Raw genomic sequence first — 55,396 nt, 5'->3', positions numbered from 1 at the left:
GATGAGCCTGGGCTCGATCAGCACGGAGGCGCACACCACGCTGGCCGTCGCCATGAACCGCATCGGCGGCAAGAGCAACACCGGCGAGGGCGGGGAAGACCCGGCCCGCTACGAGCGCGAGATGCGCGGCGAGAAGATCGGCGCGGGCGAGAGCCTGGGCAGCGTCCTGGGCGTGGGGGCCACCGGCGAGAGGCGCGTCGAGGTGGACTACCCGCTGGAACCCGGCGACAGCCTGCGCAGCAAGATCAAGCAGGTCGCGTCGGGCCGCTTCGGCGTGACGACCGGGTACCTGACGAGCGCCGACCAGATCCAGATCAAGATGGCGCAGGGCGCGAAGCCCGGCGAGGGCGGGCAGCTCCCAGGTGGCAAGGTCAGCGAGTACATCGGCTTCCTGCGCCACAGCGTGCCCGGCGTGGGCCTGATCAGCCCGCCGCCGCACCACGACATCTACTCCATCGAGGACCTCAAGCAGCTCATCCACGACCTGAAGAACGTCAACCCCCGCGCGGACGTCTCGGTCAAGCTCGTCTCGGAGGTCGGCGTGGGCACCATCGCGGCGGGCGTGGCGAAGTGCAAGGCCGACCACATCGTGATCGCCGGGCATGACGGCGGCACCGGCGCGAGCCCGTGGAGCTCCATCAAGCACGCGGGCACGCCGTGGGAACTGGGCCTCGCCGAGACGCAGCAGACACTGGTCTTGAACCGCCTGCGCGACCGCGTGCGCGTGCAGACCGACGGGCAGCTCAAGACCGGCCGTGACGTCGTGATCGCCGCGCTGCTGGGGGCCGATGAGTTCGGCTTCGCCACCGCGCCCCTGGTCGCCGAGGGCTGCATCATGATGCGCAAGTGCCACCTGAACACCTGCCCGGTGGGCGTGGCCACACAGGATCCGGTGCTGCGCGCCCGCTTCCAGGGCAAGCCCGAGCACGTCATCAACTTCTTCTTCTTCGTGGCCGAGGAAGCCCGCAAGATCATGGCCTCGCTGGGCATCCGCAGCTTCGACGACCTGATCGGCCGCAGCGACCTGCTGGACACGAAAAAGGGCATCGAGCACTGGAAGGCGCAGGGCCTGGACTTCAGCCGCGTGTTCTACCGCCCGGAACTGCCCCAGGACGTCGGCACCCGCCACCTCCAGACCCAGGATCATGGGCTCGACCGGGCGCTCGACCTGAAACTCATCGAGCGCTGCCGCCCCGCCATCGACAAGGGCGAGAAGGTGCACTTCCTGCAGGACGTCCGCAACGTGAACCGCTCGGTCGGCGCGATGCTGTCCGGCGAACTGATCCGTGCGCGGCCTGGCGGCCTGCCGGACAACACCGTGCACATCCAGATGGAGGGCACCGGCGGCCAATCGTTTGGCGCGTTCCTCGCTCCGGGCCTGACCCTGTACCTGATCGGCGACGCGAACGACTACACCGGCAAGGGCCTGAGCGGCGGGCGGATCGTCGTGCGGCCCACCATCGAGTTCCGCGGCAAGGCCGAGGAGAACATCATCGTCGGGAACACCGTGCTGTACGGCGCGACGGCCGGCGAGGCCTTCTTCCGCGGCGTGGCCGGTGAGCGCTTCGGCGTGCGCCTGAGCGGCGCGCAGACGGTCGTGGAGGGCACCGGCGACCACGGCTGCGAGTACATGACCGGCGGCACGGTGGTCGTGCTCGGCAAGACCGGCCGCAACTTCGCGGCAGGCATGAGCGGCGGCGTCGCCTACGTGTACGACGTGGACGGCCAGTTCGAGAAGCGCTGCAACCTCAGCATGGTCAGCCTGCACCGCGTCCAGCCCGAGGACGAGCAGCTCCAGAGTGCCGATCCTCGCTCCCTGCACGGTGGCCGGAGCGACGAATCGCAGCTGCGCGCCCTGATCGAGGAGCACCACCGCTACACCGGCTCCCAGCGCGCCGGCGAGATCCTCGACGACTGGAACGCCTCGCTGAAGAAGTTCGTCAAGGTCTTCCCGCTGGAATACCAGCGCGCCCTCAAGGAACGCGCCGCCGCGCCGGCCCAGCCGGAGCCCGGCACCGTGCAGGCCGCCGACACCACCTCCATGAAGGTCAAGACCGGCAAGAAGGGCGGCCAGGGCACCCTGACGAAATAAGACGCACCGGGCCGGGGGCAGCGGGCCGAGCGCTCCTGCCCACGCACCTCACGAACAGGTTTCTCCTTCCCTCCCCGGAGTCCCCATGAGCAAGATCACCGGTTTCCTCGAACAGCCCCGCATCAAGGAGCAGTACGCCGAGCCCGCCGCGCGCCTCAAGCACTACCGCGAGTTCGTGGAGCCGCTGGCCGGCGAGCGCGCACAGAAGCAGGCGGTGCGCTGCATGGACTGCGGCATCCCGTTCTGCAACAACGGCTGCCCCGTCAACAACATCATCCCGGACTTCAACAACCTCGTGTACCAGGACGACTGGCGCTCCGCGCTGGAGACGCTGCACTCCACGAACAACTTCCCGGAGTTCACGGGCCGCATCTGCCCTGCGCCGTGCGAGGCCGCGTGCACGCTGAACATCAACGACGACCCCGTGGGCATCAAGAGCATCGAGCTCGCCATCATCGAGCGCGGGTGGCAGGAGGGCTGGGTCGCGCCGCAGCCGCCCGAGGTGAAGACCGGCAAGAAGGTCGCCGTGGTCGGCTCCGGCCCCGCCGGGCTCGCTGCCGCGCAGCAGCTCGCGCGCGCCGGGCACGACGTGACCGTGTTCGAGAAGAACGACCGCGTGGGCGGCCTGCTGCGCTACGGCATTCCCGACTTCAAGATGGAGAAGCACCACATCGACCGCCGCGTGGCCCAGATGGAGGCCGAGGGCGTCACCTTCCGCACCGGCGTCGTCGTGGGCGAGTGGCCGAAGGACACCCGCGTCACGAACCTCAGCAAGCAGGCCGTGAAACCCGCGGAGCTGCGCGCCGAGTTCGACGCCGTGCTGCTGGCCGGCGGGGCCGAGCAGCCCCGCGACCTGCCCGCCCCCGGGCGTGACCTGGACGGCATCCACTTCGCCATGGAGTTCCTGCCCAACCAGAACCGCGTGAACGCCGGCGACAAGCTCCGCAAGCAGATCCGCGCCGACGGCAAGAAGGTCGTCGTGATCGGCGGCGGCGACACCGGCAGCGACTGCGTGGGCACCAGCAACCGCCACGGGGCGACCGGCGTGACCCAGTTCGAGGTCATGCCGCAGCCGCCCGAGCAGGAGAACAAGCCGCTGGTGTGGCCGTACTGGCCCCTGAAACTCCGCACCAGCACCAGCCACGAGGAGGGCGCGGTGCGCGAGTTCGCCATCGCCACCAAGGAATTCCTCGGCAAGAACGGCAAGGTCACGGGCGTCAAGACTGTCCGCATCGAACTCTTGGACGGCAAGCTCACCGAGGTGCCCGGCAGCGAGGAAGTCCACGACGCCGACCTCGTGCTGCTCGCCATGGGCTTCACCAACCCCATGCAGAGTGTGCTGGACTCCTTCGGCGTGGCCAAGGACGCCCGCGGCAACGTGCTGGCCGGCACCGACGAGGGCAGCGGCTACGTGACCAGCGAGCCCGGCGTGTTCACCGCCGGCGACATGCGCCGCGGCCAGAGCCTCGTCGTGTGGGCCATCCGCGAGGGCCGTCAGGCCGCCCGCGCCATCGACCAGCACCTGATGGGGACATCGGTGCTGCCCCGATAAGCGCAGACGGCACAGCACGGAGGGCAGAGGGCCGGTGGCGCTCTGCCCTCCGTATCTGGATGTCCCGGAGTGGACGTCGACCGGTGTCACCTCCGGGGACGTCTGCACCGAGATCTACTCCATTTCCCGATAAGAGAAGACACGGTAGCCCTGGCGCAGTTCGACACCCGCCGGTTCCCAGTCCCTGGACAGGATGCGGTCGGTGATGATCGCCATGGTGACGCCTGCAGGGTCAAGCAGGGTGTCATCTATAGACAGTTTGAAGTCCTCTGGAGTGCCCTGGAACGCGTCGATAGTGGACAGTGCTCCTTCAAGCGATTTGATCGGCATGGGCGCAGTGTAGGTTCCCGGCTCACCCCAGGCGGTTCAGGTTGACCTTGCCGCTCTCGAAGGCGGCGGGGGCGCTGCTGTGTTCGTGGAGGATCAGCCAGCCGTTCCCGCCGGGCACCAGGGTGAGGGTCACGCGGTTGTTCATGGCGCGCAGGCGTTCGCCGCCGGCACTCAGGCCGGCGTACGTGACGATGGCGTGCACCGTGGCCATGTCGGGCGTGACGGTGCTGCGGACGTCGTCGAAGGTGACCTGCACCCGCTCGTCGCCCAGGCTGCCGAACCAGCCCTCGACCATGCCGCGCCACGCGGGCTGTCCGTCGTACAGCCACTGTTCCCACATGTCGTACACGGTGACGTCCTGGTGGTAAAGGGCGAGCAGGGCGTCGACGTCGCGGGCGTACACGGCGGTGGCGTAGGAGGCGAGGACGTCGATGGGCGCGGAGCGTGCCATGCGTCACTGTACACCGATGTTACGTTCACAGCCAAATCTACCCGGTCGGTTTCGGGAATGGGGTGTCGTCAGTGTCGCGGTGCCCTGGCGTCCAGCTCGTCCAGCAGCGCGTCCACGACCTGCGGGTCGAAGTGGGTGCCCCGCCCGGCCCGGATCTCGGCCACGGTGTCGTCCAGCGACCACGCGGCCTTGTAGGGCCGGGCATGCGTCAGCGCGTCGAACACGTCACACACCGCGAAGATCCGCGCCGGCAGGGGAATGTCGTTTCCGGCGCGGCCCTCGGGGTACCCGGTGCCGTCCCAGCGTTCGTGGTGGCACGCGATCACGTCCAGCGTCGTGGCGGGCAGGAACGGCAGCTGCCGGGCCAGACTCAGGCCGTCCGGCACGTGGGCCTTCATGCGCGTCCACATCTGCGCGTCGAGTGCGCCGGGATGCCGCAGGATGTCGTCGGGGATGCCGATCTTGCCGATGTCGTGCAGGTATGCGCCCCAGCGCAGCGCGCGCCGCTCGTCGTCCGGCAGGTTCAGCCGCGCCGCGAGTGTGAGGGCCAGCGCCGTGACCCGGTCCGTGTGGCCCTGCGTCTCGGCGTCCCGCGCCTCCAGGCACAGGCCCAGGGCCCGCAGCGCGCCCTCCTGCGCTGCCAGCTCCCGCTCCTCGGCATCCAGGCGCGCCGCGAGCAGCGACAGCAGGCTGGTCACGTGGCTGACCAGCACCCGCTCGTCCGCCGTCCACAGGTGCGGTGTGAACACGTGTGCCAGCAGCGCGCCGACCAGCTCCCCACTGCGGGCCCGAACCGGCGCGGCGAGCAGGGCCAGCACGCCCAGCTCCGGAAAGCCGGCCGTGGCCGCGTCGTCGCGGGTATCCGGGAAGAACAGCACCCCGGACGCCGCGCGCAGCTCATCCATGAGCGGCAGGTCGCCCGGCAGGCCGTGCGCGAGCAGCGCCGCCATGATGGGCCCGTCCGGCATGTGACCGCTGCCGGCCCGCGCCGCGAACGTCAGCGTCTGGTCGCGCCACTGGAAATACCCGGAGCCGACGGCGGCCGTCCGGGTGACCAGCGTGTCCAGCACCGGCTGCATGGCGCTTCCCAGATCCTGGGCGCTCAGGCCCAGCCGGGCGAGTTCCAGAGTCAGTTCCGGTACCACGTCACCGTGCAGGGTCGCCATCGTCCGCTCAGGGTACTGCCTTCACCCCGGGCGCGTGCCCGGAATGCGCGGTTCACTCACGGAAGTGGGAAGCCGCCTGCGAAGGCGTGTACCTCGGCCTTCACGTCCTGTTCCTTCAGTGCGCGGTCGATCAGGTCGGCAATCCTGGGCATGTCGGATTCCTTCATGCCACGGGTGGTGACGGCGGGGGTGCCGATCCGGATGCCGCCGCCGTGCAGGATCTTCTCGGTGTCGTACGGCAGCGTGCTCTTGCTGATGGTGATGTGGCTGGCGTCCAGGCGGCGGGTGGCCTTCGTCCCGTTCAGACCCTGCGGGCGCAGGTCGAGCACGAACAGATGGTTGTCCGTGCCGCCGGACACGACGCGGTACCCAAGGTTCTGGAAGGCGTTCGCCAGGGCCTGCGCGTTCGCGATGATCTGCGCGGCGTAGGTGCGGAACTCGGGGCGCAGCGCCTCACCGAACGCGACGGCCTTCGCGGCGATCACGTGCTCCAGCGGGCCGCCCTGGTAGCCGGGGAACACCGCCCGGTCGAGTTTCGCGCCGATCTCGGGGTCGTTCGAGAGAATGATCCCGCCGCGCGGCCCGCGCAGGGTCTTGTGCGTGGTGCTGGCGACCACGTGCGCGTGCGGCAGCGCGTTCGGGTGCACGCCCCCCGCGATCAGGCCCGCGATGTGCGCCACGTCCGCGAACAGGATCGCGCCCACCTCGTCCGCGATGGCGCGGAACGCCGCGAAGTCGATGGTGCGCGAGTACGCGCTCGCCCCGGCGATGATCATCTTCGGGCGGTGCTCGTGCGCGAGCCGGCGCACCTCGTCCATGTCGATCAGCTCGGTCTCCGGGTTCACCTTGTACCCGACGATGTGGTACCGCAGGCCCGAGAAGTTCACGGGGTTCCCGTGCGTCAGGTGCCCGCCGTGCGACAGGTCCATGCCCAGCACCGTGTCTCCGGGCTCGATCAGCGCGTTGTACACCGCGAGGTTCGCGCTGCTGCCCGAGTGCGGCTGCACGTTCGCCCACGCCGCGCCGAACAGTTCCTTCACGCGGTCGATGGCGAGCTGCTCGACCTGATCCACGACCTCGCAGCCGCCGTACCAGCGCTTGCCGGGGTAGCCCTCCGCGTACTTGTTGGTCAGCACGCTGCCCTGCGCCTCGCGCACCGCGGCCGACGTGAAGTTCTCCGAGGCGATCAGTTCCAGGCCGTGCAGCTGCCGGTCACGCTCGCGGTCGATCAGGTCGAAGATGGCCGTATCGCGCACGGCGGCGGGCTTCTCGGCAGTCGTCATGGCTCCACGGTAACACCCGTACCTGAGGGCCAGAGCGGGCGTGTCTTTGCAGGGCAGACGACCTGGCACCGGCACCGGGCCTCACGCCGGGCCGCTCCAGCCCAGTCCAGACGACTCCGGCATGGTGAAGAACGGCGCACCCTCGGGGGGCGAGGCCCGGCCGATCCAGTACCCCTGGAGGGCGTCCACCCCCAGCCCCTGAAGCAGCTGCGCCTGGGTGGGCGTCTCCACCCCCTCGGCCACCACCCGCAGGGCCAGCGCCTGCCCCAGCGCCACGATGGCCTGCACCACCGTGTACGCGGCCTGTGCCTGGGCACTGCCCACTGCGCCGGTCTCCAGTTCATGCGTGAAGGCCCGGTCGATCTTCAGGGTCGTGATCGGCAGGCGCAGCAGGGCGGCCAGCGACGACTGCCCCACCCCGAAATCGTCGATGGCGACATGCACGCCCAGATCGAGCAGCGCCCGCAGCGTGTCACGGGCCTGGGCCTCGTTCTCGATCAGCAGCCGCTCGGTGACCTCCAGTTCCAGGGCGTGCGGCGGGATGCCGTGCCGCTGGAGGGTGCGCTGGAGGCCCGGCAGGAAGTCCGATCGCACCAGATGTGGCGGGCTGATGTTCACCGCCACCTGCCGGTCCGGGTTCACAGGCAGCCACAGCGCCAGCTGGCGGCACGCCTCGTCGATCACCCAGTTGTCCAGGGCGACCATCAGACCGGCCATCTCCGCAATGGGCACGAACTCGCCGGGCGAGACCGGCCCCAGCTGCGGATCGGTCCAGCGCAGCAGCGCCTCGAAGCGCCGCAGCCGGCCGTCCTGGTCGCGCTGGGGCTGGTAGTGCAGGCTCAGCTCGCCGCGCTCCAGCACGCCGCGCAGGCGGGTCTCGATCAGCACCCGGCGGGCGGCCAGCTGGTCGTGCACCCCCGGCGTGTAGATACTCAGGGCGTTCTTGCCGGTGCGCTTGACCTCGTACATCGCCTGATCGGCCCAGCGCAGCAGCGCCGCCGGGTCGCGCTGCTGCCGTGTGGACAGCGCCGCGCCCACCGAGGCCGTGATCTGGAGCCGCTGTCCCGAGAGCGTCACGGACTCGCGCAGGGCCAGCACGACGCGCTCGCTCAGCGCCTCCAGGGTGTCGCGCGTGGCCGGCGTCAGCACCACCACGAACTCGTCGCCGCCCAGACGCACGCACGTGGTGCCCGGGCCGGCCGCCCCACACAGCCGCCGCGCGACCTCCTGCAGGAACAGGTCACCCGCGCGGTGGCCCAGCGCGTCGTTCACGAACTTGAAATCGTCGAGATCCACGAACAGCAGGCCGACCGTGTCGTCGCCGGCCAGAGCGCCCCCCAGCACGGCATCCAGCTGTGCCCGGTTGCCCAGGCCAGTCAGGGGATCGTGGTGCGCCTGGTGATGCAGCAGGGTGCGGTGATCCTGCAGTTCCCGCAGGGCCAGGGTCTGACGCGCCGCGACCAGCAGCGACACCACGAAGGTCGTCAGCGCCACGCCGGCACCGGCGGGCGAGCGCAGCTCCGGCACATTCAGGAGCAGCGCGAAGCTGCTCAGCAGCGCGGCGTACGGGGCCAGCCGGGTGTGGGCACCGGTCAGGGGGATCCACGTGGGCAGGAATCGCCGTGGCCGCACCGTCGCTCGCCACGTGGCCCCCGCGAAGGCCAGGGCGGCGAGCGGCCACAGCGCGTCCGGCCACTCGTTGCCGGTGTACGTCCCACGCAACGTGAGCGACGTGAACCCGAGATCCGCCACGATGAAGCCCAGCACGCCCAGCGCCAGCAGCCACGTGCCGCACGGAGCTCCCTCCCGCGTGCGCCAGCCGTGGGCGAGCAGCAGGGCCAGCAGCAGCAGATCCGCCAGCGGATACGCGGCAGAGGTCAGGTCTGCGGCCACGTCCCCCGTGGGGGCTGCCAGCTGCGGGGCCAGCTGGTAGAACCACAGGTAGCCCCCGGCACTGACCACCAGCGCCGCCACGTCCAGTTTTGCGGCTGTTCCCGGCAGCGACGGCCAGCGCCGCTCGAAGCGCAGCAGCGCCAGCAGAAAGCACGCGGGCAGCGACAGGAAGAACACGTCGTTCAGGCCCGGCATGGGTACCGGCTGGGGTGAGCTGGCGTAGATCAGCTGTCCCACGCCCCACAGGGCGGTGCCGACGCCGACCAGCTGCCACGCCCGAACCTCGGCCGTCCGGGTGGCCAGCCGCAGGATCAGGGCGCCGCAGCCCACGAACACCAGGACGTAGGGCCAGCCCTGCAGGGCGTGGCCTGGCCCCCACCACCCGCCCAGCTGCGTGAGGTGCACTCCATACACAACCGCCAGGCCCAGCATCGCCAGCAGCGGCTCGGACAGCACAGGAGAACGGGCGGGCGCCTTCATTCTCCAGAGCCTAGGCAGCCCTCCATGCCCGCAGTCTTACGTTTTGGCCACTTCAGATGCCCCCGGCAGCACCGCCCGGCGGGGGGGCGCCGTCATGTGGGTGTGCCCAGCCGCTCGCGCACCACCTCCAGCGCCTCGCCGTCAGCCAGCACCAGGACGCTGTCGCCGGGAATGAGCTGGGTGGCTCCCTTGGGAATCAGGAATTCGCCGGCCCGGTGCACCAGGATCAGCAGCGCCTCCGGGGGCAGCCGCAGATCCACGATGCGCTGCCCGGCCGCCGCGCTCCCTGCCCGCACGTCGACCTCGACCATGTCGCTCTTTCCGTGGGCGGTCGGCGTGTATGTGATCGGATAGGCCGGGGTCACCGGCACCTGCTCGCGCACGTGCAGCCAGCGGGCCACCAGTGTCAGGGTCGTGCCCTGGAGCAGCACGCTGGTCAGCACGATGAAGAACACGATGTTGAACAGGGTCGTGGCCTGGGGCACGCCCGCCAGCAGCGGGAAGGTCGCCAGCACGATCGGTACCGCGCCGCGCAGCCCCACCCACGCGACCATGCTCTTCTCGTTCAGCGGCATCTTCGCGTTCGCCAGACTCAGGTACACGCTCAGGGGCCGGGCCAGGAACACCAGCACCAGCGCGCACGCGATCGCCAGGCCCGCCGTGGGCAGCAGGTCGCGTGGGTTCACCAGCAGCCCCAGCGTCAGGAACATCGCCACCTGCATCAGCCACGACAGGCCGTCGTGGAAGTTGATCAGGCTGCGCTTGTGGATGAACTCGGCGTTGCCGAGGATCACGCCCGCGATGTAGATCGCCAGGAAACCGCTGCCGCCCGCCACGGCCGCGCCGCCGAACACCACCAGCGCCAGGGCGATGCTCAGGACCGAATACAGCCCCTCGAACTGGAGCTGCACGCGGTTGATGATCCACAGGGCCGCCCGGCCCAGCACCACCCCCGCCAGCGCCCCGATCACCATCTCCTGGAGGAACAGGGGCACGATGCTCAGCACGCCGCGTTCCGGATGCGCGATCAGCTCCAGCAGTCCCACCGTCAGGAACACCGCCATGGGGTCGTTGCCGCCGGACTCGAATTCCAGCAGCGGCGTGACGTCGCCCTTGAGGCCCAGCTGGCGTTCTTTCAGGACACTGAACACCGCGCTGGCGTCGGTGCTGCTGACCACCGCCCCCAGCAGCCACGCCACCAGCCACGGCAGGCCGAACGCGAAGTGCGTGAACGCCGCCATGATGCCCGCCGTACCCAGCACCCCGATGGTTGCGAGGCTCAGGCCCCGGCGCACGACTGGCCGCGTCTGTGTCCAGTTCGTGTCCAGCCCGCCCTGGAACAGGATGAAACACAGCGCCAGCGTGCCCAGGGCCTGCGCGAACCGGTAGTCGTGGAACTGGATGCCCAGGCCATCGGAGCCGAACAGCATTCCCACACCCAGGAACAGCAGCAGCCCCGGAATGCCCAGCCGCCCACCCAGCCGGCTGACGACCAGACTCACCAGCAGCAGTACCCCCGCCGCCAGCAGCACCAGTTCCACATGCACCTCACCCATGGCTTCATGCTGGCATGCGCCCAGACGTGTAAAACAGGGCCAGTCGCCCGTGGGGACAGACCGGGATGGAACATGAAGGGAACTTAAGGACGGTGGCCAGCCCCCGGCCCATGTCTGCTACCCTGAACCCATGACGCCCCGGCCCGGTACACCTTCGCCGTTTTCCCCGCCCGGGGTTCCGCTGACCTGAACGCAGGTCAAGCGCGTCACCCCGCCCACCCCCGGGCGGGGCTTTTTCATGTCAGCACCGTTTCATGTCAGCAGCGTCATGCCACAGGAGAACCCATGCACGAAGCCATCCCCGAAATCCACGCCGCCCAGACCCTCGACGACCTCCAGGCCGTCAAGACGAAGTACGTCGGCAAGAGCGGCTCCGTCACCCGCGAACTCGGCACCCTCGGCACCCTCCCGCCCGAGGAACGCAAGGCCCGCGGCGCGGAGATCAACGCCGTCCGCCAGGAGATCCAGGCCGCCCTCGACGAGCGCGAGGCGACCCTGAAGCGCGCGGCCCTCGACGCGAAACTCGCCGGCGAGGCCATCGACGTCACCCTGCCGGGCCTGCCGCTGCCCGCCGGCGGTCTGCACCCCATCAACCGTGTGTACGACGACCTCACGGCAATCTATGAACGAATGGGCTACACCGTCGTGGAAGGCCCCGAGGTCGAGGACGAGCACCACAACTTCGAGGCGCTGAACGTCCCGTGGTACCACCCCGCCCGCGACCTCCAGGACACCTTCTGGCTCGAGGACGGCCGCCTGCTGCGCACCCACACCAGCCCCATGCAGGTGCGCTACATGGTCGCCCACGAACCCCCCCTGAAGATCGTCGCGCGCGGCAAGGTCTACCGCTACGAGGCCACCGACGCCACCCACGAGGCCATGTTCCACCAGCTCGAGGGCCTCGTCGTCGGCGACGGCATCAGCATGGCCGACCTCAAGGGCACCATCGCCGAGATGGCCCGCGGCCTGTACGGCCCCAGCGCGAAAGTCCGCTTCCAGCCCAGCTACTACCCCTTCACGGAACCCGGCGCGGACTTCGCCGTGTACTGGGACAACCCCCGCGGCGAGAGCAAATGGCTGGAGCTGGGCGGCTGCGGCATGGTGCACCCCAACGTCTTCCGGGCGGTCGACGACCTCCGCGAGGCCCAGGGCAAGGCGCGCGTGTACGAGGGCAAGACCGGTTTCGCCTTCGGCCTGGGGCCAGAGCGCATCGCCATGCTCAAGTACAAGATCCCCGACATCCGCTACTTCTACGCCAACGACCCGAGGGTGATCGGGCAGTTCAGAGGGGAGTTGGGGTGAACATAGATGCTGCTGTAGAGCAGCTCCGTGATTTTCTGGCCGGTACACCCAACGCAGGTCAGGACGCACAGGTGCAGTTTCTCGCGGATCGAGGGTACTCAAAAATCGAGTGTATCGGTGCCCTCAATCGCGTCAACGGTCTGACTCCGACTGCAGCAAAGGCAATCGTCCATCTCAGTCCGGCATTCGAGTACCGCCGTGAATCCGATGACGCGTTCCTCGACACACTGATCGCAACGCTCGAACAGGATGACCACATGACCCGCCGCCCCCGATCAGTCGCCATCCTCCTCAACGACCACTCCGAAGTCCTGCTCATGCTCCGGCGCAAGGCGGGCCGCGAGTACGCCACCCTGCCCGGCGGCGGCATCGACCCCGGCGAGACGCCCGCTGAAGCCTGCGCCCGTGAAGTGCTGGAGGAAGTGAACCTCGTCGTGACCGTCGGCCCGCTCGTGTACCGCCACCAGGGCATGGGCAACGACGAACACTACTTCCACGTCACGTATGTCTCCGGCGAGATGCGCCTCGGCGACGGCCCGGAGGCGATCCGCAGCAGCGAGGAGAACTGGTATTCGCCCCAGTGGATCAGCGTGGATCGGCTGGAAGAGGTCAACTTCGTGCCGCCCGAACTGCGGGACGTGGTGCGGGGGCTGGCGAGGTAGAGACCCCTCACCCCAACCCCTCTCCCCAGGGGAGAGGGGCTAACAGAAGGCGAAAGCCACAGCGTATTGCTCCCTCTTCCCCGGGGAGAGGGCCGGGGTGAGGGGTCTCCCGACCGCCGCCCACAACCTAGAGGTCACCGATGAACATCCCGTATTCCTGGCTCAAAGAACTCGTCCCGAACCTGCCGCCGCTGGCCGATCTGGAGCCGACCTTCGCGCACCTGGGCCTCCCGCTGGAGGGCGTGGAGGACGTGCCCGCGCCGCCCCCCGGTGTGCTGCTGGTCACCGTCACCCACGCCGAGCCCATCGAGGGCACGCAGCTCACGAAACTGACGCTCGACACGGGCGCGAACGGCGAGAAGGTCATCGCCAGCGGGGCCCCGAACGCGGTGGGCCTGCCCGCGGGGACGATGGTCGCGCTGGTGTCGCCGGGCACGGAGCTGGGCGGCATGACCTACGGCGTGCGGGCCTTGCAGGGCGTGGAGTCGTGGGGCATGGCGGCCAGCGCGAAGGAACTGGGCCTGGGCGAGAGCGCGGCGGGCCTGATGCTGTTCCCGGCAGGGACGGCTGCGCCGGGCACGCCGATGCGCGAACTGTGGCCGGACGATCACGTGCTGGACGTGGAGGTCACGCCGAACCGCGCGGACGTGTTGAGCGCGCTGGGACTGGCGCGGGATCTGGCAGCGTTCCTGAAGCTGGAACTCGTGGAGCCCCCGGCCGGGCCGGCCCCGCGCGGGGCGGGGGAGATCACGGTCACGCTGCCGCCCAAGGGCCTGACGCTCGACCGCGACCCCTCAAAGAAACTGCGCTTCGGCTGCGATCACTTCGCGGCGCGCACGGTGGGCGGCCTGACGAACGGCCCCGCGCCCCTGTGGATGCAGCGTCGCGTGTCGCTGGCGGGCATGCGGCCCATCGACCTGATCGTGGACACCAGCAACTACGTGATGCTGGAACTCGGGCAGCCGACGGCGCTGTACGACCGGCGGGACGTGGCGGGCGACCAGATCCACGTGGCGTTCGGACTGCGGCAGGGCGAGGTCGTGAAGGATCTGATGGGCGGCACGCACACCGTTGGGCCAGAAGACCTGCTGATCCTCGACGGCAATCAGCCGGAGATCTCCAGCGTCGCGGACGCCTTCGCCACGGCCGGGCAGCCCAAGCTGGGCGACACCGTGCTGGGCATCGCGGGCATCATGGGCGGCGACCACGGGCACGTGCGGGCGGACACGACGGACGTGGTGATTGAGTCCGCGCACTTCGACCCGGTGCTGCTGCGCCGCACGAGCACCCGCCTGGGCCTCAAGACGGACGCCGTGTACCGCTACGAGCGCGGCGTCGATCCCCTGCTGGCCCCGAAGGCCGCGAACCGCGTGGCGGCCCTGCTGGCCGACGCCGGGCGCGGAGAGATCCACCCCGGCGCGACCGTGGTGGGCGAGCCGGAGGTGCCGGGCAACATCGACACGACCGGCGACCAGATCCGCGCGCTGCTCGGCATGCACGTGGACACCGCCGAGATGAGCGGCATCCTCACGCGCCTGGGCTGCACGGTCGCGGGCAACGGGGACGCGCTGCACGTCACGCCGCCGTCGTGGCGGGTGGACATGGTGATCTGGCAGGATCTCGCCGAGGAGGTCGCGCGCCTGCACGGGTACGCGGAACTTCCCGAGACGCTGCCCACCCTGCGCGTGCACCCCAGCAACATCGGCGCGGAGCGGGAGGGCGTGGAGCGCAGCACCCTGCGCCGCACGCTGGCCGGTATCGGAGCGCAGGAGGTCGTGACCTACACCTTCACCAGCGACGACGAGGCCGCAAAGGCCCGCACCGAGACGCCCACTGCCCGCCTGCGCAACCCCATGACCGCCGACCGCACCGGCCTGCGCACGGCGCTGTACCCGTCGCTGCTGAAGGCCGCGCAGGCGCACGCGAAGGGCGACCGCGTGCTGATCTTCGAGATGGGCCGCATCTTCCCGCAGAGCGGCGAGGCCGAACGCCTGGGCCTGCTGATGCGCGGCCCGCTGGCCGGGGCCACCCACCAGCCGGGCGTGGCGGGCAGCTTCGCAGCGTTCAAGGGCCTCGTCGAATCCCTCGCCGCGACTCTCGGCGCGGCCTTCGAGGTGCGGCAGCTGCGCGGCGACGCCGTCCCCGCCGCCCTGCACCCCGGCATCGCCGGCGAGGTCGTGTGGAATGCAGAGCCCATCGGCTGGCTCGGCGCGGTGCACCCCGAGGTCGCGCAGGACTTCGGCCTCAAGGGCGACACGTACGTGCTGGACGTCGCCCTGCCGCTGCCGGGCCGCGCGTGGGCGTTCCGCGACCCCAGCCGCGCCCCCGCCGCGTGGCGCGACCTCGCCGTCGTTACCCCCCAGGGCGTCAGCTACGGCGAGGTGGCCGCCCTGCTGCGCCGGGGGGGCGGCGACCTGCTGGAGAGCGTGGAGCCCTTCGACGTGTACACCGGCGAGCAGCTCGGCGAGGGCCAGCGCTCCGTCGCCGTGCGCCTGACCTTCCGCGCCGCGAAGACCCTCACGGACGAGGAGGTCGATCCCATCATGGACAAGCTCATGGCCGCCGTGCGGGCGCAGGGATGGAGCATCCGGGAGAAGTGAACACTGAAGTGAGTAGGGAAGCCATTCTGTCGGAAGCGTTGGAACTCATCGAGCGTGAGGCACTCTACGCGCACCGGGTCAACTGGCCGGAAGTCACATCGGCCTGCTGGAGGTTGTTGGTGGAGCACGGAGACGTTTCCGGGCTGCACTCGGCTCTCCGGCATGCCCTGCAGGCGTTGGGTGACGCGCACAGCTTCCTGCGCCTGCCCGACGCAGATTCCGTCCACCGGGGCCTGCTCGGTCTGTATTACGTTGCTGGTACGGTGGCTGTCGTCTTTCCTGAAAGTCCTGCCGAACTGGCAGGGCTGCGCCCCGGAGACCGGATTCTGAAAGTGCAGGGCCAGCCCGTCGGAGACGGAGTGAATGCCGGATTGAGTCCAGAGCCGTACGTCCACCTGGAGATCAGTCAGGCTGGAGTGGTCAGGGAGGTCAATCTGGTTCGGGCCGACGTTCCCGTTCATCATGCAACGCCAGTTGGGTGGAGACTTCGGGACGATATCGGCTTGGTTTGCCTTCCAGAATGTCACCTCTCTGGCGTCTTCGAGGACGGTGAAACCTATCAGCAGAAGGTTCGTGACGTGCTGCACGCCCTGTCCCGTGCCGGAGTCCGGCGGTGGGTGGTGGATCTGCGCCTGAACCTGGGAGGAAATATGTGGCCCATGCTCAGCGGCATCGGGCCCCTGGCTGGAGAAGGCGACCTGGGTGCCTTCGTCCGCGAGCAGGAGCGCTGGCCGTGGCGGTACGAACGTGGTCAGGCAAGTATTGGGGGTGATGTCCTTGCCCAGACGGCAGGAGACGTGCTGCCTTCCCTGTCAGAAACGGTTCCCGTGGCCGTTCTCACGTCGGCCCTCACTGCCAGCAGCGGCGAGATCATAGCGCTGTCGTTCCTCGGACGGCCAGGCACCCGTGTCTTCGGCGAGGCGACGCGTGGCCTGACGACCTCCAACAGCCGGTACGAGTTGGCGGATGGATCGGCATTACTGCTGACGACGGCAATGGATGCAGATCGCACCGGGAAAATCTATGATCACGGCGTTCAACCCGACGTTGTGGTCGTGAATGACTGGCACGACTTCCGGACGGATCGCGATCCAGTTGTCCGGGCAGCCATTGACTGGCTGGAGCTACGTTCATCCTCACGTTGACTCCAGAGACTTCAGGGCCGCGTGCTCTGGCCTTCTTTCCAGTGCTGGATGCTCGCCCGCATGACCGGGCTGCTCAGTTCCTCGGCGGCTGGGAGTTCGTCCACATCGAACCACCGGGCCTCATCCACCTCGCCGTCCTGCGGGGTGAGGGTGCCGGTGACGCCATGCGCGCGGTACAGCACCGAGACGGAATCGAACACGTCGCCGTTTGGGTAGGTCAGACGGTACTCCGGCCCGGCGTACATCTCCAGCGCTTCCAGCCGCACGGCCGCGAGCCCGGTCTCCTCGAACAGCTCACGGGCGGCGGTCTGGGCGAAACTCTCGCCGGGTTCCAGGCTGCCGCCGGGCAGCGTCCACTTCCGCGTGTGCCCGTGCCGGAGGAGCAGCAGGCGGCCCCGGTCGTCGTTCACGAGGACGTTCGCGCCGGGAGCGAACCACGGGCGGTGCCCGATCACGCGGCGCAGGTCGCGCAGGAAGTTGCCCACGGGCGGCGCGGGGGGCGTGGGGGCCAGCGGCAGGGGCGGCAGGCCCGCGCGGGCGCGCAGGACGTTCATGCTCTGGCGGTTGGCGTTGTTGCTCAGGTCGGGCAGGGCATCCAGCGGGAACCACCGCAGCTCCAGCGTCTCGCCGCTGTCGTCCGGCGCGGCCCCGTCCAGCGCGGCGGCGGGCAGCGTGCCGTGCGCCCGCCTCCCGACGATGTAGATCTCGTGCCCGTTCGGGTAGCGGTGGTACAGCTCCGGGCCGTCCTGCAGGCCCTCCGGCACGGGCAGCAGGGTCAGCCCCTGGCACGTCAGGCCGGTCTCCTCCCGCAGTTCGCGGCGCGCGCCGGTCAGGAAGTCCTCGCCGGCGTCGAGGGCTCCGCCGGGCTCGCCCCACAGGCCGTCGTCGCCGCGGCGTTGCAGCAGCACGCGCCCGTGCTCGTCCTGGATCAGCACGCCCACGGCGGCGGCGATCAGGGGGCGGGGGCCCCACACTCTGCGCAGATCCATCAGGGTCATCGGGAGTCACGGTAGCCGATTACGCTGTGGAGCGTGTCCTTCGACCAGTCGGCGTTCCGCGTGCGCTGCGAGTGGGGCGGCGCGGCCGTGCGTCACCTGGGCCCGCACGTGGACGCCGTGGTGGTCGTGGACGTGCTGTCGTTCACGACGTGCGTGGACGTGGCCGTGTCGCGCGGCGCGGCCGTGCTGCCGTACCGCTGGCGGGACGACTCGGCCGCGGCCTTCGCGCGGGAGCAGGGCGCGGTGCTCGCCAGTCACGAGCGGCGCTTCACGGACGGCTTCTCGCTGTCGCCGTCGTCGCTGCTGACCCTGCCGGTGGGGGAGAGGCTGGTGCTGCCCTCGCCGAATGGCGGGGCGCTCTGTGCGGACGCTGCGGAACTGGGGGTGCCCGTCTACGCGGCGTGCCTGCGCAACGCCCGCGCGGTGGGTGAACACCTGCATGGCGTGGGCCGCGTCCTCGTCGTGCCCGCCGGGGAACGCTGGCCGGATGGCACGCTGCGGCCCGCCCTGGAGGACTGGCTGGGAGCAGGAGCCGTGATCGACGCCCTGCGTGGCGACCGTTCCCCGGAAGCGGAGGCCGCCGCGCAGGCGTTCCGCTCGGCCGAGCCCGACCTGGCGCGGAGCGTGCGGGCGTGCAGTTCCGGCGTGGAGCTGATTGAGCGGGGCTTCGGAGTGGATGTGGAACTGGCCGCGCAGCTGAACGTCAGCAGGGCCGTGCCGGTGCTGCGGGACGGGGAGTTCGTGGCGGCCTGAACCGGCCAGGCCCCACGATTGCCCGCTGGCCCCCTGATCTGCTACACTCCGTTCTTGCCGCACTTGTGCGGTGATCGTGCTGTGCCCCCTGGATACGAACTGCCCAGCTTTGGGTGGTGATCGTCCAGTGGCGGATTCCCGACCCAAGAGAAGAATCGGCGGAGTTTGTCCGCCAGGCATTCCACAGGGGAGACCCGTGACCGGCCCCAGATCGGAACCGGCCACACCTGCCGGGGCAGTGACTCGCAAGACCGCGCCCCTGGAGGAGACACATGCTGAGTGATCCAATCGCCGACATGCTCACGCGCATCCGCAACGCGACGCGCACCCACAAGGAGACCGTGGACATCCCGGCCTCCCGCTTCAAGGAAGAGCTGGCCAAACTGCTGGTGCGCGAGGGCTATGTGACCAGTGTCGAGCGCCTCGTTCCCGAGGGCCAGAAGTTCGACGTGCTGCGCGTCACGCTGAAGTACGGCGAGAAGCGCGAGCAGGTCATCAAGCACATCGAGCGCATCAGCCGTCCTGGCCGCCGCTCCTACGTGAGCGCCGACAACCTGCCCCGCATCCAGCGTGGCCTGGGCCTGGCCGTGGTCTCCACGAGCAAGGGCCTGCTGCCGGATCGCGAGGCCCGCAAGCAGGGCGTGGGCGGCGAAGTCGTCTGCGTGCTCTGGTAACGGACGCACCCAGCGAGCAGTACGGCACGGGTTCGTCCCCGCGCCAGGACACTAGACCTGACCGCGACACCTTCCCGGTGTCGACTTAAGGACTCAAGGAGGACACACGATGTCCCGAATTGGTAGACAGCCCATCGCGGTGCCGGGCGGCGTGACCACGACCACCGAGAATGGCGTGTTCACGGTCAAGGGGCCCAAAGGCGAACTGACCGTTCCCTACAACCCCGAACTGACCATCAAGAAAGACGGCGACAACCTCGTCGTCGAGCGGCCCAGCGACCAGCAGCGCCACCGCGCGCTGCACGGCCTGACCCGCACGCTGGTCGCCAACGCCGTCAAGGGCGTCAGCGACGGCTACACGATCAACCTGGAGCTCAAGGGCGTGGGCTTCCGCGCCAAGCTGAGTGGCAAGAACCTCGAGATGACCATCGGCTACAGCCACCCGGTCATCATCGAGCCGCCCGCCGGCGTGACCTTCGCCGTGCCGGAGCCCACCAAGATCGACGTGTCCGGGATCGACAAGCAGCTCGTCGGCCAGGTGGCCGCGAACGTCCGCAAGGTGCGCAAGCCCGACGCCTACCACGGCAAGGGTGTGCGCTTCCTCGGCGAGAAGATCGCCCTCAAGGCTGGTAAAGCCGGTGCCACCGGCGGGAAAGGGAAGAAATAATGGCGACCCAGACCATGATCCGCCGCAAGCTGCGCGCCCGCCGCAAGGTTCGCACCGCCGCCGGCGAGCGGCTGCGCCTGAGCGTGTACCGCTCCAGCAAGCACATCTACGCCCAGATCATCGACGACAGCAAGGGTGTCACCGTTGCTGCGGCCAACAGCGCCGCCGTCAAGACGGGCACCAAGACCGACACTGCCGCCGCCGTGGGCAAGGCCCTCGCCGAGGTGGCGCTCTCCAGGGGCGTCAAGAAGGTGGTTTTCGACCGTGGCTCGTACCGCTACCACGGACGCGTGAAGGCGCTCGCAGACGCGGCGCGGGAGGGTGGCCTTGACTTTTAACCGACGCAACGACCGCAATGCGGAGCGCGAGACCAGCGAATTCGAAGAGAAGATGCTGTTCGTGAACCGTACGTCCAAGACCTACCAGGGCGGCCGCCGCTTCCGTTTCGCGGCCCTCGTGATCCTCGGCGACCGCAACGGCCGCGTGGGCATGGGCATTGGTAAGGCCAAGGAAGTGCCGGTGGCCATCGAGAAGGCCAAGAGCATTGCCCGCAAGAACATGATCATGGTGCCCGTGGAAAACGGCACGATCCCCCACGACATCGTGGGTGAGAACAGCACCAGCCGCGTGCTCCTGAAGCCCGCCGGCCCCGGTACGGGCGTGATCGCGGGCACCGTGCCCCGCTCGATCGCGGAACTGGCGGGTATCACGAACATGCTGTCCAAGGAACTCGGCAGCCGCAACAAGGTGAACGTGGCCTACGCCGTGTTCGACGGCCTGAAGAACCTCCGTACCGCGAAGCAGGTTCGCGCGCTGCGGGGCGAGACCGGAGGCGTGTAATGGCGACCCTGAAAATTACCCTCAAGCGCAGCGTCATCGGCCGCCCGGGCAACCAGGTGCAGACCGTCAAGTCGCTGGGCCTGCACAAGATCGGTGACACCAAAGAAGTCGCCGACACCCCCGCCCTGCGCGGGATGGTGAACACCGTCAAGCACCTGCTGGAGGTGCACGAATGAAACTGCACGAACTGCAGCCCTCACCGGGCAGCCGCAAGAACCGCAAGCGCGTGGGCCGTGGCCCCGGCGGCACCGACAAGACCGCCGGCCGTGGTCACAAGGGTCAGAAGTCGCGCAGCGGCGCGGGCAAGGGACAGTTCTTCGAGGGTGGCCGCAGCCGCCTGATCGCGAGGCTCCCCAAGCGCGGCTTCAACAACGTCGGCACCACCTACGAGATCATCAAGCTGTCGCAGCTCGACGGCATCGAGGTCGAGGGCAACGTCTTCGACCGCAATGTGCTGGAGATCGCCGGCCTGGTGCGCCGCAAGAACTGGCCCGTGAAGCTGCTCGCCAGCGGTGAGATCAAGCGTGCCGTGACCGTGCACGTGGACGCCGCGAGCGCGTCCGCCATCAAGGCCATCGAGGCCGCCGGGGGCAGCGTCATCCTGCCCGCGGGCAACACCGAAAGCGCCGAGAAGGCGGAGTAATGCTCCGCGCCTTCCGCGACGCCTTCCGGATTCCGGATCTTCAGCGGAAGATTCTCTTCACCCTGCTGCTTCTCGCCATCTACCGCCTGGGGAGTGCCATCCCCACCCCAGGCGTCAACAGTGCCGCTCTGAGTCAGGCCGACTCGAGCGGCCTGTTTGGCCTGATCAGCATGATCTCGGGCGGGAATCTTTCGCAGTTCTCGATCTTCGCGCTGGGCGTGCTGCCGTACATCACGGCCAGCATCGTGATCCAGCTGCTGACCACGACCATCCCGGCGCTGGAGAAACTGTCCAAGGAAGGCGAGGAAGGCCGCAAGAAGATCAACCAGTACACCCGCTACGCGGCCGTCGCCCTGGGCGCGGTGCAGGCGGTCTTCTTCGCGTCCTTTATCAACTCGAATGCCGCGTACATCGCGGTCGGGTGGACGCCGGGGCTGTTCACGGTGCTGGTCATGGTGCTCACGCAGGTGGCCGGGATCGCGTTCACGATGTGGATCGGTGAGCGCATCACGGAAGTCGGGGTGGGCAACGGGATCTCGCTGATCATCACGGCCGGGATCATCGCCAACTACCCGACCGAGTTCTCGAACACGGCGGCGCTGGTGCGCTCCGACCCGGAGGCCAACTGGGTGATCCGGCTGGTCGCCTTCGCGGCCGTCGTCCTCGTGACCATCGCCGGGATCGTATACGTGTACCAGGCCGAGCGCCGGGTGCCGGTCACGTATGCCCGGGCGCGCGGCGGTGTGGCTGGACAGGCGCGCGGCGCCACCCAAGCTACGTGGCTGCCGATCAAGGTGAACCAGGCGGGCGTGATTCCCGTGATCTTCGCGTCGGCCATGCTGATCATCCCGAACCTGATCTCCAGCGCCACGACGACCCGTGCGCCGGCGGTCAGCGCGTGGATCCAGACCAATCTGGTCTTCGGGCAGCCGCTGTACATCGCGCTGGAAGCCGCGCTGATCTTCGGCTTCACGTACCTGTACAACAGCGTGCAGTTCGATCCCAAGCGCATCGCGGAGCAGCTGCGCGAGGCCGGTGGATTCGTGCCCGGCGTGCGTCCCGGCACGCCCACGGCCGAGTTCCTGGGCAGCATCAGCGGCCGCCTGAGCCTGTGGGGAGCAATCTTCCTCGTGGTGCTGACCATCGTGCCGCAGATCGTGCAGCGCCTGACCGGCATCACGACCTTCCAGTTCTCGGGCACGGGCCTGCTGATCATCGTGGGTGTGGCGCTCGAGACCCTCAAGCAGCTTGAAGCCCAGCTGACGGTGCGCCGCTACGACGGCTTCATCAGCAAGGGCCGCATCCGTGGCCGTCTGAACAACTGAAGGCTGCTGCTGTTCGCCACCGCTCCCATGCCTGGGGGCGGTTTTTGCTCCACCCCGACGTCACCCCAGCGGGAACAGGACTGGGCAGGGGGCGGGAATCCAACCACGGGCACACTATGCTGAACACCGAACGGAGGGAACAGTGACTCAGAAGGAGAACAAGGTCGTGGTGTTTCTCGGGCCGCCCGGCGCCGGCAAGGGCACGCAGGCCGAGCGGCTGGCCGCCGAGCAGGGCCTGACCAAGATCAGCACCGGCGACATCCTGCGCGACCACGTGAAACGGGACACCGAGCTGGGCCAGCAGGTGCGCCCCATTCTGGATGCCGGCAAGCTGGTGCCGGACGACATCCTGCTCGCTCTGATCGGTGACACGCTGGCCGGGATGGACACGGTCCGCGTCATCTTCGACGGGTTCCCGCGCACACTGCCGCAGGCCGAGGGCCTGGACACGCTGCTGGAGGAACTCGGCGCGCCTGTGAACGCCGTGCCGCTGCTGGAGGTGCCCGACGAGGTGCTGATCTCGCGGATCGTGGAGCGTGGGCGACAGGCGCAGGCAGCCGGTCACGCGGTTCGCAGCGACGACACCGAGGAGGTCGCCCGGCACCGTCAGGACATCTACCGCGAGCAGACCCAGCCCCTGATCGACTACTACGCGGCGCGCGGGCACCTGTACCGGGTGGACGGTGTGGGCGGCATGGACGAGGTGTACGGCCGGATCGTGGGGGGCATGAAGTAGGCAGACGGCAGAGAGTAGACAGCAGAGAGCAGAGAGCAGAGAGCGAGAGATGTTCAGCCCTCTGCTCTCTGCTGTGTGCCCTCTGCGCCGTTCCGGGTAACCTGGGCTTGCGCGGCGAGTGTGAATCCGTTACATTACGCCAATAGCGTAATTTGATCGAAGGATTTAACGATGACCGTGACCCCCGCCCCCCTGACCCCAGATGCCATCCTCGCCCTCGCCCCGGACAGCGGGAGCGCCGCCAATGCCCGCAAGCTCGCCACGCCGGGCAAATGGCGGAACCTCAACGCTCCTGCAGGCAGCGTGTGGGGCGAGTGCCAGGGTAGTGGCAAGGATCCCTACCTGACCGGCGTGGATCTGAGTGGCCCGGTCGGGAAGTGTTCCTGCCCCAGCCGCAAGTTCCCGTGCAAGCATGCGCTGGCGCTGCTGCTGCTGCGCGCCACGCACCCCGACGACTTCGGTGCGGCCCCGCCGCCCGAGAGCCTCCAGACGTGGCTGGACGGCCGGGCGGCGCGGGCTGAAGGTGAACGGCAGAAGGCGGAAGGCGAGAAGACGCCGGCCGGGGGGAAGGCCGGCCCCGACCCCGCCGCCCAGGCGAAGCGGCGCGCGGCGCGCGAGAAGAAGGTCACTGGGGGGCTGGACTCCCTTCAGACCTTCCTGCACGACCTCGTGCGCGACGGCCTCGCCCAGGCCCCGGCACGGCCGTACACGGACTGGGACACGCAGGCGGCCCGGCTGGTCGACGCCCAGGCTCCCGGCGCGGCGCGGCTCGTGCGGCAGATTCCAGAGCACCTGGGCGACCCCGCCGCCCTGCTCGCGCACCTCGCGCGGCTGCACCTGCTCACCGAGGCGTGGCCGCGTCGGGACAGCCTGAGCGAACCCGAGCACGCCGACCTGCGCGCCGCGGTGGGCTTCCCGCTCGACAGCGCCGGCGTGCTGGAGGGCGGCGGGGTGATCGCCGCGTGGAACGTCATGGGCCAGGGCCTGACCGTCGAGGACACCATCAGCACCCGGCGCACGTGGCTCGTCAGCGGCGACGACACCGCCCTGCTCCTCGACTTCTCCGCGGGCGGCCGCCCCTTCCCGCCCGCCCTGCCCCCCGGCCACACAGTGCGGGCCGAGGTGTGCTTCGCGCCGGGCGCTGTGCCCCAGCGCGCCCTGCTGCGCGGCGAGGCGCTGGCGACCCCGCCCGCCCCGCGCCCACCGAGCGTCACCCTCGACGCCCTGCTCGACCGGCACGGTGCAGCCCTCGCCGCGAACCCGTGGCTGGAACGCACCGCGCACCTGACCGGCCCCCTGCACGTCATTCCCGGCGACCCCTGGCACGCGCAGGACAGCACCGGCCGCCTTCCCATCACGGGCAGTGACCGCAGCCTGTACACCCTGCTCGCCCTGGGCGGCGGACAGCCCCTGCCGGTGTACGCCGAGTGGGACGGCGCGGCCCTCACGCCCCTGAGCGTCCTGCACGGTGGGGCGCTCCTCCCCCTGCGTCAGGAGGGCTCCGAATGAGCGACCACGACCAGCTCCTCGCCCTGGCCCTGGTCGGCACGGCGCGCGGCCAGCTGCCCGCCCCCGGCCCCGGCGCGCTCGGTGAGGCCGCCGCCCGCATCACCCGCCCCGACGCCGAGGGCACCCTGCTCGCCCGCGCGGCCCTGTACGCCATAGCGCACGCCGCCGGCCGCACGCCCGATCCCGCCGACGTCGCGCCCCCCGCGCCCGCACCCCCCGAGACCCTCCCGGAAGCGCCGGAGCGCGCCGCGCGGCACCTGCCGCTCGTATTGGGCACGCCGCTGCTGCCCGAGTGGCTGGCGCTGTGCGCGCAGGCCGGGTGGCGCGCGCCCCCCGCCCGCCTGCCGGAACTCCTCGACGCGGCCCGCCACGACGGCTCCCTGCGTTCCCTCCTGATCCCCGTGCTGGGCGAACGCGGCGCGTGGCTCGCGGGGTTCAACCCCGAGTGGCGCTTCACGCCGGGTGGCGGCGAGGATGCCTGGGACGACGCCACCGAGGCCGGCCGCGAGGCCCTGTGGCGCGGGGTGCGCGCCCGCGACCCGCAGGCCGCCCGTGAGCTGCTGGCGGCGCACCTGCCCACCGAACGCGCCGGCAGCCGCAAGCGCCTCCTGGGGGCCCTGCTGGACACCCTCACACCGGACGACCACGCGCTCGAACCGCTGCTGGACACCCTCACCACCGACCGCAGCGAGGACGTCCGCACCCTGGCCCGCGCCGCCCTGCACCGTCTGGAACGCAGCGCGCAGAACGCCCGGAACGCCGCCCGCTTCGCCGCCCTCGTGCAGCTCGGCAAGCCGGGACTGCTGGGGCGGCTCAAGGGGGAGACCCCCACGACCCTGACCCGGCCCACCGGCCCCGACGAGCACGCCGTCCGCGACGGGCTGCCCGACCCCACCGGCAAGGACGCCATGAGCGCCATAGCGCTCCTCGGTCACCTTCTGGTGCATACATACCCGGACGCCCTGCTCCGCGCTCTGGACATCCCGCCCGCCGCGCTGGCGACTATTGCCCGGGAGCACGATTACCTGCAAGCGCTGGCCGCGAACGCCGCTGCCACCCGGCACGCCGCGCTGGCCACCGCCCTCCTCCCGCACCAGCCCGACGACCCCACCCTGCTGCACCTCGGCCCGCCCGAGACCCTGGCCGCCGCCCAGCGGCACGCCCTGCGCCCCGGCGACCCAGAGCGCCTGCTCGCCCTGCTGGGCCCGCAGCCCGGCCCATGGCCCCCGGAACTGGGGGAAGCCCTGCTGGACGCACTGCAAGGCAGCGTCCAGAGCGCGCACTACGACTACGGCTGGGGCTATCGCTGGGTGCGGCTCCGCGACCTCGCCGCCACGCGCCTGCACCCCCACACGCCGCCCCCCGCACCCCTGCCGCCCGACGCCACCGACTACGCGCACCGCACTCTGACCGAATTGCTGGGCACCCTGGAACTGAGAAAGCAGATGTGGACGGACTTCGGGAAGGAGAGAGGATGACGCTGGACTTGAAGGCGCTGAAACGGGAGGTCAGAAGATCCGGGGTGAAGCCCACACGTCTACTGGAGATCGCTGCGCTTGATCCGCAACTGTCACGCTTCGTCGGCTCAGTACCCAGTGCCCCAGCAGCGGTTCTGGCGACATTATCTCAGAGTGCCGACATTCCGACGAGAAGGGCAGTCGCGAGCAACCCCGTTGCCTCTGCCTCCATCCTCGACGACCTCGCCCGAGATCACTCGCTTCAAGTGCTCAAGGCCGTCGCCATGAATCCAAACACCTCGTCAGACACCATTGATGCACTTGTGAATCATAGTCAGCCTACCGTCCGTGCGGCCACGTTGCGGTACAGCCCGAGACCACCCGGTCTGCTTGAGCGTCTTACGAATGATCCACATCCGGGTGTTCGGATGGAAGTCGCTGGCGATGCGTACCTGACTCCGGCGCAACTCCTGGTCTTCCTCTCCGACTCCAATCCGAAGGTTAGAGAGCGAGCGCTGATAAATGGGAAATGCGACGATGCCCATCGTGTCAACGCACTTCGGGACAATGACACACAGGTGCGATTCTCGGCGTTAAATTTCCTCAGCTTGGGCAGAAAGACTTCTCTCGGACTGATGGAAAGAGCAGGGCGATCAAGGGCTAGCTTGACACTTCAAGTCATCGAAGCTCTTTCAAGAGATGAAAGCCCGCACATGCGCGCCAGATTCGCTTTTTACCTCAGAACCGGCGAATACGATAATGATATTGAGCCCAGCGAAAAGATAGAAATAGCCCGTCGATTACGCAGTGACACCTCGGCAGACGCTCGTACGCAAGCACAGGCCATTCTGGAAGGAGCCCACCCATGACCACCCCCGCCCCTGAGGTCCTCCGCCAGCACGCCGAGCAGGCCTACGCGCACGAGCTGTCGGCCCTGGCCGCGCACGACGACCGGCCCCGGCCGCCCCGCTGGAACCTGTCGCCGCACGCGGTGCTGACCTATCTGATGGGCGGGAAACTGAAGGATGGAACCGAGATCACGCCCAAGTACGTGGGCGAGCGCCGCCTGATGGAAATCGCCGTGGCGACCCTGGCGACCGACCGCGCCCTGCTGCTGATCGGCGTGCCGGGCACCGCGAAGAGCTGGGTCAGCGAGCACCTGTCGGCCGCGATCAGCGGCACCAGCACCCTGCTCGTGCAGGGCACCGCCGGCACCAGCGAGGAGAGCGTCCGCTACGGCTGGAACTATGCCCGGCTGCTGGCCGAAGGCCCCAGCGAGGCCGCCCTGGTCGAGAGTCCCATCGTGCGCGCCATGCGCACCGGCAAGATCGCCCGGCTGGAGGAACTGACGCGCGTGCAGAGCGACGTGCAGGACACCCTCATCACCATCCTGTCCGAGAAGACGCTGCCCATCCCGGAACTGAACGCCGAGGTGCAGGCCGTGCAGGGCTTCAACCTGATCGCCACGGCGAACAACCGCGACAAGGGCGTGAACGACCTGTCGAGTGCCCTCAAGCGCCGCTTCAACACCGTCGTCCTGCCCGTGCCCGACAGCCTGGACGACGAGGTCAGGATCGTCACCAGCCGGGTCGCGCAGCTTGCCACGAACCTGCACATCCCCGCCCCGCCCCCCGCGCTGGAGGAAGTCCGGCGGATCGTCACCGTGTTCCGCGAACTCCGCGCCGGAGCCACCGAGGACGGCAAGACGAAACTCAAGAGCCCCAGCGGCAGCCTCAGCACCGCCGAGGCGATCAGCGTCGTCAACCACGGCCTCAGCCTCGCCGCGCACTTCGGCAACGGGCACCTGACCGCCCACGACGTCGCCGCCAGCCTCGTCGGAGCCGTCGTGAAAGACCCCGTGCAGGACGCCGTCATCTGGCGCGAATACCTCGAAACCGTTGCCAAGAAACGCGACGACTGGAAGGATTTCTATAAAGCCTGCCGGGCGGTGAGTTGAGTCATGGACGCTGTTTTCCCCGTTGATCAATTACGACCGCTGTACGCCGAGCTCTTCCAGGGCCCTCAACTGGAAGGCCGCCACACTGCGAACTGCGAGGTGCACTTCGCGCCGTTCGAACTGCCCAACCCCAATAACGACGAGGCGTCAGAAGACTATGAACCGCTGACCTTCGAATCCCCCCTGCGACTGGACTTCATCGATCTGCCCAGTCTGAACCTGGATGTGCTGGCGGGACAGACCTTCACCTTCCCTGTCAACCCGGAACCCGGCTACATTGACGGTTCGGTCTACTTCGTTGGCGCGCATAACCCGGTGGACATCACCCGCATCACTTTCGGGACGTTGACCGAGCACGGCTTGCCGGTGATATTCGAGGGAACGTGGCTGATGGAATTCGAGGCGTCCGGCTTTCAGGACTTCGCTGTGACGATCCGCACGACGCTCAGATTACGAGAAGTGCAGAACCATACTGATTCCCACGATGGCTGACCTCTCCATTTTCCCTATCCGTCATCATGGCCCTGGCAGTGCGCGGTCGCTGGAGCATGCGCTGTCGCAGCTCAATCCAGACGTGGTGCTGGTCGAGGGGCCGTCCGATGCGGATGCCGTGCTGCCGTTCCTGGCGCAGGCGGAGATGACACCGCCTGTGGCGTTGCTGGGCTACGTGAACGACGATCCTGCTAAAGCGTCGTTCTGGCCGTTTGCGGCTTTCAGTCCGGAGTTCGTGGCGTTCCGCTGGGCGGCGCGGGCGGGCGTGTCGGCGCGGTTCATGGATCTTCCGGCGTCGGCCACATTGGCAGGCGAGCGGGAGGAGGACGAGTCGGACGACCTGCACAGCGACCCCCTGCGGGTGCTGGCCGAGGCAGCGGGGTACGCCGATTTCGAGCGCTGGTGGGAAACGCTGGTCGAGGCGCGGGGCGACGACTTCGATGTCTTCGAGGCTGTGCTGGAGGCCATGCGGGCTGTGCGGGCGGACGCCCCGCCCGCGTCGGGCCGGGAGGCGCAGCGCGAGGCGTGCATGCGGCAGGCGATCCGCGCGGCGCTGAAGGATGGAGCGCAGCGCGTGGCGGTGGTCTGCGGGGCGTGGCACGCGCCCGTGCTGGACGTACACGCCTTCAAGGCGAAGGATGACGCGGCGCTGCTGAAGGGCCTGCCGAAGGCGAAGGTCACGCTGACCTGGGTGCCGTGGACGCACGGTCGCCTCAGCACGGGCAGTGGCTACGGGGCGGGCGTGCGGTCGCCGGGGTACTACCATCACCTGTTCACGACGCGGCGGGACGTGACGGAACGCTGGTTCGCGCGGGTGGCGCGGCTGCTGCGCGAGCAGCGGCTGGAGGCGAGCAGCGCGTCCGTGATCGAGTCGACGCGGCTGGCGAACACCCTGGCGGCCCTGCGCGGGCGGGCGCTGCCGGGCCTGGACGAGCTGAACGAGGCGGCCCTGAGCGTGTTCGGGTGGGACAGTGACCTGCCCCTGCGGCTGATCGAGCGGCAGCTGATCGTGGGCGAGGCGCTGGGCGAGGTGCCGGAGGGCGTGCCGACGGTGCCGCTGGCGCAGGATCTGGCGAAACTCCAGAAGAGCCTGCGGCTGAAGGTGCAGCCCGAGCAGACGGAGCTGACCCTCGACCTGCGCGCCGACAACGATCTGGCGCGCAGCGCGCTGTTCCACCGCCTGAACATGCTGGGCGTACCGTGGGCGCAGGAGCGGTACGCGGGCGGGCGCGGCACCTTCAAGGAGGCGTGGGCGCTGGCGTGGAAGCCGGAGTTCAGCGTGCGGCTGGTCGAGGCGAGCCGCAGCGGGCAGACGGTGATGGACGCGGCGACGGCGGTGGCGGTGGAGTCGGCGCGGGGGGCGGGCACGCTGGCGGAACTCACGACGCTGCTGGAGGCCGTGCGCTATGCCGACCTGACCGGCGCGCTGCCGGTGGCGCTGGCGGCGCTGGACGCGCGGGCGGCGGGCAACGCGGATGTGAGCGACCTGCTGGAGGCCCTGCCGCCGCTGGCGCGGCTGGCCCGCTACGGCGACGTGCGCGGCCGGGACGGCGGGTCGAACGCGCTGGCCGGGGCGACGTTCCGGACGCTGCTCACGCGGGCGGGCGTGGGCCTGCCGCTGGCGGCGGTGGGTCTCGCGGACGACGCGGCGGCCACCCTGCGCGGGCTCGTGAACGCGGCGGACAGCGCGGTGCGTTTGCTGGACGACGGAGCGGTGACGGCCGAGTGGCACGTGGCCCTGGCGCGCGTGGCCGACCGGGACGACACGCACCCGTTGCTGAACGGCGACGCGGTGCGCCGGTTGAGGGACGCGGCCGTGCTGGACGGCACGGAGATCGAGCGCCGCCTGGGCCTCGCGCTGGGTGCGGGCGTGCCGCTGGAGGTCACGGCGTGGCTGGACGGCTTCCTGGGCGACAGCGGCGCGCTGCTCGTCCACGACCCGGCGCTGCTGGGCCTGCTCGACGGCTGGCTGACCACGCTCGACGCGGACGTGTTCCAGGAGACGCTGCCGCTGCTGCGGCGGGTGTTTTCCCGCTTCGAGAAGCCGGAGCGGCGGCAGATCGGGGAGGCGCTGCGGGAGGGCGGTGCCCCTGGCCGGCGCGTGCAGCACGTCCTGGACGGGGAACGGGCGCGGCGGGCTGTGCCGGTGGTGCTGCGGCTGCTGGGTGTGTCGACCGCATGAATCCGGGGCGAGATCTGCATGGACTGGCGTGGAGCCCCCGCAGAACCATGGACGCCGCTGAATTGTGATGAAAACCACCGTGCTGAAAATGTAAGAGGAGCGTTGAGGCGCCGGCGTACTCTGAGACTGGTTCTGACCACCTCTGCACCTATGACCGACCTTCCCGAGCCGACGTCCATGCCTGCACCGACGGTCCCGACAGCGTTGCCCTCAATGCGGGACGATGCGGGTCGTGGCCGGGTCGCGGTCTGGGTGATCCTCGTGGCGGGCACGCTGGGCCACGTGATCTCGCTGGCCCAGGGGCTGCAGATGCCCGGGTATTTCCAGCCCGTCGACTGGGTGCTGGGCACCGCGATCCTGGCCACCATGCTGGCGCTGGGGATCGCCACCGGGCTGGGGGTGGGCCGCCGGCCGGTGATCTCGCTCATGCTCGTGGCGAACATCGCGTTCCTGCTGGCCCGGCTGGGCGTGGCGCTGTTCGTGGTGGGTACCACCGAGCGCATCCTGATCGACCTCGCGACCCTGATGGGCTGGGTGCTGACCATGCCGATGATCGAGGCGAGCATGCGGACCTCGGCGCTGGCCCACCGCATGAGTACAGCCCTGCCGTTCGCCCTGCTGGCCCTGACCGGCGCATACGCGCTGACGCCAGCCAGTGCCCTGGTGCGGCCAGAGGTGTGGTTCGGACTGGGCCAGCTGGCCCTGAGCAGCCTGGGCGTGGTGCTCGGCGCCCGGATGGTGAACACGCTGCGCGCCACGCTGCACCGCACCCGGGAAGACAACGCGGCCCTGACGCGCCGGGCGTTCGTCGATCCCCTGACCGGCCTGCACAACCGCGCGTTTCTGGACGAGGATCTGCTGGAGCGCGTGGCCGGTGGGGAGCCCTTCGCCGTGCTCTTCCTGGATCTGGACGGCTTCAAGGCGATCAACGACACGCTGGGGCACGCGACCGGGGACGAGACGCTGCGGCTGGTGGCGCAGCGGTTGTGGGCGCTGTCGCCTCCACGCGGCGGTGTGGCACGCGTCAGTGGCGATGAATTCGTGATGGTCGTGCCGGGCGACGACCTGCGGGAGGTCGCAGGGGTTGCCCAGCGGGTCGTGGAGGCCATGGTGGCGACCTTCAGTGTGGCCGGACAGGACCTGCGCCTGAGTGTCAGCGTGGGGGTCGCCCGATGTCCGCAGGACGCCACGGATGCCCGCGACCTGCTGCTGAGGGCCGACCGCGCCATGTATGCCGTCAAGCGCAGTGGGAAGAACGGCGTCCGGCTCTACAGCGGCCACCTGATGGATCAGGACGAGCGCCGGCAACTGCTGGAACGCGAACTCCGGCACGCCCAGGAACGCGGGCAGCTGTACGTGGAGTTCCAGCCGATCTGCACGGTATCCACCGGCCGTCCGGTGTGTCTGGAGGCGCTGGTGCGCTGGCGGCACCCCGACTTCGGGGTGGTCGGGCCGGACGTGTTCATTTCGATTGCGGAGGACGCCGGTCTGATCACGTCGCTGGGCGAGTGGGTGCTCTGCGAGGCGCTGGCAGCGGCGGCCCGCTGGCAGTCGGCGGGATTCGCGGCCGTGCGGGTGGCGGTGAACGTCTCGCCGCTCCAGCTCATGCAGCCCCAGTTCGCGCAGATGGTGGAGCGGGAACTGGCCCGCGCCGGCCTGCCGGCTTCGGCGCTGGAACTGGAGGTCACCGAGGGCATCGACCTGCGGGGCCGCCTGCATGTCGAACGCAGCGTGGAGACCGTCCGGGCGCTGGGCGTGCGGCTGTCACTGGACGACTTCGGGACGGGATTCGCGTCCCTGTCACGGCTCAACGAGCTGCCGGTCGGTGTCGTCAAGATCGACCGGGTGTTCGTCGCCGATCTCACGGGCGTCGTGGATCGGCCGCGGCGGCGCTATGTGCGCACCCTGATCTCGGCCATGGTGACCGTCACTGCGACCCTGGGCCTGGAACTCGTGGCCGAGGGTGTGGAGACCGCCGAGCAATATGATGAGCTGGTGGCGCTCGGCTGCACCCATGTCCAGGGCTACCTGTTCTCGCGCCCGGTGCCCGAGGCCGAGGTGATTCCGCTGCTCGGCCGCAATGTTCAGAATGGAGTGTTATGATTCTGTGTATGACAGAATGGACGATCTGGTCTCCGCGTGCTGTGGGTCGACCTCTGTGACGCTGGCCGATGTCGAACGGCGGCGGCGCTGGCGCCTCGTGCTGGGCGGCGGCGACGCTGACGGTCTGGCGGCGGCGGGCGACACGACGGCTGAACTGGGAGTGCTCGACCGTCGCCTGGACGAGGCCCTGGGCGGCCTGTACGATGCCGACCCCGGTGCCCGGCGGGGCGGGCTGGGCGCGAGTGCCCCGAAGGTCGCCCGCTGGCTCGCGGATCTGCGCGAGTTCTTCCCGTCAGATGTGGTGCGCGTCATGCAGGGCGACGCCATCGAGAGATTGAACCTCCAGCAGCTCCTGTTCGAACCGGAGATGCTGGAGGGTGTGGAGCCGGACGTGAACCTCGTGGGCACGCTGCTGACCCTGAAGGGCGTGATGCCCGAGAAGGCGAAGGACGCCGCCCGCGCCGTGGTGAGAAGGGTCGTGGACGACCTGACGCGCCGCCTGGAGGAACCCACCCGCGCCGCCGTGAGTGGCAGCCTGAACCGCGCCCAGCGCAACTTCCGCCCCCGCCCCGCCGAGATCGACTGGGATCGCACCATCCGCGCCAACCTGAAGACGTATCAGCCCGACCGGAACACCGTGATTCCCGAGCGCCTGATCGGCATGGGCCGCAAACGCCGCTCGCTGCGTGACATCGTCCTGTGTCTTGACCAGTCGGGCAGCATGGCGTCCAGCGTCGTGTACGCCGGTGTGTTCGGCGCGGTGCTGGCGTCCCTCCCCGCTGTCAGCACCCGCGTGGTCGTGTTCGACACCGGGGTCGTGGATCTCAGCGAACATCTGGACGACCCGGTGGACGTCCTGTACGGCATCCAGCTGGGCGGCGGCACCGACATCAACCGGGCGCTGGCCTACTGCCAGGGCGTGATCCAGCGACCCGAGCAGACCGTCATGGTCCTGATCTCCGACCTGTACGAGGGCGGGAACGAGCGCGAGATGCTGGCCCGTGCCCGCACGCTGAAGGACAGTGGCGTGCAGGTCGTCGCCCTGCTGGCCCTGTCGGACGAGGGCGCGCCGAGCTACGACCACGGCGTGGCCCGCGCCTTCGCCGGTATGGGCATTCCCGCCTTTGCGTGCACCCCGGATCACTTCCCCGGTCTGATGGCCGCCGCCATCCGCGGCGACGACGTGAGCACGTGGGCGGGCGAGCAGGGCCTGGTCGTGCGCGGTGGGGCGGCGGGATGAGGGGGCCAGTGCTGGGCCTCCTGCTGTCGCTCTCCGGTGCCGCTGCGGCCCAGGGCATGACCCCCACCGGGTTCCAGCTGCCCTCCGGGCGGCTGCACTGCCAGGCGCAGGCCGCCGACCCGGCCAGCGGGCAGGCGGCCACGGTCCGCTGCGACGTCATGGGGGCCAGCTTCCGCGCTCCACCCAGGGAAGACTGCCCGCTGGACTTCGGGGACGCCCTGTCCCTGTCGGCCACCGGGCGGGCCACCTGGGTCTGCCACGGGGACACCGTCGCTGATCCCCGGTTGCCCGTGCTGGCCTACGGTCAGGTCTGGAATTGGCACGGGCTGCGCTGCTCCTCGGCGGTGACGGGTGTCCGGTGCGTGAACCGGGACGGGCACGGGTTTGAACTCGCCCGCCGCCAGGCCCGCGTGTTCTGAGCGGCGGCGATCGGATCCCCGGCCGGGAGTGGACGATGCCGGCGGTGCAGAGGGCGCTCCGTCCGGGGGGCACAGCAGGTTGCAGGGGGAGTGAGGGGTTCCCTCACTCCCCCTGAACCGAGCGGAGCGAGTGACGGACACGGCAGCGGTTGGACGTGGAAGTGAGGGGCATCCGTTCAGCCCCGGGGTGGAACTGAACACCGCTGTCAGTCGGCCGCCTGCCCCATTCGCCCCCTGGCGCTCTCGCGCCGGCCGGTCGCTGGCACCAGCGTGCCCACCCGCCCGAGGCCGAAGGGTGGCATGGCGTAGTACACGGTCTCGTAGGCGCCGGCCTCGACGTGGTAGGTCTCGTGCCAGATCCCCACGGCGCTGGGGGAGCGGCGGGCCGCGCGGTAGAACGCCCGCCACGCAGGCAGGTGCTCGCGGTCACGGGCCTGGGCGTACGCCTGCAGGTGCTCGGCGCTGCGCCAGTACTGGATCAGCGTGGTGCCGTGCCCCTGGCCCCCCAGCAACCCCAGTTCCGGGTGCCGCTGCAGTTCGCTGAGCATGCGCGGCATGGCGCGGACGACCGGCAGCCATGCCGGCACGTTCCACGGCTGGTTGATCCGGGCGCCGATCATGAAGACGACGAAGGATCCCTCGATCTCGGCAGTCAGGCGGGTGGGGCTGGGCATCGGCAACCTCCTGTCCGTCCACTCTGAATGGTCTACTCTGGACGGTCTGGTGTGACTGTACACTGGAACGGTGAGTGATGCAACGCTCGGCCCGTCCGCATACATCGTCCTGGGGTTGCTGGGCGGCTGCGGCGGTGGCACGTCGTACGACCTCAAGCGCTGGGCAGACACGTCGGTGGGGTACTTCTGGACGTTTCCCCGGTCACAGCTGTATGCCGAACCACAGCGACTGGCCGACCTGGGCCTGCTGGAGGCCCAGCAGGAGGACAGCGGTCGGCGGCGGCGCGTATACACCGTCACCCCGGCGGGCCGCGCCGTCCTGCGCGCGTGGCTGGACACCCCTGCCGGTCAGCCCGAACTGCGTGACGAGGGCCTGCTGAAACTCTTCTTCAGTGCACAGGCCACGCCGGGGACGGTGGGCCGGCTGGCGGCCGGACAGCTGGAACTGCACCAGCAGCGCCTGGCCATCTACGAGACCATTGCGGCGTCCGGTGGGGGTTCACACATGACTGGGCAGGATCCGCTGGACATGGGGCTGCTCTACGAACGTGCATCGGTGGCGTTCTGGCGCACCGTGCTGGATGGCCAGCCCTCCGGCAGGTCGAGCTGAACGGGTCGCGCGGCACGGCGGTCTGACAACTGTGAGCCGCATTTGACCACCCGGACAGGGGCGTGATACCTTTACGTTTGGCTTGTATCAAGCCTGGAGGTTGCGTGGCGAGACGAAAAATGCCGGAACAGCGGGAAAAACGCGTCAAGAAGGAAGATGACACCGTACGTGCCGAGGGCGTCGTGGAAGAAGCGCTGCCCAACACGACCTTCCGGGTAAAGCTGGATACGGGGCACGACATCCTGGCGTACATCAGCGGGAAGATGCGTATCCACTACATCCGCATCCTGCCCGGCGACCGTGTGGTTCTGGAAATCAGCCCCTACGACACCACGCGTGGGCGCATCGTCTACCGCAAGTAACCGACGGGCGGAAGTACCCAACAGATTCCCCACCCGACCGAGGTGGGTGGGGGGTCGAGCGCTGCCAGTCAGCACCACGATTGGTGTGGCGGCGCGAGGAGGACACATGAAAGTTCGGAGCAGTGTCAAGAAGATGTGCGACAACTGCAAGGTGATCCGCCGCCATGGGCGCGTGCTGGTCATCTGCACCAACGTCAAGCACAAGCAGAGGCAGGGCTGATATGGCGCGCGTAGCTGGCGTTGACCTGCCCCGCGAGAAGCGCATCGAGATCGCGCTGACCTACATCTACGGCATCGGCCTGACCCGCAGCAAGGAAGTCCTGGCGCGCACGGGGATCAACCCCGACACCCGCACCAAGAACCTGACCGAAGCGGAACAGAGCACCCTGCGTGAGGCCATCGAGAAGACCTACAAGGTCGAGGGTGACCTGCGCAGCGAGGTCGGTCAGAACATCAAGCGTCTGATGGACATCGGCGCGTACCGTGGCCTGCGTCACCGCCGCGGCCTGCCCGTGCGCGGCCAGCGCACCAAGACGAACGCCCGCACCCGCAAGGGACCGCGCAAGACCGTCGCCGGCAAGAAAAAGGCCACGAGGAAGTAAGCCATGGCGAAATCCACCAAGGGCAAGACTCCGCGCCGCGCCCGGCGCAACATCAGCGCTGGCCGTGCCTACGTGCACGCCAGCTACAACAACACCATCGTCACCATCACCGACCTCGACGGCAACAGCGTTGCCTGGAGCAGCGGCGGGACGATCGGTTACAAGGGCAGCAAGAAGGGCACGCCCTACGCGGCCCAGCTCGCCGCCGCCGACGCGGTGAAGAAGGCCCAGCAGACCTTCGGTATGGCGGCTGTGGACGTCGTGGTGCGGGGCAGCGGCTCCGGCCGCGAGCAGGCCATCCGCGCCATCCAGGCGTCGGGCATTGAAGTGAAGTCCATCATGGACGACACCCCCGTGCCGCACAACGGCTGCCGCCCGAAGAAGAAGTTCCGCGCCTAAGCGCATTGCCGCTGCCCACCTGCCCCGCCTCCACTGTCCGTGCGGACATGAGCCCCACCACAGGCGAACGGAGGCGGGCACCAGAGGGCGGCAGACCCGGTGCCGGGCCGCACGCGGCCTGCGCCGCACAGAGGAGAATTTGAATGGGTCGTTTCCGTGGTTCCATCACCAAACAGAGTCGCCGCGAGGGGATCAACCTCGCCGAAACCGAGAAAGTCCAGAAGTACCTGGACAAGCGCCCCTATGCGCCCGGCCAGCACGGCCAGCGCCGCGGTCGCGGTCGTCCGAGCGACTACAGCGTCCGTCTGCGCGAGAAGCAGAAGCTCGCCCGCCTGTACGGCATGGGTGAGAAGCAGTTCCGCAACCTCTTCGAGGAAGCGGCCAACGTCCCCGGCGTGACCGGCACGGTGTTCCTGCAGCTGCTCGAACGCCGCCTGGACAACGTCGTGTTCCGCATGGGCTTCGCCAGCACCCGCCGTCAGGCCCGTCAGTTCGTCGGTCACGGCCACATCCTCGTGAACGGCAAGAAGGTCGACGTGCCCAGCTACCGCGTCAAGATCGGCGACGAGCTGACCGTGGCCGAGGGCAGCCGCAGCATGGGCTTCATCCAGGAGAACATGGAAGCGCAGAAGCGCCGCCGCGTCGCGCCCTGGGTGGAACTGAACCCCGACAACTTCACCGGCACCTTCTCCCGCCTGCCCGCACGCGAGGATCTGGCGCTGCCGATCAACGAGAACTTCATCATCGAGTACTACTCGCGCTAATTCAGGAGGCCCCAGTGGATCAAAAGCGCCCTCAACTCAAAGCCCGCGTGGACGGCGATTACGGCGAGTTCGTCCTGGAACCGCTCACGCGCGGTTACGGCGTCACCATCGGGAACCCCATCCGGCGCATCCTGATGTCCTCGATCCCCGGCACGGCCGTCACGTCCGTGTACATCGAGGACGTGCTGCACGAGTTCTCCACCATCCCTGGCGTCAAGGAAGATGTCATCCAGCTCATCCTGAACCTCAAGGAACTCGTCGTGAAGTTTCATGCCACCGGCCCCAAGACCCTGACGCTGCGCGCGCAGGGTGAGGGAGTCGTGCGGGCGAGCGCCTTCGAGGTGCCGTCCGACGCCGAGATCGTCAACCCGGATCTGGTCATCGCGACCCTGGCCGAGGACGGCAAGCTGGTCATGGAAGTGCGCGTGGAAGAAGGCGAGGGCTACGTGCCCGCCGACAAGCACGCGACCAAAGACCGCATCAACAGCATTCCGGTCGATGCCGTGTTCTCGCCGGTGCGCCGCGTGGCCTACCACGTGGAGAACACCCGCGTGGGCCAGCAGACCGACCTGGATCGCCTGATCCTGCGCGTCTGGACCGACGGCAGCGCCAGCCCCCAGGACGCCCTGGACAAGGCCGTGGAGATCCTGCGTGACGAACTGACCGTGTTCGGCAACGTGGAGACCCTCCCGGCCCTGGCGCCCGAGTACCAGCCGCCGGTCTACACGCCCGCGCCCGTGCCCCAGGCGAACGTGTACGACCTGCCCCCCACGCCCGCGTCGCTGAACCTCAACCCCGGGGACTACCCGGCCGAGATGGACAGCCCCCGCGTGACGCTGGAAGGCCTGGGTCTCACCACCCGCGTGCTGCACTCGCTGAAGGAAGAAGGCATCGACTCGGTGGACGCCCTGTGTGCCCTGAGCGACCGCGACCTGAAGAAGGTGCCGGGCATCGGCGAGCGCAGCCTCGACGAGATCAAACAGCAACTCGCCCAGTTCGGTCTCGCCCTGCGCGACTGACAGACGGTGGCGTCTGCCACCCGAGAGCGGGCCACCGAACCCCACCCCCAGCAGACGGACACCGTCTGACCCCCAAGGAGACCCACCATGCGCCACGGTAAAGCCGGACGCAAGCTCAACCGCAACAGCAGTGCCCGCGTCGCCCTGGCCCGTGCCCAGGCGACCGCCCTGCTGCGCGAGGGCCGTATCCAGACGACCCTCACGAAGGCCAAGGAGCTGCGCCCCTACGTCGAGAAACTGATCACCACCGCCAAGGGTGGCGACCTGCACGCCCGTCGCCTCGTCGCCCGCGATATCCAAGACAACGCCGTCGTGCGCAAGGTCATGGACGAGGTGGCCCCCCGCTATGCCGAGCGCCAGGGTGGGTACACCCGCATCCTGCGCATCGGCACCCGCCGGGGAGACGGGGTCACCATGGCCCTGATCGAACTCGTCTGAACGCACGTCGCTGACCCAGCTGAGACAGCCCCCGCCTCTGTGGCGGGGGCTGTCGTGCTGTGGTCGGCCTGCCGCTGACCTTGCCGGTGCCGACGGCCCCGAGCGGTGGTGGGGGGCGCCGACGGCAGACGCGGTGCCCGTTTCCTGCGGCGTCAGCTGGTTCTGGGTGCCGGCGCGCCGCCGGAGCTCGCCCTGTGGCCCCCGGATCCGGCGAATGTCCGGTCTTCACCTCCGGTGACCGGCGGTGCTGTGAGAGTGCGGTCAGAGCGGCCATGGTCTGCTGTGGGCAGGATGCCCGGCCGGTCTATCTTCCTGGGGGACGGCCTGTTCCGCCCGGACGGTGGATCGGGGCGGCTCTCCACGTACCGCGTGGCCCTGCCCCTGGGCCTGAGTGCGCTGCTCGTGTCGATGGTGCTCATGGGCCCAGCGGTCACCACCTCCTTTGACCGGGTCGTGCAGCCGGGGCTGGCCGTGGTGCTGGCGGCGCTGTCCGCAGCGGCGTGGGTGCGCGGTTCTGTCGGGCGCATCGATCAGTTGCTGCTGATCAGCGGCAACGTCTTCCTCGTGTCGCGCCTGGCGTTCACGCTCGCGGCACCTGACCTGCCGGCGCGCGCCGCGATCCTCGCGACCGGGTTGCCGTGGATCGTGGTGCTGCTGCTCATGAACGGCTGGCTCCTGAACCGGCATGCCGCCACGCTGGTCAACGCAGCGGTGGTGTTCAGCGTGGCGCTGTGCGCCCTGGCGTGGTGGCCCGGCACGGCGGGCGGCCCGGACTCTGCCGCTCTGTCCGCAGCCCTGATCCAGCTGCTGTTCGCGTGCACCACCCTGTTGGTCGTGCAGGCCCTCATGGCCCGACACACCGCCGCGCTGCGGCGTCATGTCCAGCAGGCGACGTGGGATGCGAACCAGGACGTCCTGACGGGCCTGCCGAACCGCCGGTCGCTGATGCGGCGACTGGACGCCTGTGCCGCGCGCGAGGACGGTGCGCTGGCTGTCGCCCTGATCGATGTGGATCATTTCAAGGCAGTCAACGACGAGCATGGACACGCGCGGGGAGACGACGTCCTGCGCACCGTGGCGCACGTGTTGCGTGGCTATCTGGGCGGGCGCGGCACGGTGGGCCGGTACGGCGGCGAGGAATTCCTGTGCCTGCTCCCAGACATGGACGCCGCTGCCGCCCGACAGCTCTGCGAGACCCTGCGGGCCCGCGTGGCCGACCTGCCCATGGGCGGGGTGCCGATCACCATCAGTGTGGGGCTGGCGGTGGGAACGGTGCCGGTGCCGCCGCAGACCCTGCTGGAATCGGCCGACGCCGCGCTGTACCGGGCCAAGGCGCGGGGCCGCGACTGCGTGCAGGTCACGGTGCGGCTGCAGCAGGACGGCGCGGCGGTCGGGGCCGCCGCGTCGCCTGGCCGCGTGGAACCCGTCCAGGGCAGCAGCTACGCATGATGTGACGACGATCCGTCCGCGCGGCCACGGCGGGATACGCTGGGGTATGACCGCGACCTCGGTGAACCTCGTGATCGTTCCTGGCCTGGGCGACAGTGGCCCGGAACACTGGCAGAGTCTGTGGACCCAGAAGTTCGGGGCCGCCCGCGTGCGGCAGGATGATCCAGATCACCCCACGCCGGAGGCGTGGTCGGCCCGGCTCCAGGACGTCATCGACGCCACGCCGGGCGAACTGGTGCTGGTGGGGCACTCGTGCGGCGTGCTGACGATCGTGCACTGGGCCCGTCTCTACGGCGGGCACGAGCGCGTGCGCGGAGCCGTGCTGGTCGGCCCGACCGACGCCGATCAGACCTCCACGTACGCGACCCATCCCGGCGTGGCTGGAATGGCCCCCACGCCGATGCAGCCCCTGCCGTTTCCGGCGCTGGTGATCGCCAGTGAGAGCGATCCCTACGTCAGCATGGAGCGGGCCCAGGCCTTCGCCGCGGCCTGGGACGCCGAATTCGTCTCGGCCGGGGACGTGGGCCACATCAACGTGGCGAGTGGTCACGGCGAGTGGCCCGACGGCGAGATCCTGCTGGGCGAGGCCATGCATGCGTGGACACCGCCAGACATCGTCCGGTTCTGAGGGAGGCCATCACGAAGGACGCCCCCGGCGTCCACGTCAGCGGCGCACCAGGTAGAGGCCGGGGCCGATGGCGTGGGTGTCGGCCCCTGAACCATGCACTGCTGCCCTCCCGTTCATCCTGAAGGGAACGGGAGGGCAGCGGTGTCCCCGGTGGATCGTGTGTGTCCGGTCAGCGGGTGGCGCGCACCCACAGGGAAGCGACTGCCTTGCGGCTCAGTTGACGCTAACGCTTTCCGTGCCGGCCGTCACCGGCGCAGGGGCGGCGTACTTGTCGAGCAGGGCCTCGAAGGCCCGTTTGGGCTGGGCCCCCACGACCCCCTCGACCGGCTGGCCGTCCTTGAACAGGATCAGGGTCGGAATGCTCATGACGCGGAACTGGCCCTGGGTGACAGGATTGTCGTCGACGTTCAGCTTCGCGACCTTCACGCGGCCCTCGTACTGGCCGGCAATCTCCTCGATGACGGGCGCGATGATCCGGCAGGGGCCGCACCACGGGGCCCAGAAATCCACCAGGGTCAGGCCCTCGCTGATCTCGCTGGTAAACGTGCTGTCTGAGAGTTCCACAGGCTTCATGTCCAGCACTATACGCCCGGATTACCCCCCCCGGCTATATGACGCATGGGAGAAGCCTAACGCACCGTTCATGGGACGGTGGGCCACCCCCGGGCCCCGGCGTACCCTGGAGTGTGCCCACTGACCTCGCCACCGATCCCCACTGGCTGGACGGCGTCCGGCACTTCAACGCTGGACGGTGGTGGGAGGCCCACGAGGCGTGGGAGCACCCCTGGGCCCAGGCACGCGGCACGTCCCGTGACTTCCTGCAGGCCCTGATCCTGCTGGCGGCGGCCCTGCACAAGCGCTGGGCGCACGGCAGTACGGCCCACCGCAACCTGTACAAGGCCGACGCGTATCTGGCCCGCCTGCCGGGGGTATACGCCGGGGTGGATCTCACGGCCCTGCGGGCCGAGGTCTGGGCAGCCCTGCACGATCCGGTCCGGCGACCCCAGGTGGTGGCCGCGCCGGAGGAGCCCGCCGATTGAGCGTTCGCACTGCCCTCCGCTATCCTGTGGCCGGCTCATACGGCCCATTCACACGACATCGGTTCCGTTCGGCCCCCGGCCGAACGCATTTCTGGAGGATCAGATGGAACGCATGGCACTCTTTATCGACGGCGCGAACGTCTACGCCGCCGCCCGTCGCCTGGGCTGGAATTTCGACCACCGCAAGATCCTGGAGTACTTCTCGGCCGGCGGCAGCGTGTACAACGCCTTCTACTACACGGCGGTACCGGTGCCGATGGACGACAAGCAGAAGCGCTTCACAGACGCCCTGACCTACATGGGCTACACCGTCCGCACCCGGCCCCTGCGCGAGACGACCGACGAGTCCGGCGAGACCTCCAGACGCGCGAACCTGGACATCGAGATCGTCACGGATCTGCTCACCACCGCTGACCGGTACGACACGGCGGTGCTGCTGACCGGCGACGGGGATTTCGAGCGGCCCGTCGAGGTGCTGCGGGCCCGTGGCAAGCGGGTGGTGGTGGCCAGCATCGCCGAGATGACCAGCTACGAGCTGCGCAACGCTGCCGACGCCTACGTGGATTTCAAGGACATCCGCGAGCACGTCGAGCGCCCCGGCTACCGCCTGCCCAGTGACCAGCGGGGCAGTGACCAGCGGGGTGAGGGCTCACGCGGTGCGGAGCACCGGCCGTTCTACGTCTCCGCCACCCTGACCGACAGCGATGAGCGTTGACCCCGACCTGACCGGAGCGGCCGGCACCGCCCTGCCGGTGGCGCTGGACGCGGCAGGGGGCGATCATGGCGCCCCCCCGAATGTCGAGGGCGCGGTGCAGGCGGCGCGGGCCGGAGTGAGCGTGCTGCTGGTCGGGGATCAGGTGCGGCTGCACGCCGAACTCGGGCGGCACGAGGGCAGCGCCAGCCTGCCGCTGGAGGTCGTGCACGCCGACGACGTGATCGGAATGGACGAACACGCCACCGACGTGCGCAGCCGGGCTCAGGCGAGCATCAATGTCTGTACCCGTCTGGTGCGGGAGGGCCGGGCCAGCGCCGCCGTTTCGATGGGCCACTCGGGCGCGACCATGGCGTCGGCGCTGCTGACCCTGGGCCGCCTGAAGGGCGTCGACCGGCCCGCCATCCTGACGCACCTGCCTGCGCGTGGGGGCTTCACGACCATGCTGGACGTCGGCGCGAACGCGGACGTCCGGGCCGTGTACCTCGCGCAGTGGGCGCAGCTGGCCACCGTCTACCTGCGGGTGCTGGAGGGCCGCGAGCAGCCAACGGTCGGCCTGCTGAGCATCGGCGAGGAGGATCACAAGGGCAGCGCCCTGGTGCTGGAGACCCACGCCCTGCTTCGAGCACTCCACGGGCGGGGCATCAACTTCCATGGCAACATCGAGGGCCGCGACATCTTCCTGGGCACCACCGACATCGTGGTCACCGACGGCTTCACCGGGAACGTCTGCCTCAAACTCGCCGAGGGCGAGGCGAAGGTCATGTTCGGCTGGGTGCGCGACGCGATCCAGAGCAGCGTGCGCGGCAAGCTGGGCGGCCTGCTGGTGCGGCCTGCGCTGCGCGGCCTGGCCGACCGCATGGATCCCAGCACCTACGGCGCGAGCATCCTGATCGGCGTGCGCGGTCTGGCCTTCATCGGCCACGGCAGCGCCGACGCCCGCGCCGTGAAGAATGCCCTGCTCCGCGCCGCCCGGGCCCACGAGGCCGGGCTGATTCCCCGCCTTCAGGCGGCGCTGGACGCCGGGCCGGTGGCCCAGCCCGGTGCGTGAGCGGCCGCTGACCTCTTGGCCCCACCCGGGCAATGTGGAATCCTCGGCCGATGTGGCCTGAACTCCTGATCCAACTCCAGAAACCCCAGGTGTGGCTGGGCCTGGCCCTGACCCTGCTGATCGCGTACGCCATGTACCGCTTCGGGCGGGCCCTGCTGCGGGTGCTGGATCCGCATGTCGGCCCCCACCTGCGCCGGGGCCTGAACGTCCTGTGGGTGCTGGTGGTGGTGGTCAGCTGGCTGGCCGTCGCCACGCACATCGCGTACCTGCCGGGCGTCCCGGTGCTGTTCGACCTGGGCCAGGACATCGTCCGCGGCTTCCGCAACTCGGCCGGCCAGTTCCTCGTGATCGTGGCCCTGAGTCTGATCGCCTGGAACCTGATCGGTACCCTCAGCCGCCGGATCGTGGCGGGCGAGGAGTTCAACCGCCGCAGCGTGCGCCTGCAGACCCTCAAGGGCGTCGTCGAGAGCACCCTGAAGGTCATCATCGTCGTGATCGGCCTGATCTCGGGCCTCCAGGCGCTGGGTGTGAACCCGGCAGGTCTGCTGGCCGGCGTGTCGGTCTTCGGTCTGGCCGTGGGCTTCGGGGCCCAGAGCCTGATCAAGGACGTCTTCACGGGCTTTTTTATCCTGCTCGAAGATCAGTACGGGGTCGGCGACGTGATCACCGTGAACAGTGGCCAGCTGTCGGGCGGCGTGGAGAGCGTGAACCTGCGCGTCACGGCCCTGCGCGCCCTGGACGGCACCGTCCATATCATCCCCAACGGGCAGATCAACACGGTCAGCGTGAGCAGCAAGGACTGGTCGCGCGTGGTCGCCGAGGTGGACGTGACCTACGCGGCGAACATCAACGACGCGCTGCGCGTACTGGAGAAGGTCAGCACCGAGATCTACGAGGACGCCGAGTGGAAGCACTTCTTTCTCGAGAAACCCGAGATGCAGGGTGTCACGCAGCTCGCCCCGGACGGCGTGACCCTGCGGGCGCTGTTCAAGGTGCAGCCCAAGAGCCAGTTTGCGATCGGACGCGAATTCAACCGGCGGATCAAGATCGCCATGGATCAGAGCCGCATCGAGATTCCCTTCCCCCAGCGCAGCCTGAATTTCGGCACCACGCCCATCGAGGTGCGCCTGACCCGCGCGCCGGCGACCGGCGGCGATCCCCGTGACGCCCAGGATCGCCGGAACGCTCCCGTGCAGCCTGCCCTGACGCGTGAGCCGGAGGAGGGCGAGCTGACGTGAGCAGGGCTATGGCGGGGGGCGGCACTGGATCGATGCCAGTGCCGCCCCCCGCCTGCTGACTGTCGGCTCAGAGTTTGACGGTGTCGTTCTGACCCATGTGGGCCTGCTGTCCGGTCAGGGCGCCCTTGGCGAGCTGATACAGGGTGCGGATCTTGCCGTCGCTCTCCCAGAACTCTGCGCCGTTCGCGTGAATCTTGATCAGCTGGATGTTCGGGTCGTCCTTGCCGCCCTCGAAGTAGGCCTTGTAGGTATCGCTCCACAGCTCGTCGAGCTTGGCGCGGTCCTCCACCAGCTCTGCCGTGCCGTTGAGACTCACGTACTCGCCGTCGCCGGGCTTGGCATAGGCGAGGTTCACCTGGGGGCGGGTACGCATGTCCGCCACACTCTCGGTGTCCTTGCCGCCGATGAACCACACGTCGCCGTCAAATTCGGTCTGCTGGGTCGTCATGGGCCGCGAGTGCAGGTGCCCCTCGGCGGTGGTGGTGGTCAGCATCGCGAACTTCACGTCCTTGATGATCGAGGCGATCTTCTTCACGGCGTCCTGCTGGCTCAGTTCACTCATGAACCGACCTTGACAGGGACGCCCGCCGCACTCTGAGAGGAGCCGCACCGTCTGAACTTCCGGTCAAGGTTGAGTGAGCCTTCCAGCGGGTGCCTACGCCGGCTGCGCCGTGCGCCCGGTCACGCGCTCGGGCACGTTGCGCACCAGGATCACGCCCAGCGCGAAGAACACGGCCGCGATCCCGAACACCAGGGTGTAACCCAGGTTGGGGCTCTGCGCGTTGCCCCAGTCGAGCAGTGCCCCCTGCGGCCCTCCGATGAACTGCGGCGCGACGAAGGCCACGTGCCAGATCCCCATGTCCCGGGCGTAGCTGGCACTGCTGGGCATGGCGTCGCTGCCCAGCGCCCAGTCCACGGACGTGAAGGCCCCGTAGCCCAGGCCGAACACCACCGCCAGCCCCAGCGCCACCCCGAAGCCCGGCGCGGCGAGAAACAGCAGCGCGGTGACGGCCATGGTGGTGCCGGCCACGTAGATCACCGGCTTGCGGCCGACCCGGTCGCTGATCCGCCCGCCGACCAGCGCCGAGGCGATACTCGCCACGATGATCGCCGCAAGCATGTACAGGTTCGACGTGACCGGATCGTTCTGCTTCAGGACATCGCGGTTGTAGAACTGCAAGAAGGGCTGCACCGAGTACTGGCCCAGCGCAAACAGAGCCCGTGTGACGAACACCCACAGGAAGGGCCGGTACGCGAACAGCGCCTGCCACGACTGGGCCGGGGTAGAGGTGGCCGTGCTGGCCGGGGCCGGGTCGGCGCGGTCGGCCGCTCCCACCCCGCGCATGGTCACCACGGCCGGAATGACGAGCATCACGCCGACCAGCGCGAACAGCGCCGCGTCCGGGAGCTTCAGCAGGCTCACGACGAGTGCTCCGACCGCGCCCAGCAGCTGCCCGGCCGCCTGGAGCATGCCCATCGCGCCGGAATAGCGCCCGCGCTGCGCCGCCGGGACGAGCTGCGGGATCAGCGCGGAGTACGGCGCGGTCGCGTAGTTGTTCCCGAACTGCACCAGCAGGAAGCCCAGCACGTACACCCAGAACCCGCTCATGCCCGACAGGGTCGCCACCGCCACCGCCATGACCGCCAGCCCCACGAGGTTCACGCCCAGGCCCAGGCGCAGGTACGGCAGCCGCCGGCCCGTGCGGTCGCTGTGTGCCCCCACGATCGGCGGGATGATCAGCGCCATGGCCGCGCCGATCAGGGTGAGCAGGCCCACGTAGGTGCCCTTCCGCTCCTCGCCCACGAAGAGCAGGACGTTGGCCGGCACCAGCGACAGCAGGATCACCAGCCAGTGGAAGGCCGTGCCGAACCAGAACGCCGAGAGCGCCCAGGGGCTCACGGGAGCCCGCTCCAGTGCAGGTGAGGACGTCATGTGCGACGAGTATACGGGGCAGAGGTCATGGAGCCGTCCGCGGGGGTGGTGGCCTCCGGTGCCGTGACGCCGACCGGATCAAGCCGCTCCAGTCCGTCCCAGTAGGCCCGCAGATCCGCGCTCAGGGGCACTTCGGCCACGACCTGGGCACCGTCCCATGGAAACGCCAGACGGGCGGCGTGCAGGGCCTGCCGCGCCAGCCCCAGCCGCGCGGTCAGGTCAGGCGTCTGGCCGGTCACCATGAACTCCAGAAAGACGTCCGGGTCGCGGCCGTACAGCTTGTCCCCGACCATGGGCAGGCCGAGGTGGAACAGGTGGGCGCGGATCTGGTGCAGCCGCCCGGTGCGTGGGTAGGCCTCGACCAGGGCGTGCCCGGCGCGGCGTTCCAGCACGCGGAAGTCGGTGACCGCGGGCCGACCGTCAGGCACCACCGCCTGCCGGATCAGAACACGGTTCGCGCCGCCCAGCCCAAGGTCGCCCAGTGGGGCATCGACCGTGCGGCGCTCCCACTCCGGCGTGCCGTGGACGATCGCCACGTAGGTCTTGCCCACCAGATGCTGTTTGAACAGCGTGTAGAACCTGCGGGCGGCGTCCGTGTCGCGGCTCAGCACCTGGGCACCGCTGGTCTCGCGGTCGAGGCGGTGCGGCGGCGACAGCGCGTCCTCGCCGGTCTCGCGCTGCATGTACGTGATCACGTCCGGCACCTCGACCCGCGCGTGGACGGGGTGCGTGAGCCACAGAGCGGGTTTGTGCACCACGTAGAAGTCCGGGTGTTCCACGACCACACGGGGGAATTCGGTGGGCGGTGGGGGAGGGGTGACGGTCATACCGACCCTGATGGACTCGGTGCCGTGAACTCCGTGCGCCCGACCGGCGAGAGCGGGGCCACGATCAGATCTCCCATACGCTCCGGTAATCGCGGCCCTTCAGGCGGGCCGAGAGGTCGGTGGCGCGGTTCACGGTGCGTTCCAGTCGCCCGGCCAGCCACTCGCCCGGCACCTCCGGCGCGTCCCAGTGCGCCGAGGTCGCGTACACGAAATGCGGGTTCACCACGCAGCGGAAATCTACCATCAGCCCGAAGGCGAAGGCCCCGTGGCTGAGGTAGCCGTGATCCAGGCCGCCGGACACCAGAAAGGTCACGGGCTGGTCGAACCACGCCCCGTGCAGGCCGCGCAACTCGTCGCTGCTGCCGGTCAGTTCGACCAGTGCCCGTGCCCCCGAGCCCAGGCCCCAGTTGTACACGGGCACGCCCAGCAGCACGCCGTCGGCCTCCTGAACCGCTCGGTGGTACAGCCCCGCGTTCGGGTGCTCGTAACAGCCGCCCGGCCCCTGCACGTTGTCGAAGGGCGGCAGCGGGTCGCGGCGCAGATCGAGGAATGTGACCTCGTGCCCCTGCGCCGTGAGCTGCCGGGCGGCCAGGGCGCACATCCACGCGCTGCGGCTCTCGGGATCGAGGCTGGTGGCGATCACGGTGAACTTCATTCACGCCTCCGCTGAGCCTTGGACGAAGCCGACTGGTACAGCTGCACCGCAGAGCGGAGCGGGTCAGAGACAACACCGGATCGCGGCGATGGAAGGCCAGATCGGTGGGGTGTCCGATCTGGACTGGAATCAGAGCGGTTCGGTGTCACGTCACGCAGGGTAGCGCCGCTGTTACGGCTGCGCGTCCCGTTCGATGGCTTTCAGGTGCTCGATCCGCTGCGCGGTGCCCGGATGCGACCGCAGCAGGTCGAACACGCTGGGCTCGCCGTCTCCGTCCTCGCCGCCGCCGACCTCGCGCTCCAGCCGCGCCAGGATGTCCTGGAGGGGGCGGGTGGTGCGGTAGCGCTCCATCATGAAGCGGCCCGAGTCCTCGTCGGCCTGGGTCTCGGCGGCGCGGGAGTAGCCGCCGCGCAGCAGGGCGGCGGGCACGGCGGCGGCAAAGGTGCTGGCCGACACCAGATCTCCCGTGACGACCGTGGTGAGCGCGGCCAGCCCCAGCGCCTGGTAGACCCCGGCCAGCCCGTGCCGGTTCGTGACGTGCCCGGTCTCGTGTGCCAGGACGCCGATCAGTTCGCGGTCGCTTCTTGCCAGCGCGACCAGCTGATCGGTCATGACGACCGTGCCGCCCGGCAGCGCGAAGGCGTTCGGCCCCAGGCCACTGCCCGCGCCGTCCGGTTCGCCGTCGCGCAGGAGCAGCGTGTAGGCGTAGCCGCCGCCGGCCCACGCGGCCACGTCCCGGAAGGCCCGCTGGAGCTGCGCCTGCCGCGCCGCGCCGAGTCTGGAGGGGCCGACATAGTCACCCGAACTGAGCACCTTCAGGGTCTCGCGGTCGAAGGTGGTCAGGACGCTGCGCGGGGTGACGGCCGCCGCCTGCCGGCTCAGGGCCGGGATGCCGAAGGCCACGAAGGCCGCCACCGCCGCCACGGCGACGACCAGCGAGGCCAGCGCCGCGCCCCAGCGCCCTTCCAGCCAGCGCACACCCCCCAGCGCACGGTTGCGGCCCACCTGACGCTCCCACGCGCTGATCGCAGCGTCGTCCGGCGTCTCGTAGCGCCCACCGCCGGGAACGATCAGGGCACGCCGCACCCCGGGAATCGCCGGATCGACGCTGACCTCGGCCGCCCCCCACACCTGCGTGATGCCCAGCTCTGGCACGCTGAGGGTCACGCTGTCAGCGTCCAGCATCAGCGTGGCCGGGTGGTCGCGGCTGCTGCGGCCGTCGAAGTACACGCCGGAGGTGCTCCGTTCGGCCATCAGAAGCCCACCTGGATGTCCAGCAGTTCGGTGGCCGCCTCGCCCAGCGCGGACTGCGGCCCTGAGACCCCGGCCGCGAAGTCGTCCAGCGGCGCGATGGCCCGCACGTGGATGCCCTCCAGGATGTACCGCGTGCGGCGGATGGCGGCCCAGGGCGTGGCCAGTCCCAGCGTGAAGGCGACCGCCAGGGCGTTCGTCACGCCGATCCACACCAGCCGCCACGGCCGGAAGGTGGCGCGGGTGCGCACCACGCCGCCCAGCTCGGCGTGGTTGAGGACATACCCCATGATCGCTGCCCGCACGTACTGCCACAGCACCGTGTACAGCAGGATGAACGCCACATAGGCCACGATCACCCCGGTGATGACGGCCGCGCTGCCCAGGTCGTCTATGGAACCGGCATCCAGCGCAGACCGGCCCACCACGACAGCCATGACGGGAAGGGCCACCACGATGCCCAGCCCGATCCCCACGCCCACGGCGGTCACGGCGATGATGTAGAAGGGCGCCACGTCCCCCCGGAAGTGCCCACGGGCCGTGCCGTACTCCAGGTGGTCGAGCTGGTAGCGGCGCTGCATGAACCACGCCCACGGCAGCGCGAAGATCCCGCCGATGGCCCCCAGGATGTTCGCCGCGCCGTAGGCCACATAGGCGTCCCGGGTCGTGCCCTGGAAGCCGAAGCGCAGGCCCCGGTGCAGCGTGTTGGCCGCCCGGAAGCGCAGCGACTGGCGCACCATCCATGGGTACAGCACCACGTACAGCAGCAGCAGCGGAACGGCGATCCAGTAGTACTCGAACTGGGATGCCAGCGTATAGCCCAGGAACAGCACACCGACCAGCACATAGCCGCGCAGCAGCGCCAGGGGGTTGGCCCGGTACTCGAAGTTCTGCCGATCCACCCACGTGTGGCCATAGAAGTACTGCTGGGTCCGCACCCGTGCCCACGGCAGATAGATGCCCAGCGTCACGACGGTCAGGGCGAGATTCACGATCCAGATCCGGAAGTACTCGCCAGGCTGTCCCGTGAACGACACCGGATATTCCGTCACCGTGGCCGGAGCGGGCGCACTGGTCGGCTCCGGCACGGGCAGCAGGGCCGCGTGGCGACCATACGTGGACTCCGTGTGGTCGTCGGCGGGACGGGGAACCGGCAGATCGGTCATGCCTGCCATCGTATGGCGCGGCGGCGCGGCGTGGGGGGGCACGTGCCACGGCCCCCCCACGCGGGTGGGAACCGACGACAGGGGCGGGAACGCTGCCGTTCCCGCCCGACAATGGACTGTTTGGACTCGATGATTCAGTGCCCGGTGCAGCGTGCCTGCCCGGTCACGTCCGGCTCACCAGCGGCTGCCGCCGCCCCGGTTGCCGCCACCCATGCTGCTGCCGCCCATCGGGGCGGGCGCGGCGTTGGTCACGACCACGTTCTTGGCCTGGGGGCCCTTGTTGCCCTGACCGGCCTCCACCTCGAACTCGACCTCGTCGCCCTCGTTGAGCTTGCGGAAGCCGCCGCTCTGGATGGCGCTGTAATGCACGAAGACGTCAGGGTTGCCGGGGTGCTCAATGAACCCGTAGCCCTTCTCGACGTTGAACCACTTCACTCGACCTTGAGCCATAACTCTCCTTGCATCTGCAGGTCCGCTGCCCGGTTATCCGCCCTCTGGGCCGGAACCACAAGATGGCGCGTGACGTGAGACGCCCCCAGTATCGCATGAGCGTCCTGCGTGTTCCACCACATCTCGCGCGTCCTGGCCAGGGCCCACGGACACGCACTTCGCCGGCACAGGCAGCGCAGGTGCGCCCCCCCTGGCCGGGCGGTGCAGGCCGGGCCCGTCCTGCCCGCAGGGTGCGTGATAATCTGAACCGCAAGTTCACCCGCTGCGCACCGTACTGGACGCCTCCCGCCCGCCGGGGTTCCGGCTCCATACGGACACAGCCCCCGGAGGAAGGCATGCCGCGCTACGCCCTGGACGGGCACGTCCCCGAGATTCACCCCACCGCGTTCATCGCTCCGAGTGCCGACGTGATCGGTCAGGTGAGGGTCGAGGCGCAGGCCAGCGTGTGGTTCGGTGCCGTGCTGCGCGGTGATCTGGAGGCCATCACGGTCGGTGCCGGCAGCAATGTCCAGGACGGCGCCGTGCTGCACACGGATCTGGGCTGGCCATGCACGCTGCACGACCACGTGACGGTCGGGCACCGCGCCATCGTGCACGGCGCGATCTGCGGCCCTGGCAGCCTGGTCGGCATGGGCGCGGTGATGCTGAGCGGCAGCAGTCTGGGGGCCGGTGCGGTGCTGGGAGCCGGCGCGGTGCTGCCCGAGGGAGCGCATGTCCCGGACGGCATGCTGGCGGTGGGTGTGCCCGCCCGCGTGGTTCGGCCGGCACCCAGCACCGGCAACGCCATGCGCTATGTTCACAACGGGGAGCGGTTCCGGCACGGCCTGAGCGTGCTGGCTGGGCCGGACGCCACGCCAGCGCTGCACGACCGCGCCGGTCAGCTGGAGGGCGCATGAGTGATGACCTGCGTGCCGCATCCGCCGATGGCGATGTGGTGTTCCCGCACGACGCCCCTGAGGCAGAGAACGGCGTGACTGGCACGCCCGCCGAGCTGCAGCAGCTCGACGTGAACGAGGAACTGGCCGAACTGATCCCGGAGCTGAGCCCCATGTTCCACGGCGCGGCCCCGTTCCTGGCGCGGTTCCTGCCGCAGTCGCCGGCCACCCACACCGGCCTGAACCAGAACTTCTGCGACCTGCACGCGTTCCTGAAGTACCTGCACGAGCACTCGTGGTACGGCTATCTGCACGCCATCCTGGGTGACCAGAGCGCCTATGTCCTGCTCTACGAGGGCCGCACGGTCACGGCCGCTGCCGCGAGCGCCACGGGAGAGCAGGCGCTGGGCGAACTGCTGAACCTCTACGAGCAGGGCGCGTCCCTGAGCGCCCACCCGCTGCCGGCGCACTACGCGCACGTCCTGAGCGGCATCGGGTCACGGGCGTGGAAGTTCAACCTGACCGAGGACTTCACCGGCCTGCACGCCCGGCCGACCGGCGCGATCTTCTATGTGCGTGGCGAGATCGTGGCGACCATGCCCGCCACCCTGCCCTATGAGGGGGCCTTCCCCGCGCCGCTGCGCCCGCAGACGCTGATCCTGCCGCGCAGTCTGGCCGGGTGGGCGCACCACCACTACGCCCTGACCCTGCGGGGTCGGGACGCCCTGAATGCCATCACCGACGTGCATCAGGTCTTCCGCATGCAGCATGGCAGCGGCGGGCTGACCTTCCTCAGGGCACTGGGCGACAAGAACACGCCGGCCGAGTACGCGATGCGCTCGGACGTGGCCCTGCACGACCTGGAACCCATGATCCAGGACTTCCTGAAGACCGGCTGTATCAAGGAGGCGTGATCGCCGGGCTCATGCCCCGGTCACGCGGCGCACCTCGGCCAGCACCTCCGGCCACGTCCGGCCCGGCATGCCCGTCGCTCCGGCTGCCACCCTCGCTGTGCTGATGTCCCACAGGCGCAGGGCCGCGCCGTCGTCGAGCGCGTGCGGGGCCGGCCTGACCTCGCGCGATGTCACGAAATACCGCCCGCTGACCGCGACAGGATCAGCCGCCAGGTGGATCGTCGTCTGGGCGCCCTGCACCGGTGTCAGGGAGAAACGGTCGACGACGCGGTAGACCTGACTGAAGGTGCCGCCCTGATGCGACCCGAAGCCCGAGGCGACCAGACCCGGATGCAGCGTGTTGGCCTGGAGCCACGGTTCCCGCCGCGCCAGCTCCCGCGTGAACAGGATGTTCGCCAGCTTGCTCTGCGCATACGCCGGCCACCCGCGGTACCCGCGCCGGAACTCGGGATCGTCGAAGCGGATGCGGCCCATGGCGTGCGCCCCGGACGACACCGTCACCACCCGTGGCGCCGCGCCCCGCCGCAGCAGCGGCAGCAGCTCGTGCGTGAGCAGGAAGGGTGACAGGTGGTTCAGGGCCCAGGTCATCTCGATGCCCTCGCGGGTCTCGCGGCGCGCGTTGAACAGCGCCCCGGCATTGTTGACCAGCACGTCCAGCTGCCCGTGGCGGGCCGTGATCTCGGCCGCGGCGCGGCGCACCTGGCTCAGCTCCGAGAGGTCGGCGATCACCGTGTCTGCCGCGCCGATGGTACTGGCGACGTGCGCGGTTCTGTCCGGGTTGCGGCCCACGATGGTCACGCGGGCTCCCCGCTGGACGAGTTCCCGCGCCGTCTCCAGGCCGATCCCGTTCGTCGCGCCGGTCACGAGCACGATCCGGCCATCCATCCGTCCACCCCGCGCTGCGGTCATGCGCCCAGCATAGCGGCGGCGCATGCCACCGGTGCAGCGCCGCACAAGGAAGGGCCGGATCGACTGGACTCCGGCCCCCCGCGCGACGGACTTCACCCGGCCCGTTGCTGTGTTGTGCGCTGATGGGGGTAGCGTAGCCCACGCCCTCTGACATGCGTGTCACAGCGCCCTGGCGGATCGGCCCCCCGTGTGGGGGAAGGCGGTGCGTCACAATGGAGGGCAGAGGGTCAGGGGCCGCCGGGGGGCGTGCCCGGTTCCTCCCTGGGGCGTCGGGGCGGCCAGCAGCTCCGGGGACGGGAAGACCATGAACACGCACACGCCGATGGTGGCCTCCGTGGCCCGCCGGATGGGCCGCGCCGCCGCGCTGGCCGCCGTGCTGGGCAGCGCGGCGCACGCCCAGACCACGCCCAGTCACGTCGAACTCATTCTGGATGCCTCGGGCAGCATGTTCACGCGATTGCCGGACGGCCAGACCCGGATCGCGGGGGCCCAGGCGGTGCTGACCGACCTGATCGGGCGGCTGCCCGCCGATCCGAACCTGAACGTGGGCCTGCGCGTGTACGGTGCCCGCACCATCGCCTCCGAGCCCGGCGCGTGCGAGGATAGCGCCCTGACGCTGCCCATGCAGGGCATCGACCGGCAGGCGCTGCTCCAGACTGTGAACACCACGCGCCCGAGGGGGGCCACGCCCATCGCGTACTCGCTGACCCAGGCGGCGAACGACTTTCCCACCGGGACGGGGAAGAAACTGATCGTGCTCGTCACCGACGGCCAGGAATCGTGCCGGGGCGACCTGAAGGCGGCGCTGGCGGCGTTCAAGACCAGGGGCATCGACGTCGATCTGCGGATCGTCGGGATTGACCTTGACGCCCGTGCCCAGCAGTCCTTCGCGGGCGTGGGCACCTTCGTGAATGCCCGCAGCG

The 55,396-nt window shown here is 69.4% G+C and carries 58 protein-coding genes (2 of these 58 only partly in view); 41 read left to right on the top strand and 17 right to left on the bottom strand.

Features of this window, described 5'->3' with window-relative positions; all coding sequences use genetic code 11:
* Positions 1–2,092, top strand: partial view of a glutamate synthase-related protein gene (locus U2P90_RS15845; RefSeq protein WP_322472875.1) — the end only. It extends 2,750 nt beyond the left edge of the window; 2,092 of the gene's 4,842 nt are visible here — the last part of the coding sequence; its start codon lies beyond the left edge, outside the window; it ends in the stop codon at positions 2,090–2,092.
* A gap of 85 nt (positions 2,093–2,177) precedes the next feature.
* Entirely contained in the window at positions 2,178–3,644 is a 1,467-nt protein-coding gene (locus U2P90_RS15840) for a glutamate synthase subunit beta (RefSeq protein ID WP_322472874.1), read from the top strand.
* 114 nt (positions 3,645–3,758) lie between these two features.
* Here U2P90_RS15840 and U2P90_RS15835 read toward each other — a convergent pair whose 3' ends face one another.
* The 6 genes from U2P90_RS15835 to U2P90_RS15810 all read right to left on the bottom strand — a co-directional run bounded on the left by U2P90_RS15835 (position 3,759) and on the right by U2P90_RS15810 (position 10,803).
* Positions 3,759–3,974, bottom strand: coding sequence for a hypothetical protein (locus U2P90_RS15835; RefSeq protein WP_322472873.1), 216 nt, complete (start codon positions 3,972–3,974; stop codon positions 3,759–3,761).
* 22 nt (positions 3,975–3,996) lie between these two features.
* Entirely contained in the window at positions 3,997–4,425 is a 429-nt protein-coding gene (locus U2P90_RS15830) for a YybH family protein (RefSeq protein WP_322472872.1), read from the bottom strand.
* A 68-nt stretch (positions 4,426–4,493) separates the two neighbouring features.
* Positions 4,494–5,591, bottom strand: a complete 1,098-nt coding sequence (locus U2P90_RS15825; protein WP_322472871.1) for an HD-GYP domain-containing protein — start codon at positions 5,589–5,591, stop codon at positions 4,494–4,496.
* A gap of 56 nt (positions 5,592–5,647) precedes the next feature.
* Complete coding sequence (gene glyA, locus U2P90_RS15820; protein ID WP_322472870.1) at positions 5,648–6,874, bottom strand: serine hydroxymethyltransferase; 1,227 nt, start codon at positions 6,872–6,874, stop codon at positions 5,648–5,650.
* Between the two features lie 81 nt (positions 6,875–6,955).
* A complete protein-coding gene (locus tag U2P90_RS15815) occupies positions 6,956–9,247 on the bottom strand; it encodes a putative bifunctional diguanylate cyclase/phosphodiesterase (RefSeq protein WP_322472869.1) in 2,292 nt (763 codons plus the stop codon).
* A 92-nt stretch (positions 9,248–9,339) separates the two neighbouring features.
* Positions 9,340–10,803, bottom strand: coding sequence for a potassium/proton antiporter (locus U2P90_RS15810; protein WP_322472868.1), 1,464 nt, complete (start codon positions 10,801–10,803; stop codon positions 9,340–9,342).
* Positions 10,804–11,088: 285 nt separating this feature from the next.
* Between U2P90_RS15810 and pheS the strand changes: the two genes are divergently transcribed.
* The 4 genes from pheS to U2P90_RS15790 all read left to right on the top strand — a co-directional run bounded on the left by pheS (position 11,089) and on the right by U2P90_RS15790 (position 16,512).
* Complete coding sequence (gene pheS, locus U2P90_RS15805; protein ID WP_322472867.1) at positions 11,089–12,105, top strand: phenylalanine--tRNA ligase subunit alpha; 1,017 nt, start codon at positions 11,089–11,091, stop codon at positions 12,103–12,105.
* Between the two features lie 257 nt (positions 12,106–12,362).
* Positions 12,363–12,767, top strand: a complete 405-nt coding sequence (locus U2P90_RS15800) for an NUDIX hydrolase (RefSeq protein WP_322472866.1) — start codon at positions 12,363–12,365, stop codon at positions 12,765–12,767.
* A 140-nt stretch (positions 12,768–12,907) separates the two neighbouring features.
* On the top strand, positions 12,908–15,367 hold the full coding sequence (locus U2P90_RS15795) for a phenylalanine--tRNA ligase subunit beta (RefSeq protein ID WP_322472865.1): 2,460 nt from the start codon (positions 12,908–12,910) through the stop codon (positions 15,365–15,367).
* Complete coding sequence (locus U2P90_RS15790) at positions 15,364–16,512, top strand: S41 family peptidase (protein WP_322472864.1); 1,149 nt, start codon at positions 15,364–15,366, stop codon at positions 16,510–16,512. The genes U2P90_RS15795 and U2P90_RS15790 overlap by 4 nt, the downstream gene beginning before the upstream one ends.
* Before the next feature lie 11 nt (positions 16,513–16,523).
* On the opposite strand, the gene U2P90_RS15785 is transcribed toward U2P90_RS15790, so the two are convergent.
* Positions 16,524–17,510, bottom strand: coding sequence for an NUDIX domain-containing protein (locus tag U2P90_RS15785; protein ID WP_322472863.1), 987 nt, complete (start codon positions 17,508–17,510; stop codon positions 16,524–16,526).
* A 33-nt stretch (positions 17,511–17,543) separates the two neighbouring features.
* On the opposite strand from U2P90_RS15785, the gene U2P90_RS15780 reads away from it, so the two are divergent.
* From U2P90_RS15780 to U2P90_RS15695, 18 genes are all read left to right on the top strand, one after another.
* A complete protein-coding gene (locus tag U2P90_RS15780) occupies positions 17,544–18,263 on the top strand; it encodes a 2-phosphosulfolactate phosphatase (protein ID WP_322472862.1) in 720 nt (239 codons plus the stop codon).
* Positions 18,264–18,535: 272 nt separating this feature from the next.
* The gene (gene rpsH / locus U2P90_RS15775; RefSeq protein WP_295819348.1) at positions 18,536–18,937 is read left to right on the top strand and encodes a 30S ribosomal protein S8; all 402 of its coding nucleotides are present in this window, start codon (positions 18,536–18,538) and stop codon (positions 18,935–18,937) included.
* 109 nt (positions 18,938–19,046) lie between these two features.
* Positions 19,047–19,604 (top strand): 50S ribosomal protein L6, encoded by a 558-nt coding sequence (gene rplF / locus U2P90_RS15770; RefSeq protein ID WP_322472861.1) that lies wholly within the window; start codon positions 19,047–19,049, stop codon positions 19,602–19,604.
* Entirely contained in the window at positions 19,604–19,942 is a 339-nt protein-coding gene (rplR, locus tag U2P90_RS15765) for a 50S ribosomal protein L18 (RefSeq protein ID WP_322472860.1), read from the top strand. Before rplF ends, rplR begins: the two co-directional genes overlap by 1 nt.
* Complete coding sequence (gene rpsE / locus U2P90_RS15760) at positions 19,932–20,444, top strand: 30S ribosomal protein S5 (protein ID WP_295819353.1); 513 nt, start codon at positions 19,932–19,934, stop codon at positions 20,442–20,444. Before rplR ends, rpsE begins: the two co-directional genes overlap by 11 nt.
* A gap of 8 nt (positions 20,445–20,452) precedes the next feature.
* On the top strand, positions 20,453–20,620 hold the full coding sequence (gene rpmD / locus U2P90_RS15755; RefSeq protein WP_367174131.1) for a 50S ribosomal protein L30: 168 nt from the start codon (positions 20,453–20,455) through the stop codon (positions 20,618–20,620).
* The gene (gene rplO / locus U2P90_RS15750; protein WP_295819360.1) at positions 20,617–21,087 is read left to right on the top strand and encodes a 50S ribosomal protein L15; all 471 of its coding nucleotides are present in this window, start codon (positions 20,617–20,619) and stop codon (positions 21,085–21,087) included. Before rpmD ends, rplO begins: the two co-directional genes overlap by 4 nt.
* Complete coding sequence (gene secY, locus U2P90_RS15745; RefSeq protein ID WP_322472859.1) at positions 21,087–22,412, top strand: preprotein translocase subunit SecY; 1,326 nt, start codon at positions 21,087–21,089, stop codon at positions 22,410–22,412. The genes rplO and secY overlap by 1 nt, the downstream gene beginning before the upstream one ends.
* A 142-nt stretch (positions 22,413–22,554) precedes the next feature.
* A complete protein-coding gene (locus U2P90_RS15740; RefSeq protein ID WP_295819365.1) occupies positions 22,555–23,148 on the top strand; it encodes an adenylate kinase in 594 nt (197 codons plus the stop codon).
* Between the two features lie 171 nt (positions 23,149–23,319).
* Positions 23,320–24,657: an SWIM zinc finger family protein gene (locus tag U2P90_RS15735; protein ID WP_322472858.1), complete on the top strand. Its 1,338-nt coding sequence runs from the start codon at positions 23,320–23,322 to the stop codon at positions 24,655–24,657.
* Positions 24,654–26,135 (top strand): DUF5691 domain-containing protein, encoded by a 1,482-nt coding sequence (locus tag U2P90_RS15730; RefSeq protein ID WP_322472857.1) that lies wholly within the window; start codon positions 24,654–24,656, stop codon positions 26,133–26,135. Before U2P90_RS15735 ends, U2P90_RS15730 begins: the two co-directional genes overlap by 4 nt.
* Positions 26,132–26,983: a hypothetical protein gene (locus U2P90_RS15725; protein ID WP_322472856.1), complete on the top strand. Its 852-nt coding sequence runs from the start codon at positions 26,132–26,134 to the stop codon at positions 26,981–26,983. The genes U2P90_RS15730 and U2P90_RS15725 overlap by 4 nt, the downstream gene beginning before the upstream one ends.
* Complete coding sequence (locus U2P90_RS15720; RefSeq protein ID WP_322472855.1) at positions 26,980–28,071, top strand: ATP-binding protein; 1,092 nt, start codon at positions 26,980–26,982, stop codon at positions 28,069–28,071. The genes U2P90_RS15725 and U2P90_RS15720 overlap by 4 nt, the downstream gene beginning before the upstream one ends.
* Before the next feature lie 3 nt (positions 28,072–28,074).
* On the top strand, positions 28,075–28,563 hold the full coding sequence (locus U2P90_RS15715; RefSeq protein WP_295818232.1) for a hypothetical protein: 489 nt from the start codon (positions 28,075–28,077) through the stop codon (positions 28,561–28,563).
* Complete coding sequence (locus tag U2P90_RS15710) at positions 28,556–30,745, top strand: DUF5682 family protein (RefSeq protein ID WP_322472854.1); 2,190 nt, start codon at positions 28,556–28,558, stop codon at positions 30,743–30,745. The genes U2P90_RS15715 and U2P90_RS15710 overlap by 8 nt, the downstream gene beginning before the upstream one ends.
* 213 nt (positions 30,746–30,958) lie before the next feature.
* On the top strand, positions 30,959–32,848 hold the full coding sequence (locus tag U2P90_RS15705; RefSeq protein WP_322472853.1) for a putative bifunctional diguanylate cyclase/phosphodiesterase: 1,890 nt from the start codon (positions 30,959–30,961) through the stop codon (positions 32,846–32,848).
* Between the two features lie 55 nt (positions 32,849–32,903).
* Positions 32,904–34,088, top strand: coding sequence for a VWA domain-containing protein (locus U2P90_RS15700; protein WP_322472852.1), 1,185 nt, complete (start codon positions 32,904–32,906; stop codon positions 34,086–34,088).
* A gap of 8 nt (positions 34,089–34,096) precedes the next feature.
* Entirely contained in the window at positions 34,097–34,507 is a 411-nt protein-coding gene (locus U2P90_RS15695) for a DUF6636 domain-containing protein (RefSeq protein ID WP_322472851.1), read from the top strand.
* 206 nt (positions 34,508–34,713) lie between these two features.
* On the opposite strand, the gene U2P90_RS15690 is transcribed toward U2P90_RS15695, so the two are convergent.
* Positions 34,714–35,181, bottom strand: coding sequence for a DUF4188 domain-containing protein (locus tag U2P90_RS15690; RefSeq protein WP_295818222.1), 468 nt, complete (start codon positions 35,179–35,181; stop codon positions 34,714–34,716).
* 70 nt (positions 35,182–35,251) lie between these two features.
* Between U2P90_RS15690 and U2P90_RS15685 the strand changes: the two genes are divergently transcribed.
* The 10 genes from U2P90_RS15685 to U2P90_RS15640 all read left to right on the top strand — a co-directional run bounded on the left by U2P90_RS15685 (position 35,252) and on the right by U2P90_RS15640 (position 41,452).
* On the top strand, positions 35,252–35,791 hold the full coding sequence (locus U2P90_RS15685) for a PadR family transcriptional regulator (RefSeq protein WP_322472850.1): 540 nt from the start codon (positions 35,252–35,254) through the stop codon (positions 35,789–35,791).
* Positions 35,792–35,910: 119 nt separating this feature from the next.
* On the top strand, positions 35,911–36,153 hold the full coding sequence (infA, locus tag U2P90_RS15680; RefSeq protein WP_136390123.1) for a translation initiation factor IF-1: 243 nt from the start codon (positions 35,911–35,913) through the stop codon (positions 36,151–36,153).
* A gap of 106 nt (positions 36,154–36,259) precedes the next feature.
* Positions 36,260–36,373, top strand: coding sequence for a 50S ribosomal protein L36 (gene rpmJ, locus U2P90_RS15675; protein ID WP_019012075.1), 114 nt, complete (start codon positions 36,260–36,262; stop codon positions 36,371–36,373).
* A 1-nt stretch (position 36,374) separates the two neighbouring features.
* On the top strand, positions 36,375–36,755 hold the full coding sequence (gene rpsM, locus U2P90_RS15670; protein ID WP_295818216.1) for a 30S ribosomal protein S13: 381 nt from the start codon (positions 36,375–36,377) through the stop codon (positions 36,753–36,755).
* A gap of 3 nt (positions 36,756–36,758) precedes the next feature.
* Positions 36,759–37,154 carry a 30S ribosomal protein S11 gene (gene rpsK / locus U2P90_RS15665; RefSeq protein WP_295818214.1) on the top strand — a complete coding sequence of 132 codons (396 nt, stop codon included), beginning with the start codon at positions 36,759–36,761 and terminating at the stop codon, positions 37,152–37,154.
* A 143-nt stretch (positions 37,155–37,297) separates the two neighbouring features.
* Positions 37,298–37,918 carry a 30S ribosomal protein S4 gene (rpsD, locus tag U2P90_RS15660; RefSeq protein WP_295818209.1) on the top strand — a complete coding sequence of 207 codons (621 nt, stop codon included), beginning with the start codon at positions 37,298–37,300 and terminating at the stop codon, positions 37,916–37,918.
* A 14-nt stretch (positions 37,919–37,932) separates the two neighbouring features.
* Positions 37,933–38,937: a DNA-directed RNA polymerase subunit alpha gene (locus tag U2P90_RS15655; RefSeq protein WP_322472849.1), complete on the top strand. Its 1,005-nt coding sequence runs from the start codon at positions 37,933–37,935 to the stop codon at positions 38,935–38,937.
* Positions 38,938–39,024: 87 nt separating this feature from the next.
* Complete coding sequence (rplQ, locus tag U2P90_RS15650) at positions 39,025–39,375, top strand: 50S ribosomal protein L17 (protein ID WP_295818205.1); 351 nt, start codon at positions 39,025–39,027, stop codon at positions 39,373–39,375.
* 291 nt (positions 39,376–39,666) lie between these two features.
* Positions 39,667–40,824, top strand: coding sequence for a GGDEF domain-containing protein (locus U2P90_RS15645; protein WP_322472848.1), 1,158 nt, complete (start codon positions 39,667–39,669; stop codon positions 40,822–40,824).
* A 46-nt stretch (positions 40,825–40,870) separates the two neighbouring features.
* Entirely contained in the window at positions 40,871–41,452 is a 582-nt protein-coding gene (locus U2P90_RS15640) for an RBBP9/YdeN family alpha/beta hydrolase (protein ID WP_322472847.1), read from the top strand.
* Between the two features lie 213 nt (positions 41,453–41,665).
* Here the strand turns inward: U2P90_RS15640 and trxA are convergent, their stop codons facing one another.
* Positions 41,666–42,025, bottom strand: coding sequence for a thioredoxin (gene trxA / locus U2P90_RS15635; RefSeq protein ID WP_295818196.1), 360 nt, complete (start codon positions 42,023–42,025; stop codon positions 41,666–41,668).
* Between the two features lie 113 nt (positions 42,026–42,138).
* Here trxA and U2P90_RS15630 point away from each other — a divergent pair, with 113 nt between their 5' ends.
* The 4 genes from U2P90_RS15630 (at position 42,139) to U2P90_RS15615 (ending at position 45,493) form a co-directional block, all read left to right on the top strand.
* The gene (locus U2P90_RS15630) at positions 42,139–42,492 is read left to right on the top strand and encodes a DUF309 domain-containing protein (RefSeq protein WP_322472846.1); all 354 of its coding nucleotides are present in this window, start codon (positions 42,139–42,141) and stop codon (positions 42,490–42,492) included.
* 103 nt (positions 42,493–42,595) lie between these two features.
* Positions 42,596–43,207 (top strand): NYN domain-containing protein, encoded by a 612-nt coding sequence (locus U2P90_RS15625; RefSeq protein ID WP_295818191.1) that lies wholly within the window; start codon positions 42,596–42,598, stop codon positions 43,205–43,207.
* Positions 43,197–44,255 (top strand): phosphate acyltransferase PlsX, encoded by a 1,059-nt coding sequence (plsX, locus tag U2P90_RS15620; protein WP_322472845.1) that lies wholly within the window; start codon positions 43,197–43,199, stop codon positions 44,253–44,255. Before U2P90_RS15625 ends, plsX begins: the two co-directional genes overlap by 11 nt.
* A gap of 50 nt (positions 44,256–44,305) precedes the next feature.
* Positions 44,306–45,493, top strand: a complete 1,188-nt coding sequence (locus U2P90_RS15615; protein WP_295818186.1) for a mechanosensitive ion channel family protein — start codon at positions 44,306–44,308, stop codon at positions 45,491–45,493.
* A 67-nt stretch (positions 45,494–45,560) separates the two neighbouring features.
* Here U2P90_RS15615 and U2P90_RS15610 read toward each other — a convergent pair whose 3' ends face one another.
* From U2P90_RS15610 to U2P90_RS15580, 7 genes are all read right to left on the bottom strand, one after another.
* Positions 45,561–46,055: a pyridoxamine 5'-phosphate oxidase family protein gene (locus U2P90_RS15610; RefSeq protein WP_295818183.1), complete on the bottom strand. Its 495-nt coding sequence runs from the start codon at positions 46,053–46,055 to the stop codon at positions 45,561–45,563.
* Between the two features lie 93 nt (positions 46,056–46,148).
* The gene (locus tag U2P90_RS15605) at positions 46,149–47,426 is read right to left on the bottom strand and encodes an MFS transporter (RefSeq protein ID WP_322472844.1); all 1,278 of its coding nucleotides are present in this window, start codon (positions 47,424–47,426) and stop codon (positions 46,149–46,151) included.
* Positions 47,423–48,253, bottom strand: coding sequence for an RluA family pseudouridine synthase (locus U2P90_RS15600; RefSeq protein ID WP_322472843.1), 831 nt, complete (start codon positions 48,251–48,253; stop codon positions 47,423–47,425). The genes U2P90_RS15605 and U2P90_RS15600 overlap by 4 nt, the downstream gene beginning before the upstream one ends.
* Positions 48,254–48,317: 64 nt before the next feature.
* Entirely contained in the window at positions 48,318–48,908 is a 591-nt protein-coding gene (locus U2P90_RS15595; RefSeq protein ID WP_295818176.1) for an NADPH-dependent FMN reductase, read from the bottom strand.
* 171 nt (positions 48,909–49,079) lie between these two features.
* Positions 49,080–50,162, bottom strand: coding sequence for a M48 family metallopeptidase (locus U2P90_RS15590; protein ID WP_322472842.1), 1,083 nt, complete (start codon positions 50,160–50,162; stop codon positions 49,080–49,082).
* On the bottom strand, positions 50,162–51,325 hold the full coding sequence (locus U2P90_RS15585) for a YjgN family protein (protein ID WP_322472841.1): 1,164 nt from the start codon (positions 51,323–51,325) through the stop codon (positions 50,162–50,164). Before U2P90_RS15585 ends, U2P90_RS15590 begins: the two co-directional genes overlap by 1 nt.
* Before the next feature lie 174 nt (positions 51,326–51,499).
* Complete coding sequence (locus U2P90_RS15580; protein WP_295815846.1) at positions 51,500–51,775, bottom strand: cold-shock protein; 276 nt, start codon at positions 51,773–51,775, stop codon at positions 51,500–51,502.
* A 335-nt stretch (positions 51,776–52,110) separates the two neighbouring features.
* Here U2P90_RS15580 and U2P90_RS15575 point away from each other — a divergent pair, with 335 nt between their 5' ends.
* Positions 52,111–52,671 (top strand): gamma carbonic anhydrase family protein, encoded by a 561-nt coding sequence (locus tag U2P90_RS15575; protein WP_322472840.1) that lies wholly within the window; start codon positions 52,111–52,113, stop codon positions 52,669–52,671.
* The gene (locus U2P90_RS15570) at positions 52,668–53,564 is read left to right on the top strand and encodes a hypothetical protein (protein WP_322472839.1); all 897 of its coding nucleotides are present in this window, start codon (positions 52,668–52,670) and stop codon (positions 53,562–53,564) included. Before U2P90_RS15575 ends, U2P90_RS15570 begins: the two co-directional genes overlap by 4 nt.
* 9 nt (positions 53,565–53,573) lie before the next feature.
* Here the strand turns inward: U2P90_RS15570 and U2P90_RS15565 are convergent, their stop codons facing one another.
* Positions 53,574–54,473: an SDR family oxidoreductase gene (locus U2P90_RS15565; protein WP_322472838.1), complete on the bottom strand. Its 900-nt coding sequence runs from the start codon at positions 54,471–54,473 to the stop codon at positions 53,574–53,576.
* 304 nt (positions 54,474–54,777) lie between these two features.
* On the opposite strand from U2P90_RS15565, the gene U2P90_RS15560 reads away from it, so the two are divergent.
* A protein-coding gene (locus U2P90_RS15560) for a vWA domain-containing protein (RefSeq protein ID WP_322472837.1) crosses the window boundary here: on the top strand, positions 54,778–55,396 show its 5' end (the start). Its footprint extends 1,400 nt past the window's final position; the window shows 619 of its 2,019 coding nt (coding positions 1–619); it begins with the start codon at positions 54,778–54,780; its stop codon lies off the right edge, out of view.

Source organism: Deinococcus sp. AB2017081, assembly GCF_034440735.1.
GTDB classification, from domain to species: Bacteria; Deinococcota; Deinococci; order Deinococcales; family Deinococcaceae; genus Deinococcus; species Deinococcus rufus.
This window is presented reverse-complemented; position numbering and strand designations above follow the sequence as displayed.

What these genes read in the sequence shown, in the direction of transcription:
- U2P90_RS15735 (WP_322472858.1), top strand. Translation starts at nt 23,320, where the DNA reads ATGACCGTGACCCCCGCCCCCCTGACCCCAGATGCCATCCTCGCCCTC.
- U2P90_RS15640 (WP_322472847.1), top strand. Translation starts at nt 40,871, where the DNA reads ATGACCGCGACCTCGGTGAACCTCGTGATCGTTCCTGGCCTGGGCGAC.
- U2P90_RS15570 (WP_322472839.1), top strand. Translation starts at nt 52,668, where the DNA reads ATGAGTGATGACCTGCGTGCCGCATCCGCCGATGGCGATGTGGTGTTC.
- U2P90_RS15795 (WP_322472865.1), top strand. Translation starts at nt 12,908, where the DNA reads ATGAACATCCCGTATTCCTGGCTCAAAGAACTCGTCCCGAACCTGCCG.
- U2P90_RS15800 (WP_322472866.1), top strand. Translation starts at nt 12,363, where the DNA reads ATGACCCGCCGCCCCCGATCAGTCGCCATCCTCCTCAACGACCACTCC.
- U2P90_RS15575 (WP_322472840.1), top strand. Translation starts at nt 52,111, where the DNA reads ATGCCGCGCTACGCCCTGGACGGGCACGTCCCCGAGATTCACCCCACC.
- U2P90_RS15590 (WP_322472842.1), bottom strand. Translation starts at nt 50,162, where the DNA reads ATGGCCGAACGGAGCACCTCCGGCGTGTACTTCGACGGCCGCAGCAGC.
- U2P90_RS15580 (WP_295815846.1), bottom strand. Translation starts at nt 51,775, where the DNA reads ATGGCTCAAGGTCGAGTGAAGTGGTTCAACGTCGAGAAGGGCTACGGG.
- rpsM (WP_295818216.1), top strand. Translation starts at nt 36,375, where the DNA reads ATGGCGCGCGTAGCTGGCGTTGACCTGCCCCGCGAGAAGCGCATCGAG.
- U2P90_RS15835 (WP_322472873.1), bottom strand. Translation starts at nt 3,974, where the DNA reads ATGCCGATCAAATCGCTTGAAGGAGCACTGTCCACTATCGACGCGTTC.
- U2P90_RS15730 (WP_322472857.1), top strand. Translation starts at nt 24,654, where the DNA reads ATGAGCGACCACGACCAGCTCCTCGCCCTGGCCCTGGTCGGCACGGCG.
- U2P90_RS15645 (WP_322472848.1), top strand. Translation starts at nt 39,667, where the DNA reads ATGCCCGGCCGGTCTATCTTCCTGGGGGACGGCCTGTTCCGCCCGGAC.
- U2P90_RS15810 (WP_322472868.1), bottom strand. Translation starts at nt 10,803, where the DNA reads ATGGGTGAGGTGCATGTGGAACTGGTGCTGCTGGCGGCGGGGGTACTG.
- U2P90_RS15595 (WP_295818176.1), bottom strand. Translation starts at nt 48,908, where the DNA reads ATGAAGTTCACCGTGATCGCCACCAGCCTCGATCCCGAGAGCCGCAGC.
- U2P90_RS15830 (WP_322472872.1), bottom strand. Translation starts at nt 4,425, where the DNA reads ATGGCACGCTCCGCGCCCATCGACGTCCTCGCCTCCTACGCCACCGCC.
- rplR (WP_322472860.1), top strand. Translation starts at nt 19,604, where the DNA reads ATGGCGACCCAGACCATGATCCGCCGCAAGCTGCGCGCCCGCCGCAAG.
- U2P90_RS15715 (WP_295818232.1), top strand. Translation starts at nt 28,075, where the DNA reads ATGGACGCTGTTTTCCCCGTTGATCAATTACGACCGCTGTACGCCGAG.
- U2P90_RS15720 (WP_322472855.1), top strand. Translation starts at nt 26,980, where the DNA reads ATGACCACCCCCGCCCCTGAGGTCCTCCGCCAGCACGCCGAGCAGGCC.
- U2P90_RS15565 (WP_322472838.1), bottom strand. Translation starts at nt 54,473, where the DNA reads ATGACCGCAGCGCGGGGTGGACGGATGGATGGCCGGATCGTGCTCGTG.
- U2P90_RS15840 (WP_322472874.1), top strand. Translation starts at nt 2,178, where the DNA reads ATGAGCAAGATCACCGGTTTCCTCGAACAGCCCCGCATCAAGGAGCAG.
- rpmJ (WP_019012075.1), top strand. Translation starts at nt 36,260, where the DNA reads ATGAAAGTTCGGAGCAGTGTCAAGAAGATGTGCGACAACTGCAAGGTG.
- infA (WP_136390123.1), top strand. Translation starts at nt 35,911, where the DNA reads ATGCCGGAACAGCGGGAAAAACGCGTCAAGAAGGAAGATGACACCGTA.
- rpsH (WP_295819348.1), top strand. Translation starts at nt 18,536, where the DNA reads ATGCTGAGTGATCCAATCGCCGACATGCTCACGCGCATCCGCAACGCG.
- U2P90_RS15690 (WP_295818222.1), bottom strand. Translation starts at nt 35,181, where the DNA reads ATGCCCAGCCCCACCCGCCTGACTGCCGAGATCGAGGGATCCTTCGTC.
- U2P90_RS15600 (WP_322472843.1), bottom strand. Translation starts at nt 48,253, where the DNA reads ATGACCGTCACCCCTCCCCCACCGCCCACCGAATTCCCCCGTGTGGTC.
- U2P90_RS15585 (WP_322472841.1), bottom strand. Translation starts at nt 51,325, where the DNA reads ATGACCGATCTGCCGGTTCCCCGTCCCGCCGACGACCACACGGAGTCC.
- U2P90_RS15725 (WP_322472856.1), top strand. Translation starts at nt 26,132, where the DNA reads ATGACGCTGGACTTGAAGGCGCTGAAACGGGAGGTCAGAAGATCCGGG.
- trxA (WP_295818196.1), bottom strand. Translation starts at nt 42,025, where the DNA reads ATGAAGCCTGTGGAACTCTCAGACAGCACGTTTACCAGCGAGATCAGC.
- plsX (WP_322472845.1), top strand. Translation starts at nt 43,197, where the DNA reads ATGAGCGTTGACCCCGACCTGACCGGAGCGGCCGGCACCGCCCTGCCG.
- U2P90_RS15825 (WP_322472871.1), bottom strand. Translation starts at nt 5,591, where the DNA reads ATGGCGACCCTGCACGGTGACGTGGTACCGGAACTGACTCTGGAACTC.
- U2P90_RS15615 (WP_295818186.1), top strand. Translation starts at nt 44,306, where the DNA reads ATGTGGCCTGAACTCCTGATCCAACTCCAGAAACCCCAGGTGTGGCTG.
- U2P90_RS15815 (WP_322472869.1), bottom strand. Translation starts at nt 9,247, where the DNA reads ATGAAGGCGCCCGCCCGTTCTCCTGTGCTGTCCGAGCCGCTGCTGGCG.
- rpsK (WP_295818214.1), top strand. Translation starts at nt 36,759, where the DNA reads ATGGCGAAATCCACCAAGGGCAAGACTCCGCGCCGCGCCCGGCGCAAC.
- rplQ (WP_295818205.1), top strand. Translation starts at nt 39,025, where the DNA reads ATGCGCCACGGTAAAGCCGGACGCAAGCTCAACCGCAACAGCAGTGCC.
- U2P90_RS15625 (WP_295818191.1), top strand. Translation starts at nt 42,596, where the DNA reads ATGGAACGCATGGCACTCTTTATCGACGGCGCGAACGTCTACGCCGCC.
- pheS (WP_322472867.1), top strand. Translation starts at nt 11,089, where the DNA reads ATGCACGAAGCCATCCCCGAAATCCACGCCGCCCAGACCCTCGACGAC.
- rplF (WP_322472861.1), top strand. Translation starts at nt 19,047, where the DNA reads ATGTCCCGAATTGGTAGACAGCCCATCGCGGTGCCGGGCGGCGTGACC.
- U2P90_RS15785 (WP_322472863.1), bottom strand. Translation starts at nt 17,510, where the DNA reads ATGACCCTGATGGATCTGCGCAGAGTGTGGGGCCCCCGCCCCCTGATC.
- U2P90_RS15710 (WP_322472854.1), top strand. Translation starts at nt 28,556, where the DNA reads ATGGCTGACCTCTCCATTTTCCCTATCCGTCATCATGGCCCTGGCAGT.
- U2P90_RS15610 (WP_295818183.1), bottom strand. Translation starts at nt 46,055, where the DNA reads ATGAGTGAACTGAGCCAGCAGGACGCCGTGAAGAAGATCGCCTCGATC.
- U2P90_RS15705 (WP_322472853.1), top strand. Translation starts at nt 30,959, where the DNA reads ATGCGGGACGATGCGGGTCGTGGCCGGGTCGCGGTCTGGGTGATCCTC.
- rplO (WP_295819360.1), top strand. Translation starts at nt 20,617, where the DNA reads ATGAAACTGCACGAACTGCAGCCCTCACCGGGCAGCCGCAAGAACCGC.
- rpsD (WP_295818209.1), top strand. Translation starts at nt 37,298, where the DNA reads ATGGGTCGTTTCCGTGGTTCCATCACCAAACAGAGTCGCCGCGAGGGG.
- glyA (WP_322472870.1), bottom strand. Translation starts at nt 6,874, where the DNA reads ATGACGACTGCCGAGAAGCCCGCCGCCGTGCGCGATACGGCCATCTTC.
- secY (WP_322472859.1), top strand. Translation starts at nt 21,087, where the DNA reads ATGCTCCGCGCCTTCCGCGACGCCTTCCGGATTCCGGATCTTCAGCGG.
- U2P90_RS15605 (WP_322472844.1), bottom strand. Translation starts at nt 47,426, where the DNA reads ATGACGTCCTCACCTGCACTGGAGCGGGCTCCCGTGAGCCCCTGGGCG.